Here is a 55,225-nt window from a genome sequence, read left to right as displayed (position 1 = left end):
TTTCATGGATCCGCCGACCTTTAGCAACTCTGCCCGTATGGCCGGCGTTCTGGATATCCAGAAGGATCATCCCACGCTGGTTAGGCAGGCCATGGCAAGGTTGAGTTCCGACGGGTTGCTGATCTTTTCCAACAATTTCCGACGCTTCAAGCTGGACGAGACACTGGAAAGCGAGTTCGAGGTTGCTGAAGTGACGCGGGATACCCTGGACAAGGATTTTCAACGCAACGCCCGGATTCACCGGTGCTGGCATATTCGCCACAAGGCTTAATGGCGATCTGGTAGCGGGTCGGATCAGCAACACGAGATCCGGCCGGCCGTTCAGAACTCGTAGCGCAGTCCGCCGGAAAACTGGAAGGTGTTCACATCCGTTCCTGTGTCTTCGAAAAGCTTTCCGCCTTCGAAGACCAGAAACGTATCGTCCATCACTTCGAAATCAAGCCCTGCAATCCAGCTGATGGAGAAGCCGCTGTCCGGGAACTCGCCTTCGAGATCCAGGTAGGGGTTGTTGCGATCATTTGCGGGATCGCTGATCTCGCCTTCGCCGTGGATATAGGAAAAGCCGAACTGGCCGTAGAGGTTTGCATAGTCGGTGATCGGGTAGTGCAGGCCCATGTACCAGCTGGCGTAGTAGTCAACGCTCAGCGTCAGGTCACTGTCCGGTACCTCGGCGTCTTTGAAGCCGCCACCGGCCCGCAGCTCGGCGTGAAACAGATCGGTTATGTGGCCACCCACCACCAGTGTTCCGCCTGTGCCCCAGGCGGTTTCCTTGGTGTTTTCACCGATGGTGCGGTGGTTGTAGGTGGTTGCCAGCAGCCCGATGTAGTGTTTGTCGGCCCTTGGCGTTTCCTGGGCCAGGGCGGCCTGGGATGCGAGGAGCAGGGCAGGGACAAGCGGACAGACGAGGGGCGTTCGCACAACCTTGTTCATTGTTATCGGGCTTCCTGACATGGGCGAATACGGGCTGATTCTGCCTCGTGTAACCGTTTGTTACGTCGACCCGTGTCACACTTCCCCCTGTCAATTCCTGCTGTTTCTCAATCCTCGTCGAACAGGCCCTCTTCCCGCGCCATCAGCAGCAGTGCGTAGACGCCATTTTCAGGCAACTGGGGTTCCAGGCTTTCCTCGAACAGGAGCTGGCGGCGGCGGTCTTCCAGGGTTTCGCTGTCCAGGCCTGTGATCAGCTCACTGATGGGTGCGATTTCGAACGGGGCCTCCTGTGCCACGGCCGTGAAAATGAGGTCTACCAGAATCTCGTCCGGATCGAGGCCGTCCACGAAGACGGTCTGGTCGGGCAGATCCTGGTGCAGTTCCCGGGCCAGCTCGATCAGGGGCACGCCCTGTTCTTCAAGGTAGAGGAGGTCGACATCGCCCAGGTCACCGTCTTCCGGGAGCCAGTCGTCGGAAGGGGCGATGACCACGGTTTTCATTCGGCCGTCTTCCAGCGACCAGGCCATGGCGGTGGGAAAAAGCGCGTCGTCGGTCTGGCAGTATTCAATGTCGAGAAATCTCGGTGCTGGCACGTTGGGCTCCCGGTGATGGTTGATTTGTGACCCGGTTATAGGGAATGTCCGTTGACGCAGTATGAGGCTTTACGGCTTCATGCCATACTGTTGGCGCAATTATCTTTTAATCAGGGACATCATGGAACACGCTGAATTTAACAAAGATTTATTGAAGTTTCTGAACACTTCCCCCACACCCTGGCATGCGGTCGACACCATGAAACAACGGCTGAGTGCGGCCGGGTTTCAGGAGCTGGATGAGCGGGAAGACTGGTCGCTGGTGAGCAACCAGGGCTATTACGTTGTCCGCAACGGCTCCTCAATTGTCGCCTTCCGAACCGGCAGCAAAGATGTCACCACCTCGGGAATCCGCATGGTGGGTGCTCATACCGACAGCCCCTGCCTGAAGGTCAAGCCGAACCCTGAGCTCCGCCGCAAGGGCTTCTTTCAGTTGGGTGTCGAAGTTTACGGTGGTGTGTTGCTGAATCCCTGGTTTGACCGGGATCTTTCCCTGGCCGGTCGGGTGACGGTGCTGGATGAAGACGGCAAGGTACGGGACACCCTGGTGGATTTCCGTAAGCCTGTGGCATTCATTCCGAGCCTGGCAATCCATCTTGATCGAGAAGCCAACAGCAATCGCACGGTTAACCCACAGACCGATCTGCCACCGGTTCTGATGCAGGTTCCTGAAAGCGATACCACCAGCTTCGTGGATCTACTGTCCCAGCAGGTCAAGTCCGAGACCGGGCTCACTGTCCGCAAGGTCCTGGGGTACGAGCTCAGTTTCTACGATGCCCGTGAAGCCTCGTTTGTCGGATTGCGTGATGATTTCATCGCCTCGGCTCGCCTGGACAACCTTCTGAGTTGTTATATTGGCCTCCAGTCGCTGCTGAAAACCTCCGGCGACGAAGCCGCGTTGCTGGTCTGCAACGATCACGAGGAAGTTGGCAGTATGTCTGCCGAAGGTGCACAAGGGCCGTTCCTGACAGCGGTTCTGGACCGCTGGGTCGGCGCTGGCAAGGCTCGTGCTATTGCCAACTCGATGATGGTGTCGGCGGACAATGCCCATGGCATTCATCCGAATTACATGGATAAACATGATGAGAATCATGGCCCGATTCTCAATCAGGGGCCGGTGATCAAGGTCAACCATAACCAGCGGTACGCCACCAACAGTCGATCGGCAGCAGTTTACCGGCACATCAGTGACGAGCTGGGGTTGCCTCACCAGACCTTTGTGGTTCGGAGCGATATGGGCTGTGGCAGCACCATTGGGCCCCTGACGGCGGGGAACCTGGGTGTAACCACGCTGGATATTGGCGTGCCCCAGTTCGGTATGCATTCCATTCGGGAGCTGATTGGCACCGAGGATGGGTTCACGTTGTTCCGGGTGCTGACCGAATTCATGCAGCGCGAGCAGATTTTCTGAGGCCGTAAACGAAAAATGCCGCTGGTTCAGAAGAATCAGCGGCATTTCGGAATAAGTGGCTCCCCGAGCTGGGCTCGAACCAGCGACAAACGGATTAACAGTCCGTTGCTCTACCAACTGAGCTATCGGGGAACAGCATCAAGTGGCGCGCATATTAAGCGCTTTGGTTTACGGGGTCAACCCCCTGATATGAAAGGCTAAAAATTGTACGAAAGCAGGACTCTTCACTACCGGCCCCCGCCGTGGTTGCGCAACGGTCACGTTCAGTCTGTCTGGCCCACACTGTTTCGCAAAGTCCCGATGGTGGAACCGGAGCCGGAAGTGATCGCCACACCGGATGACGACGAACTGCACCTGGACTGGTACCGGCAGGGTAGCGATCGACTGGCCATCGTGTCTCACGGTCTGGAAGGTCACAGCAGGCGGCCCTACGTGCTCGGTTTAACTCGCGCCCTGCTTCGGGAAGGCTGGGATGTTCTTGCCTGGAACTTCCGCTCTTGCGGCGGGGTTATGAATCGGCAACCGAGGTTCTATCACAGCGGCGCCACCGAGGATCTCGGCCTGGTGGTCAACCACGGGTTGTCAGGTGCTTACGACACCCTGTTTCTTTCCGGGTTCAGCATGGGGGGCAATTTGACGCTGCTTTATCTGGGCGAACAGGGCGAGCGTGTTGATAGCCGGATCTGCGGAGCCGTTGCCTATTCGGTTCCCTGCGACCTGGCCGGCAGCGCAGATATGCTGGCGTTGCCCAGCAGGAAGATCTACATGCAGCGCTTTCTCCGGGATCTGAAGGTAAAAATGGAGGAAAAGGCGGAGAGGTTTCCGGACCTGATTGATATTTCGGGGTTTGATGCCATTCGCAGCTTTCATGAGTTTGATGACCGCTACACCGCGCCTCTGCACGGTTTCCGCAATGCCCGGGATTACTGGGCCCAGTGTTCAGCATTGGGGCGAATGCGAGATATCCGCGTGCCGGCGCTGATGGTGAATGCCGCTGACGACCCATTTCTGTCGGCGCGCTGTTTTCCGGAATCCCGGCGGGAGCTGGGCGCTCATGTGCGCCTCGAAGCTCCTCGTTGGGGCGGCCACGTCGGGTTTGTCGAGCATTCGAAAGATGGCTTTTATTGGTCAGAGCGCCGTGCGCTGGCATTCCTCCAGGGATTGACCTGAACCATCTTTATTGCAGGATCGGTTTGAGCACCGGCCAGACATTCTCCAGCAGTTTGCCCTGGGCTTCCTCGGTCGGGTGAATCCCGTCGTCCTGCATCAACCCGGCCTGGTTGTAGATGCCGTCGAGGAAAAAGGGAACCAACGCGGTGTCGTATCGGTCAGACAGCTTCGGATAGATTTCGGCAAACATCTCTGTGTAGCGCTGTCCGTAGTTGGGCGGTATCTGCATGCCCACCAGTACGGCGCGAGCACCCGAGGTCTGCACCTTTTCGATCATGGAGGCGAGATTGGATTCGATTACGTTGGGGGGGAAGCCGCGAAGGCCATCATTGCCACCCAATTCAATGACCACGACGTCGGGCTCGTTCTCCTCAAGGAGATCAGGCAGCCGGCGGGCACCGCCATCCGTGGTTTCTCCGCTGATGCTGGCATTGACCACTTCCCAGTCGCTCAACCCTTTGCTCTCGAGCCGGTTTCTCAGCAACTGCACCCAGGCAGTTTCGGAGGGCACTCCATAGGCCGCACTGAGGCTGTCACCTACGATGAGCAGCGTGTTTTGACTGGCCACTGCCGGCAGCGCCAGCACGGCAAACACGAGAAAAAGAATTGATCTGACGTACACCAATGCCGTATGCATAGACAACCAATACACCTTTAAGCCGTTTTCGAGACCCAGGATCGGGAGATTCCGTGAATCAGATGACCAATGTTAACCCGGATAGCCAGAGCCCAATGTTACGGGTAGATAACCTGACCCACCGCGTCAGTGTTGAAACCGATACGCTCACGATCTTGCAAGGGGTCACTCTCGAAATCAATCGGGGAGAATCCGTAGCCATTGTCGGGCGCTCCGGTTCTGGTAAAACCACCCTGTTGGGTTTGCTGGCGGGTCTTGATACGCCCAGCGAGGGGACGGTGGAGCTGGACGGCTCGGTGATCAGCAAGCTCAGCGAGGATGAGCGGGCAAAACTCCGCGCACACCGGGTTGGTTTTGTATTCCAGTCTTTCCAGCTTTTGCCGGCGCTAACCGCGCTCGAGAACGTTATGTTGCCGCTGGAACTTGCCGGCATGGCGTCGCCGGAGAAGAGGGCCCGTGAGCTACTGGAACGGGTTGGGCTTGGCGAACGGCTGACCCACACACCCAGACAGCTCTCCGGTGGTGAGCAGCAGCGGGTTGCCATCGCGCGGGCATTTGCGTCTGAGCCGCTGATCCTGTTCGCTGACGAGCCGACGGGTAACCTGGATAACCGCACCGGTCAGGCAGTGTCTGATCTCTTGATGGCGTTGAACCGGGAGCAGGGCACAACGCTGGTGATGGTAACCCACGATGAACACCTGGCGGCTCGCTGCAATCGGCAGTTCCATATTGAAGCCGGCGTTCTGAGCGAACCGGAAGCAGCCCAGGAGATGGCGCACTGATGGCTGCTGCAAAAAAACTCATGTCGGTTCGCCGGGACTGGCGGGAACGGGATGTTCGCGTCGTTCTGGCCGCTCTCATCATCGCCGTTGCCACTGTCGCCACCATTGCCCTGTTTGCCAGTCAGCTTCAACGCACCCTGGTTTCTTCAGCCAGCTCGTTCCTGGCAGCGGATCGCCAGCTTGAGGCAGAGAATGGCCGACCGATTCCGGACGCCTGGCTTCAGGAAGCCGCCGATCAGGGCCTGAAAACCGGTCGAATGGTGGAATTCTCCACCATGGTGTTCGGTGACGAGAATTTCCAGCTGGTGTCAGTCAAGGCCGTGAGCAATGAATATCCGCTTCGTGGCGATATCGAAATCCAGCGGAACCCGACAGGTACCCGGGAGCTGGTAAATCAGGGGCCCGGGCCAGGAGAGGTCTGGATCAACCCGCGCTTGCTCAGGCTGCTGGATCTCGAAGTCGGCGAGTCGCTTGAAGTTGGTAATCTGAATCTTACCGTGTCCGGCCTGCTCATCCGGGAGCCGGACGGCGGTTTCCGGCTGTCGGCACTGGCCCCCCGCGTGATGATGCATGTGGATGATGTGGCCGCCACCGGGGTCATCCAGGAGGGCAGCCGGGTTGAATACGTCTACCTGTTTGCCGGTGATGAAGCTGCGCTGGAATCGTACTACCAATGGTTGGAACCCAGACTCGAACCCAGTCATGAATGGGCGGGTGTCCGGGATGGCGAGACCTTCTCGCGCTCACTCGAGCGAGCCGAGCGATTCCTGCTGTTGGGTGGCAGTCTTGCAGTCCTGCTTGCCGCCGTGGCCGTGGCTGTGGCGAGTCGTCAGTATGCCCTTTCCCAGCGCGATACCGTGGCACTTCTGAAAACGCTGGGGCTCAGCGGTGCGGGTATTGGCGGTCTGTACCTCAAGCGCCTCGCGCTCTGGGGTGTCACCGGGATCGTGGGCGGACTGCTGGTCGCGATGCCGCTGTACTGGTTGCTGATTCACATGCTGAGCCAGGTGCTTGAGCGCCCGGTGGAATTTCAGCTCGATCCGTCTGCATTGGTGCCCGCCTTGCTGACGGCACTGGTCTCTCTGTTTGCGTTTGCCTATCCTCCCGTTCGCAGGCTTCGCAATGTTCCGGCGATGCGTGTACTGCGCAGCCAGCCCGGTGAAACCGGGCGCGAGGCCCTGCCGGATATGATAATTGCCATTGTGGCGGTTTTCGGGCTTGTGTGGATGTATGCGGGCGAACTTGCCCTGGTGGTTTCCCTTCTGGGGGGGCTTGCGTTGCTGCTCGGGGCACTTGGCCTGGTGGGTTGGCTGTTGGTTGCAACACTGCGCAAGGTTCGCGGCGGTGGTAACGCCTGGCGTTTGGCCCTGGTGGGGCTGTACCGGCATCGCCGGGCCAGTCTTTCCCAGATTGCCGTATTTGCGATGACGTTGATGCTGGCGGCCACGCTGATATTGGTGCGTACCTCTTTGTTGACAGACTGGCAGGCCCAGTTGCCGGATGACGCGCCCAATCATTTCCTGATCAATATTGCACCGGAAGCGGTCGAGGACGTCGATTCGTTCTGGCAGGAGCGTGGCCAGCCACTGGACAAACTTTACCCGATGGTTCGAGGACGCTTGACCGAACTCAATGGTCAGCCAGTCAAGGAAACGGTCAGCAAGGATGAGAATGTTAATGCTCTCAACCGTGAACTGAACCTGACCTGGATGTCGGCCTTGCCGGACGACAACGAGATAGTCGAGGGCGCCTGGTTTGGTGAAAACCAGAAGGAAGGTGTCTCGGTGGAAGCGGAGCTGGCCGGAAAGCTGGGACTGTCACTGGGCGACGAACTGACGTTCACCATTGGCTCGGAAAAGGTGACAGAAGCCGTCACCAGTATTCGGACGGTCCAGTGGGACAGCATGAAGCCCAATTTCTACATGGCGTTCCCGCCGGAGGGCGGGCTCACCGAGATGCCCGCGACCTGGATTACCAGTTTTTACCTGCCCAAGGACAAGAAAGATGCCCTGAACGAATTTTCCCGGCAGTTCCCGACGGTTTCCGTTCTGGAAATTGATCATGTGATCGAGCGGATCCAGGAGATCGTCCGTCAGGTAACCCAGGCGATTGAAGCCATTCTGGCGTTGATCCTTGCCGCCGCGCTGGTGGTGATGGCTGCAGTCGTCAGTGCGACGCTTCAGGATCGACAGCGGGAAGGCGCGCTGCTGCGAACACTTGGCGGGCGCCAGAGGTTGCTGGTTCGCAGCACCATGCTCGAATTTGCGTTGCTGGGTGGTTTTGCGGGTGTGCTTGGAGTGGTTGCCGCCGAAGCGGCAGTCTGGGCGCTTCAATTCAGGATGTTCGAGGGCACGTTCCAGTGGCACTGGCACGTGGTGCTGCCGATTCCAATCGTAAGCGCCGTTGTTCTTGCCCTGTTCGGCCGCTGGCAGCTACGGCCGGTGTTGAGTGTATCGCCGATGCTGTTGTTGCGACGCCTTGAGTAGCACCGGGCGGCTTCAGCGGTAGTTGGCGAGAATGGCATCCAGCTCGCCATTCGCCTTCATCTTCGCCAGTTCTTCGTTGAACTGGCTGGCAAAGGGCTGCCAGTCTTTACGCAGCATCAGTCGGAACCCGTAATTGCTGATGCCTTCGCTGCTGATGTCGAAATGCTGCCGCAGACCCTCGTTTCTGAGAATCCACTTTCCGACGAGCCGGTCAGCGACCGCGGCGTCGAAACGGTCACCGTGCAGTACAAAGGTGAACATGTCCTTGTCTCTGGCAACATCAAAGCGGCGAATCCGACCTTCCTCGAAGTAGGGCTCAAGCAGCGGATAACGGTAGCCGAGGTGGGTGACAATGGTTTTGGAGATCAGATCGTCCGGGCTCTCGTAGTAAAAGCTGGATTGTGCTGGTACAAAAAACACTTCCTCGATGTCGACTATCGCATCGGTAAACAGGAATTTCTCCGGGTCGTCCGCCCACTCTTGAGCCCTTGGTGTGGCATCGATGTATCCATCAAGCAGCATCTGATCTACACGTTTACGGGGGATTTGCTCAGCGATTACCCGGTATCCAAGCCTCTGGGCTACCTCGGACACCACATCCCACATGATTCCTGATGGTTGGCTCTGGTCACCGATGAGATAGGGTGGGTAACCATTGGGGGAAATATTGAAGCGGAAAACCTTTTGTTCGCCAGAGGCATCCTGTGAGGCAAAAACTGGCGAGGAAAGTGCAGTCAGTACAAGAAGAAGGACGCCAAGAGTGGCATCAACAGGGCGGGGATATCGGTTTTGCATGTGGTGGGGCTCTCTACGGAACAGTACTGTAGGTGGATAATGAACCCGGCTATCATCCCTGCCAGAATTGGCTAATTCTCCTCTCTTGCTTGATCAATTTCAATGATGTGAATTCTATCTTCACACAAGGCAAACGCCGGGGGCCAGGCAGGGCCCCCGGCGAAACAGTCACGCCCAGGCGCGGCGCAGAACTGAGCGGGCATCCTCCAGCGTTACTTCCTTCGGATTAAACATTATGGAACCATCATCCAACGCCATTTCAGCGATGTGGTCCAGCTGTGCCTCGGTTACCTTACCGGTTTCCTTGAGTGTCCGGGGCAGCTGGCAGCGCTTGTACAAAGCATCCCGCAACTTCCGGATCGCGGAAATACTGGCCTCTGCCCGGCGGCTTGCCGGTGTTGCTGCAAAGACTTCGGGGCCCTCGAGATACAGCAAAAGTTCACCCAGGGGTTCCCGGATGGTTTCAAGGTTGTACTCCAGGGCGTAGGGCAGGTAAAGACTCATGCAGAGGCCGTGGGGCAGGTGGCAGACGGCGCCGGTGGCGTGCCCCAGGGCATGCACCAGACCCACCATGGAGTTGGAGAAGGCGATGCCCGCCATGGTCGAGGCTTGCGCCAGCTCCAGTCGTCCGTCGCTGTCTTTCGGGTTGTCCATGACCTGAAGGAGTGACTGGCTGATTTTCTTGATAGCCGCGGTCGCGTAGGCGTCACTCAATGGGTTTTTCGCCATGCAGGTGAACGCTTCGGTTGCGTGGGTCATGGCGTCCATGGCTGTCGCGGCAGTAATGTGCGGCGGCAGGGTGAGGGTCATGCGCGGGTCAATGATGGCCGCGTTTGGCAGCAGGAACGACGACGTGAAGGGCAGCTTGACGCCCTTGGCTTCATCGGTGATGACCGCAACCGATGTAACTTCCGAACCGGTCCCGGCTGTTGTCGGCACCACGAAGAAGGGCTTGAGCGGATGCTTGAGCACACCGGCACCGCTGTACTTGGCGATATCGTCACCACCCTCGGAAACCAGGATGTTGACGGCCTTGCCGGTATCGATCGCCGAACCGCCGCCCACGGCGATGATGGAGTCGCACTTTTCCTGACGATAGATGCCGGCGATATCGCGTACCACCGTGGTCGAGGAGTCAGGCGGAACGTCATCATAGATGGTGGTTATTTCCAGCCCGCTTTCCTCGCAAGCTGCGATCACGGGTTCCAGGAGGCCCGCAGCCCGCACGCCCTTGTCGGTTACGATCATTGGCCGTTTGGCAGCCATTCCGGTCAGCTCGTAAGGGATGTGTTCAAGGGCGGCCTTGCCGGCAATGACTTTTACCGGGCAGAAGAACTCATAGTATTTATTGGTCATCACGCTCTCACTGTCTCAACGAAATTGGTGGCAACTTTCAGGTAAATGCGCGCGGCGCTGATCAGCTTTTCCGGCAGGTGGAGGTCGGCCGGGTATTCCTTCACGGCGCGCTCGGCGACCATTTTCGGCAGGATGAAGGACTCAAGCCGGTTCAGTACCCGCGTCATCCGCACGGCATAGCTGATGTCGCCATCCACCAGCATGCGGTCATTGGCGAAAGCCACTGATGTTTTTTCCTGGAAAGACAGCACCAGGAAAGCGTGGGCGATGTGCTTGAACTGAATCGACAGGTCGATCGGCCGTGGGGCCTTGTCACCGTGGTAACGGAAACGCCCCTGGCCGGTATGCTCGACGATCAGCTTTGAGCCATCCGGCATCACCATCATCTCAAACAGGAAACCGTCAGGTAGTGCCCGGGCTTCGTTCTGAACCTTCTCGTCCACCTCGCTCACAGCCTGCAGGGCTCGCCCCATCACCTGGAACATCAGTTCCACGTACAGTCGGCGCGCCTGGAAGACCATGGGCTGGATACGTTTCGCTAGCATGTCCGTCATCCAATCGTTGTTGATGTCATCTGATTTTTAGAGTTATTGCTCTAAAAGTCAATGGAGGCGATGACAGAAGATGTGCGTCAGACCGGCAATCTTGATCCCGGGCAATAAAAAGGCCGGAATCCCTCGGGACACCGGCCTTCTAAAGTCAACGATTCCGGCGGCAATTATTGCGTGAGTGCCGCCAGTTTACGTTTGGCCTCTTCAGCTACGTCCCCACCGGCTTCGGCGGCCTTGCTGTAATAGGCAATGGCTTCATTCCGGTTATTCTGTTTTACCGCAACATCGCCCAGTCGCAGGAAGGCAATGGAAGTGGGGACGGTTTCATTGGCTTTGGTCAGATTCTCCCTGGCCTTGTCCAGATTGTTGAGCCTCAGAGCATTCAGGCCATTGTACAGGCGATACTTGAACATCTCGGGGTAGAGCTCCACCGCCTTTTCAAAGTCGGCCGCGGCCTTCTCTGTTTCCTTCTGGTCCTGATAAATGCGGCCGCGAAGGGCATAGAACATGGCTTCCCGTGGCAGCAGACGGATGGCTTCGTTGATCTTGTCCAGCGCGGGCTTCATCTCGCCTTTGGAGGCCAGCTCCATGGCCTTGTCATGGGCATCGTAAGCCGGTTGCAGCGAACGGAGTTTGGCCATCTTGCGTTCATAGACGTCCTCACCGCGGTAGCCGCCCGCGCCAACCTTCTGCACCAATTCGCGGTTCTCCTGCACGCGTCTCGCTGAGGGCGGATGGGTCGCGAACAGGCCATCAATGAAACTGGACTGACGCCCTTCGGATAGTTTCAGAAACAGCTCCTGAAGCTCTACCGCCGCCTGTGGGTCATAGCCGGCTTCTTTCATGTAGATAATGCCGTAGTGGTCGGATTCGAGTTCATCGCCCTGGCTGTATTGCGCCAGCGCAAGTTGCGCCCCAAGGGCAGCACCACCCATGATCAGACCGGCCCATTCGTTGTCAGACAGGGCAAAACCAAGTCCGGCAACGCCGGCGCTAATCAGCATTCCCTGCTGCATGCGCTGAACACTGTGCCGGGCTGCCGCATGAACAATCTCGTGCCCCAGAACCGAGGCAAGTTGAGCCTCGTCGTCAAGCTCTGTCAGCAGGCCACGGTTAATGGCGATCTTGCCTCCGGGAAGGGCCCAGGCATTGGGCACACTGCTGTTCAGAACCACGAATTCGTAGGGCAGGTCCGGTCTGTCACTGACCCTGGCCATTTTCTGGCCAACCTCGCTCACATAGAGCGTCAGCTCCGGGTCCACATAAAACCGACCGCCCTGGGTTTGCTGGGTGGGCACGTACTGCTCGGCGCCCATGGCGAGCTCCTGGCTTTCACCGATCAGCGAAAGCTGATTTTCCCCGGTAACCGGATTGACCGAGCAGCCGCTGAGTGTCAGTGCCAGCGCAATGGCTACCAGGCTGTTTTTGATGGCAGACAGGTTCACAGTAAGCTCCCTTTTGGATGATGCGATGTCGGGTTCGTTCAAAACAGTTGCCCGCTTCCTGAATGGGCAGTTTATAGCACATGATCGGCCATCAGTGGATTACCGCAACCTGCCCGGCGGTGGTGACGAGCAGGCCCTTGGCGTATCATAAGCGTCTGTTCCCGCTCTGTTTCACCAACTTCGCACCCAAGGCAACCCATGAGTAATTTACTCGAACTGATCGCTTTGCTCTGGTTCCTCGTCTGCTGGCTGGGTTATACCGAATACTCGAAACGCCGTGCCGCGGACCGTCCCTGCCTGTCCAACACCCTCGACCTTTACCGGGAGGACTGGATGCGCGTCATGTTGCGGCGGGAAAACCGGATTGCCGATGCGTCTGTGGTCGGAAACCTGGAGCGCAACGGTGCGTTTTTCGCCTCCAGCTGCCTGCTGATTCTCGCGGGTATTATCACCGCCCTCGGCTACACCCAGGAAGTCATGGAAGTATTCAGTACCATGCCCTTCGGCACATTGCCGACCCGGGAAATCTGGGAACTTCGCATGGTGGTGCTGTTGGTGGTCTTTATCTACGCCTTTTTCAAATTCACCTGGTCCATGCGGATGTACAACTTTGTGTCGGTGATGGTGGGCAGTGCCCCTCCGCCAGACGACACCAAAACCAGCCCCGCTGGCAGGGAGGCGTTTGCACGAAGTGCCGGCAACATCTGCAATCTTGCCGGCGATGCCTTTAACCTTGGGCTGCGGTCCTACTATTACGCACTTGCCGTGGTAGGCTGGTTTATTCACCCGATTGTCTTCATGGCGGCGTCCACGCTGGTTGTTGTCGTTCTCTATCGACGCGAGTTCTGTTCGACGGCACTGGAAGCATTGAGGGCAGGGAAGGTCTTCGAGGAGCCGCTGCCCGGCAAGGCGGAAAACAGCCCAAAACCTAAAAGCTGATCCACAGGTTGAATCTGAATGAACGATGATATCCGACGGAAACGGGTTAGCCGTTTTATAGCCACCCTCAACCAGGCCAACGAGCTTGGTCTGTCGGTTACCGAGGCCACAAAAGGCAGCCTGACACTGTGCCTGCCCTACAGTGACCGCATTATCGGTAACCCGGACACCGGGGTGATTCACGGTGGGGCCATCACCACACTGATGGATACCACGTCAGGGTGCGTGATCCTTTGTGCCCTGGAAGATTTTGAACTCTGCCCGACGCTGGACCTGCGCGTGGACTACATGCGCCCGGCCCAGCCCCGCAAGCCGGTTTATGCCCGGGCTGAAACCTACCGGGTAACCCGGAACATTATTTTTACCCGCTGTGAGGCGTTCCAGGAAGGCGGTGAAACCATCGCCAACTGCGTGGCCACCTTCATGCGTATCGGGAAGGATGCCAGCCCGAAACATTACCGGGACCTGATTACCGGGGGTGAAGAATGACCGATCCTGAAATCCTGCGTTACACCCAGGAGACCGGTGACTTCAGCCGCATGCTCAGCAGCATTCCCTATGCCACCTGGATTGGTCTTCAGTGTGAGCAGTTTGGAGACGACCTGATTTTCCGTCTGCCCTGCAAAGACTCCAACCTGGGTAATCCCATCCTGCCGGCCATCCACGGGGGCGTGATCGGTGGCTTCATGGAGATGTCCGCCAACATCTACCTGATCATGTCCCAGGAAAGTCTGCGCATGCCCCGTATCGTCGATTTTTCCCTGGATTATCTCCGCGCCGGCCTCAACCGGGAAACCTACGCCGAATGCCGTCTGACCCGCCAGGGCAACCGCGTTGCCAACGTGATGGTCAGCGCCTGGCAGAAATCCCGCTCGCAACCCATTGCGACTGCCAGGGCGCACTTCCTCCTCGAAGACTGATCTTGCCTATACTCCGGGGCTTGAAATGCCCCGGTGTGCCCCCACTTTTTGCTCAGACTGAGATTTTTGTGCAGGAGCGAGCACGGAGGCCGTTCCGAAACACGCTGTGAATACGTCCATGTACGCTCGGCTCCGCCATCCATGGCTCCGCACGGTTTCGGAACGGCCTCCGCGCTCACTCTCAAAACTATGAGGTAACTCGGGCACAACGCCGTGCCTGTTTATTCGTTTCAGGAGACTAAAACGCCATGACGGTTGAAGCCAATAAAGAAACGCTTGGATTCCAGACCGAAGTGAAGCAACTGCTTCACCTGATGATTCACTCGTTGTATTCCAACAAGGAAATCTTCCTTCGTGAGCTGATTTCCAACGCTTCAGATGCCGAAGACAAACTGCGTTTCGCAGCGCTGAAGGACGACAGCCTGTATGAAAGCGATCCTGAGCTGAAGATTCGCCTGGATTTTGACGAAGAGGCGAATACCGTCACGCTCACCGACAACGGTATCGGTATGACCCGTGACGATGTTATCCAGAATCTTGGCACCATTGCCCGTTCCGGTACGGCTGAATTCCTCCAGCAGTTGTCCGGCGATGAGAAGAAGGACAGCAAGCTGATCGGTCAGTTCGGTGTTGGGTTCTATTCGGCGTTTATTGTGGCCGACAAGGTGGATGTATTCACTCGTCGTGCGGGTGCGCCTGCAGAAGAGGGTGTGCATTGGGAATCCAAGGGCGACGGTGAGTTTTCCATCGAGCAGGTCAATCTGGATAACCGCGGCACCCAGATCGTCCTGCATCTGAAGCCAGACGCCAAGGAATTCGCCAACGGCTGGAAGCTGCGCAGTCTGGTGAAGAAGTACTCGGATCATATTTCCTTCCCGGTTGTCATGAAGGCTGAATCCGACGAAGGTGAGAAGAAGGACGAGTACGAAACCGTTAACGATGCGACAGCGCTATGGACACTCCCCCGTACCGAGATCAAGGACGAGGAGTACAAGGAGTTCTACAAGCACATCGCCCACGATTTTGAAGACCCGCTCACCTGGTCCCACAACAAGGTGGAAGGCAAGCTGGATTACACCAGCCTGCTGTATATCCCGGCCCGTGCACCGTTTGATCTGTACAACCGTGAAGCGCCCCGTGGCCTGAAACTTTACGTGCAGCGCGTGTTCATCATGGACGACGCCGAACAGTTCCTGCCGCTGTACCTGCGTTTTGCCAAGGGTGTGATTGATTCCAACGATCTGTCCCTCAACGTGTCACGGGAGATCCTGCAGAACGACAGCACCGTGGAAAGTATCCGCACCGCTCTCACCAAGCGGGTCCTCGATATGCTGTCCAAGCTGGCCAAGAAGGATTCCGAGCAGTATCAGAAGTTCTGGGGCGAGTTCGGCACGGTCTTGAAAGAAGGCCCGGCGGAAGATTTCAGCAACCGCGAGAAAATTGCCGGCCTGCTGCGCTTCGCCTCCACTCACACCGGTGAAAGCGCACAGAACGTGTCGCTGGATGATTACATCGGCCGGATGAAGGAAGGGCAGAAAAAGCTTTACTACATCACCGCCGACAACTTCACAGCCGCCAAGAGCAGCCCGCATCTGGAAGTCTTCCGCAAAAAGGGCATTGAGGTGCTGATCCTTACAGATCGCATCGACGAGTGGATGATGGGTTACCTCAGCGAATACGACGGCAAGCAGTTGCAGGATGTTGCCCGTGGCGACCTGGACCTGGGCGAGGTCGAGACCGAGGAAGACAAGAAGCACAAGGAAGAGGCGGCTGAAGAGCACAAGGACCTTCTGGAGCGCATCAAGAATGCCCTGAGCGACAGGGTGCAGGAGGTGCGTGTAACCAACCGCCTGACCGATTCACCGGCCTGTCTGGTGGTAGGCGATTTCGATATGGGCGCCCAGATGAAGAAGATCATGGAAGCTGCCGGCCAGAAAGTACCGGACAGCAAACCGATCTTCGAGATCAATGTTGATCATCCGCTGGTCCAGCGACTGGAAAGCGAGAAGGGCGAAGAGCGGTTCAACGAGCTCTCAGCGGTTATCCTGGACCAGGCCACCCTGGCCAGCGGTGAGCAACTCCCGGACCCCGGGGCCTATGTCACCCGTCTGAACCGCCTGCTGCTTGAACTGGCGAACTGATCGCCAATGCAGCAGATTATTGTGGATATCAGCATCAGCCCTGATGAGTGGATCAAGCTCTATCAGGGCGTTGCCACAGATGTTCACACCACGGCCCGGGACGGACGCTCTGTCCGATTCCCGGCCCGTATCCTCTCCCGTTTTTATCTTCGCGATGGCATTCGCGGCAGTTTCCGCATCGTCTTTGACGAAGCCGGCAAGTTTTCATCCATTGAGCGGCTCTGACCGACCAGAGCTTCATCCATAAATAAAAACTCTCACAAATTTATTTTTAATTAATTGTATTACGCCATCGGTCCCGCGCTACGGTGGAGCTGTTCTCGTTAGGCAGGAGCAGATCCATGTCCAATGTAATGTCACTCAGTCGTTCAATCGCATGGCCGGACTTTTTAGACATTCTGGCGAGATATTCAAGTGATTACGCTTGTGCCCAGTAAGGCAGAGAACCCGCAAACATTGCGGGAAATCCTATAGGCGCACGCTATCCGGGACATAAGAAATACTCAGAGCAGATTATTGGGTGTGTCCTATAGTTAGAAGTGCCTGAATCAAAGCAGTGTCGTTTTGCCAACCCCAATGAGGAGAGAAAAATGACAGACAACAACAGTGCGGGCGGAAAGTGTCCCGTAATGCACGGTTCAAACACTCAGGAAAAAGCCGACGTAGCTGGCTGGTGGCCTGAGAACCTCAATCTCGACATCCTTCATCAGCACGACCGCAAAACCAATCCTCTCGGTGAAGACTTCGACTACCGGGAAGAAGTGAAAAAGCTTGATCACGAAGCCCTCGAAAAAGACATGCACGAGCTGATGACCAACAGTCAGGAATGGTGGCCTGCCGATTGGGGGCATTACGGCGGCCTGATGATTCGACTGGCGTGGCACGCCGCTGGAACCTATCGCCTGGCCGACGGTCGTGGTGGTGCCGGCACCGGTAACCAGCGGTTCGCTCCGCTGAACTCCTGGCCCGACAACGGCAACCTCGACAAGGCACGCCGCCTTCTGTGGCCGCTTAAGAAAAAATACGGCAACAAGGTGAGCTGGGCCGACCTGTTTATCCTGGCCGGTAATGTTGCCTATGAGTCGTTTGGCCTGAAGACCTTCGGTTTCTCTTATGGCCGCGAGGACATCTGGCATCCGGAAAAAGACATCTACTGGGGCGCGGAAAAAGAGTGGCTGGCGCCGTCTGACAGCCGTTATGAAGACGTCGACAAGCCCGACACCATGGAGAACCCGCTCGCTGCAGTGCAAATGGGCCTGATTTATGTGAATCCTGAGGGCGTGAACGGTGTGCCGGATCCGCAGAAGACCGCGGAGCAGGTGAGAACGACCTTTGCCCGCATGGCGATGAACGATGAAGAAACCGCAGCGCTGACCGCTGGCGGCCATACGGTGGGCAAGGCTCACGGTAATGGCGACGCCGATGCCCTCGGCCCGGAGCCGGAAGGGGCTGACGTTGAAACCCAGGGCTTTGGCTGGATGAACCCGAACCTCGACGGCAAGGCGACCAACGCGGTTACCTCTGGCATCGAAGGTGCCTGGACCTCGAATCCGACCAAGTTCGACATGGGCTACTTTGATCTGCTGTTTGGCTACGAGTGGCAGCTGACCAAGAGCCCGGCTGGTGCAAACCAGTGGGAGCCGATCGACATCAAAGAAGAGCACATGCCGGTTGATCCGACTGATCCGTCCGTCCGTCGCAAGCCGATGATGACCGATGCCGACATGGCAATGAAAGTCGATCCGAAGTACCGCGCAATCTGCGAGAAGTTCATGGCAGATCCCGAGTACTTCAAAGACTGCTTCGCCCGTGCCTGGTTCAAGCTGACCCACCGCGACATGGGGCCCAAGTCCCGCTATATCGGACCGGGTGTGCCTGATGAAGATCTGATCTGGCAGGATCCTGTTCCCCAGGGCGAGACCAATTACATTGAGGAAGTGGTCAAGCAGAAGATTGCCGGGGCCGGATTGAGCCTGAACGAGCTGATCTGCACCGCGTGGGACAGTGCCCGTACTTTCCGCGGCTCAGACATGCGTGGTGGTGCAAACGGTGCGCGGATTCGCCTGGCGCCCCAGAAGGACTGGGAGGGTAACGAGCCCGATCGTCTGGATAAGGTGCTGAAGGTTTACGAGCAGATTTCGGCTGACACTGGCGCCAGCGTTGCTGACGTTATCGTGCTTGGCGGTAACCTTGGCATCGAGATGGCAGCCAAAGCAGCCGGCCACGAGGTTCACGTACCCTTCTTGAAGGGACGTGGTGACGCTACCGACGAGATGACGGATGCCGAATCCTTCGATCCGATGGAGCCGCTGGCGGATGGCTTCCGCAACTGGCAGAAGAAGGACTACGTGGTCAAGCCGGAAGAAATGCTTCTGGATCGTGCCCAACTGATGGGACTGACAGCGCCTGAAATGACCGTCCTGCTGGGTGGCATGCGGGTGCTCGGTACCAACTACGGCGGCACCAAGCACGGCGTATTCACCGATCGCGTTGGCCAGTTGACCAATGATTTCTTCGTCAATCTGACTGATATGTCGAATCGTTGGGAGCCGACTGGCAAGAACTCGTACAACATCGTGGATCGCAACAGTGGCAATACCAAGTTCACTGCGACCCGTGTTGATCTCGTGTTCGGTTCCAACTCGATCCTGCGTGCCTACGCAGAAGTGTATGCCCAGGACGACAACGAAGAGAAGTTCGTGAAAGACTTCGTTGCAGCCTGGAGCAAGGTCATGAACGCCGACCGGTTCGACGTCGAATAAGACCTGTAAGCAAGCGATTGGACACCCCGGTTTCGGGGTGTCCGTCTATCAACTTCCCGCCAAATTCCTTACAATCCGCTCCGTGTGATTTTTGATCAGTCTCACCCCGAACAGACCCTGTAATTGCTGGAGCACTCATGCGCATCATTCTCGCCCCAATGGAAGGGCTGGTTGACGCACCCATCCGTGAAACCCTTACCGGGGTAGGCGGCATCGACCGTTGCGTAACGGAATTCGTTCGTGTCACCCATGGCATGCTGCCACCGAGAGTGTTCTACAAATACGCCCCCGAATTGTACAACCGGTCGCTCACTCAAGTGGGCACCCCCGTTGCCGTTCAGCTGCTGGGTTCAGACCCTCACCAGATGGCGCGCCACGGCGTGCGTGCGGCTGAACTCGGCGCCACCCAGGTGGATATCAACTTTGGTTGCCCGGCCAAAACGGTCAACAAGCACAAGGGTGGCTGTGTGTTGATGCGCGAGCCGGAGCTTATGCATGAGATCGTGGCTGATGTGCGTCAGGCTGTGCCAGCGCATGTGCCGGTCACAGCCAAAATGCGGCTGGGGTATGACGACCGATCCATGGGTGTGGCTTGTGCCCAGGCATTGGAAGCGGCAGGCGCGGCAGAGATTGTCATTCATGCCCGCAGCAAAGTAGACGGGTATAAGCCGCCGGCCTATTGGGAGGAAATCGCCCGGGCCCGGGAAGCTGTCAAAACCCACATAATTGCCAATGGCGAAATCTGGAGTGTCGCGGACTACTGGCGTTGCCGTGAGGTGTCCGGCTGCGATGACGTGATGATTGGGCGTGGCTTGATCGCCCGACCAGACCTCGCCCGGCAGATCAAGGCCAGCCAGCAGGGCGAAACGGTGCCGGATATGACCTGGCCGGAAGCTGTCGCCCTGGTTCGTGAGTACGCTACGGTTCTGCAGGGATGGCTTGAGGACCGCTATGTGACCGGTCGAATCAAACAATGGCTTAACTTTCTCCGCCAGGGTTTCGCCGAGGCAGAGGCGCTCTGGCCCGAGGCCCGCAAAATCCGTCAGGTGGCGCCCATGCTGGCATGCCTGGAACAGCGGGTTATCCTGACGGACTCCCGCGCTGCCTGATCCTTATTCAAGCGCACCCATTCAATCCCCACGCGTTGAACTTCCCGCCGCCTAAACTGGTATCAACGGGATTGTCGTTCGTATCAATACCGGTACCAATAAAAAACGAGTGGGAGGACGAACAACATGTTCAGAGCAGGTTTGCGCAACACGATGGCCTTTGCCGGAGTGTCTGTCTGTATGCTATTCGGCGCCGCTATGCCGGCTGCCGCCGACGACCACGTGGTGAAAGTCACACCCCTGGGTAGCCACGATGGAGAGTTCTGTGGCCGGGACCGGGCGCTGGTCTTTGAAGATCCTAATGGCACCCGAATTCTCTATGACGCCGGCAGAACGGTCGCCGGTCCGGATGATCCCCGACTGGGCAAAATTGATGTTGTTCTGGTTTCCCACATGCATGGGGACCATGTGGGTGATCAGCGTATCAGCAAGACCAATCAGGGCACGTGCGGATCTCCGGACACCGGCGTTTCAACATTGCCACAATCCAATACTGTTGATATTGCGGTAAAACACGGTTCAAAAATTGTTACGGGTAGCGAAATGCCCGCCTTCTTTGCTGCCAAGCTGAAAGATGCCGGCGGTGATCCTGCAAACTCGCTGTTGGTTCGGTTCGGTGGCGAGCGTGAGGTTGGCGGCGTGGCAATTACGACCGTGCCGGCTGTGCACAGCAATGGCGTATCGCCTTCGTTCCTCACCGGGCCACTGGCAGAGTATCTGGCTGCCGCGGGTGTTGGCGCCAGTGTCGGACCACCCACGGGCTACGTGCTCAGGTTCTCCAACGGCCTGGTGGTCTACCTGTCCGGTGACACTGGCATTACTGCCGAGCAAAGGCTGGTCGTGAAGGATCACTACGGTGCGGGGCTTGTGGTGATGAACATCGGTGATACGTTCACCACCGGACCGAAACAGGCCGCCTACGTAATGAATGACCTCGTGCAACCGAAGGCGGTTATCGCCTCCCACGCCAACGAACCTGCGACCTCCGGTGGCATGGTGCAGGAAGGAACGCGCACGGCTCTGTTCCGGGATTCAGTGACAGTGCCGGTTCATGTGCCCCTCAGTGGCAGCACCATGGCGTTCAATGGCATGGCGAGCTGCGTCTCCGGCTGCAACTAAGGGAACTCGGGCACGCAGGGCTGTTGCCGGTCAGTCTTCCATCTCCGGTCGGTAATGGCCCGCGCGAGCGGCACCGTTCAGGCGGGCCCGCTTCAGCATTGCTGCCTGAGCCTCCGGACCATTGTCCAGATTGCCGGCCCAGGCCTTCTGTGCCGGTTCCTGCAAAGCCCGTCCGTAAGAGAAGCTCAACTCCCAGGGCTGCGCGCCCATGCTGTTCATGGCGTTCAGATTGAGAGTGGCTTCTTCCGGTGTCTGGCCGCCCGAGAGGAAGAAAATGCCGGGTACCGCAGCCGGTACCGCCCTGCGAAAAACATCGAGAGTCGCTGTCGCCACGGCTTCCGGGGATGCCTTCGGGCTTTCCTTGCCCGGCGTCACCATGCTGGGTTTGAGGATCATGTATTCCAGTGCCACCTTGTGTCGGTAAAGGGCGTGGAACACCTCCCGAATCACCGCCTCGCTGACTTCCGCGCAGCGCTCGATGGAATGGTTGCCATCAATCAGTACTTCCGGCTCAACGATCGGCACGATACCCAGCGACTGGCAGATCGCCGCATAGCGGGCGAGAACCTCGGCATTCGCCTCGATCGCCTGCCGTGAGGGCAGGGTGTCCGATATATGGAACACATCCCGCCACTTGGCGAACCGGGCCCCCTGGTTTTTGTAGATTTCCAGGCGGTCCTCCAGACCATCCAGGCCAAAGGTGATTTCATCACCGGGGGCATTCACAAGAGGGCCTTTGCCCTTGTCTACCTTGATGCCCGGCACAATTCCTTTGCTGGCCAGCAGCTTTGGCATGGGAACATTATCCAGGCTCTGCTGGCCGAGAGTCTCTTCAAACAGAATGACCCCGCTGATGAATTCTCCGAGCCCGGAAGCCGAGAAAATAAGGCTTCGGTACTCCCGGCGCATATCTTCGCTCGACTCCACGCCAACGGCCTTGAAACGCTTGGCAATGGTCGGGTGGCTTTCATCCGCGGCGAGAATTCCCTTGCCGGGCTGAACCAGTTCCCGGACGGTAGAGTTGAGTTCTTCCTGAATGGTCATGGTGAGCTCCTGGTTGATCCTTGAAAGTCTGATGGTCGTTCGGCCCGCCACTCTATTGTAGACGTTGAATAGCGGTCTGGAATTTGATCTGCGCTAAGGCAGAAACCGATCTCCTGAATTAGGCTGTAAATGATAACAACAGGAAAACGGGAAGACCTGAATATGAAAACCGTTGTCAGTGTCAGCCAGGGATCTGGTGAGTACGATTATGATATCGAGACGTCGTTTCTTGGGCAGCCTTTCCGGATTATCCGGATCGGTACGGACGGCGATCTTTCCCGGGCCGAGGCGGTTCTGGAGTCCGTGCATCCGCAGGCAGATGCCATCGGTCTGAGCATGGTACACGATCATTACGAGGTGGGCCGGGAGCAGCTTGAACACCCGGATACTGCCCGCCTTGAGGCCTGTGTGCCGGATAAGCCGGTAACCACCGGTGCCGGGTTGCGGGCTATCCTGCAGGAATGGGCTGTGCGTCATACCCAGTCTGAGCTCGGGCATTTCTTCGACAATGCCCGGGTGCTCTTCTTGAATGGGCAGGCCGGTTACCGGATTGCCAGGGCCCTTTCCGAACATACCGAGAATCTCTTCTTTGCCGATCCTTACACGGATTTCGGAGTGCCCAGGCTGCTGACTTCCCTGAAACAGCTGGAAACCTATACCTCGCTTACTGCACCCATCATGTTCAGGCCTGCGGCGGTGAAAGCGGTTGAAACCATTCTCCGAACACCGCTGTATCGCTTGGGTGAGAACCTGGTGAAAGGTTCGCTCCATCACGCGGTCTCCGAGGCTCATGTCATCGTGGCTTCGATAGGCGACCTGGAGAACTTCACGGCGAAAGAGCTGGATGGAAAAACCGTGATTACCTCGCGGGTAACGGACGCGGCCATGGACTGGATGCGTTCGCGCAAGGTTGCCATGGTAGTGGATTACAGTCCCTGGTTGGAGGGCCGCCCCGTTGGCGTGAATGTGATGGAGGCGATGATCAGTGCGGCGCTTTCCAGGACGCCGGACCAGTTGGGCCCCGATGACTATCTGGATGTTATTCAGAGCCTGGAGATTGAGCCGCGAATCCTTTACCCGAACGGTTATCGCCGGGTTAACCGGTTTGCGTTTGTCATTCATCCCCTGTCGCAGCAATACCTCACCAAAACACCGCCCCTGGACTGGGTTGCCAATGTCTCACCGCCTGTGGTGATGAACCTGGTGGAAAAGGCCATCGCGTATTCGCCACCGTTCATCTACTCCAAGGTATCCGGAATCCGGTCACCCAATGGCGATGAGGTGGAGGGCTGGCTCATTACCGTTGGTGGCACTCCTCGGGAAATCATGGCCCACGGGCCGGAATTTACCTACGCCCGGTTGCTGCAGGCGGCCAAACTGGCCAAGAAACTCGGCGCCCAGATCATGGGCCTGGGTGCGTTTACCAAGGTCGTGGGTGATGCCGGTATAACGGTGGCCAAGCGGGCGCCGCTGCCGATCACGACCGGCAACAGCTACAGCGCATCGGGTGCCCTGTGGGCGGCCCATGACGCCATGAAGAAAATAGGGCGGGTGAGTATTGGCCCCAGTGGCAAAGCGGCCGGCAAGGCTATGGTGGTGGGCGCTACGGGTGCTATCGGGTCGGTCTGCGCCAGATTGCTGGCCAAGGCTGTGGACGAGATTTATCTGGCGGCACCGGAGCCGGCCAAACTGCTGGCTCTCAAGGAAAGCATCGAACAGGAAACGCCGGGTGCCATCGTACATGTTGCCGGCTCTGCCGAACGCGATCTGGCCGACATGGACATGATCGTGACCGCCACCTCCGGGGCCGGCAAACGTATCCTGGATATCATGAAAGTGAAGCCGGGCTGCGTCATAACCGACGTTGCCCGCCCACTGGATATCCCGGCGGAGGATGTCGCCAAGCGGCCGGATGTGCTGGTGATCGAATCTGGCGAGATTCAGCTACCGGGTGAAGTGCATATGAAAGACATCGGGCTTCCGAAAGGCATCGCCTATGCCTGCCTGGCGGAAACCATCGTGCTTGCTCTGGAAGCGCGTTTCGAGAACTTCACTCTCGGGCGGAATATCGAGTGGGAAAAAGTGCGGGAGATTTACAAGCTGGGGCTGAAGCATGGCATGAAGCTGGCCGCCATTTCCGGGGTGAACGGTGTGTTCACCGAGGAGGACTTCGAACGGGTTCGAGTCCTGGCGGCCAGCCAAGAAGCACCTCAGGCAGAAGGATCAAGCACACCGGCGTAGCGAACGCCGCTGAGCAGGGCCATCTCCCGATGCCAGGTGGACAGGTCATCTATGTTCAGTTTGCTCAGGCTGTCGTGGCCACAGGCTCGTGCCATCACCTGCATCAGTGAGACAGAGGCCTCAAGGAAGTTCTGCAGCTGTTTGGCAGACTGGTCGACGTTCAACCGTTGGCGCAGGTCCTTGTTCTGGGTCGCAATGCCTGCCGGGCAATTGTTGGTGTTACAGATACGGGCTGCAACACAGCCGATGGACTGCATGGCACTGTTGGCAACGGCAATACCGTCAGCGCCCAGCGCCATGGCCTTCACAAAATCGATAGGGACCCGCAGGCCACCGGTAACGATCAATGTGACCCGTCCGCTTGCACCGCGGTCATCCAGATAGCGCCGCGCACGCGCCAGGGCAGGAATGGTGGGCACACTGATGTGATCACGGAAGATCTCGGGTGCAGCACCGGTGCCGCCGCCACGGCCGTCGAGAATGATGTAGTCGGCGCCGGCATCCAGGGCGAATTGCACATCCCGCTCGATGTGATTGGCGCTCAGCTTGAAGCCCACGGGAATACCTCCGGTGACTTCCCGAACATGGCTGGCGAAGCGCTGGAAATCCTCAACTGAGCGCAAATCGTCGAAAGTGGGTGGGGAGTTGGCCGGTTCGCCCTCAGGAATATTGCGCACCTCTGAGATCTTGCCGGTGTTCTTGTTGCCCGGCAAATGGCCACCGGTGCCGGTCTTGGCGCCCTGGCCACCCTTGAAGTGAAACGCCTGCACTTTCTTGAGCAATTCTTCCTTGTAACCGAACTTGGCGCTGGCCAGCTCGTAGAAGTATCGGGAATTTTCCTGTTGCTCCTCGGGCAGCATGCCGCCCTCGCCAGAGCAGATGCCGGTGCCGGCTAGCTCGGCGCCACGAGCGAGGGCAATCTTGGCCTCCTCCGACAACGCGCCGAAGCTCATGTCGGAAACGAATAGCGGCATGCTCAGTGTCAGTGGCTTGCGGGCTTCAGGCCCGATTACCAGTTCGGTCGAGACGTCGGCGTCGTCTGCCAGCGGCTTACTGGCCATCTGCGCCACCATCAGTTGGAGGTCGTCCCAGTGGGGCAGGGTGTGGCGGGGCACGCCCATGGCAGTTGTCGGACCATGGTGGCCCATACTGCTCAGCCCCTCACGGGCCAACTGATGAATAAATTCAACGGTGGGTTCTTCTTTGGTGGATTTGGCCTTCGGCGCATCACCGGATTCCTCGTCGCCATCATCGCCTGACTCCGGCGCCTCCTTGCCAACCTGGTCATCGCTGAACTGCTGGTGAGTGTCGTCACAATAAGGCGCGCTTCCGGTCTGTTTACACTGGCACAGAACCGCCTCTTCGTCTTTTTCGGCCTTGAAGACCTTGGGCTTGAACCCCGTATCTCCGTGGGAACCGTCGCAGAACGGCTGGTTGTTGGAACGGCCACAAACGCAGAAGGCGTATTCCTCGCCTTTTTTCAGGCTGACTTTCTTGGGCTTGTTATCAGCGATCACCGGATTGCTCATTGCAAGGCTCCTTGTTTGGCGTATGCCACAAATGTACAAGGGTGTACGGGCATTAAACGCAAATAGGCTACTTGTAATGATCAAGTGTGGATCAGGACTGACCGCGCCGCCAATGCGGCGCGGCTCGCTCGGCGTCCGATTACTGCTGCAGGCCCGCCCTGGCTGCACGCGCCGCGTGCAGCTTCCGGTAGCTCTCGATCAACCGCTGATGCTTCTCCAGCCCATCCAGTTGCATGTTCGTGGCTTCCAGGCCGTGGAAACGAACGCTGCCATCCACTGAGCCAACAACAGCTTCCATGGTTTCCTCGCCGAACATGCGGGTGAAGTTGGTGATGTAGTCGTCCAGCTCCATTTCGTCGTCAAGGGTGACTTCGAGAACCGCATACATGGCTCGGTAGAACAGACCGCGCTCAACGGTGTTGTCGTTGAACTGAAGGAACATGTCGACGAATTCCAGGGCTTCTTCATGCCACTGCAGGGCAAGGCAGATCAGGATCTTCAACTCAAGGATCGTGAGTTGGCCCCAGATGGTGTTTTCATCGAACTCCACGCCGATCAGGGTGATGATCGTCATGTAGTTGTCCAGCTGGCTGGCTTCCAGGCGTTCCACCAGATCGGCCAGTTGCTCATCGTCCAGGCGGTGCAGGTTGAGGATGTCTTCCCGATAGTCCAAAGCCATGTTGGTGTTGTCCATGATCAGGTCTTCCACCGGATACACCTCGGAATAGCCTGGAACCAGGATTCGGCAGACCGGCGCGCCCAGTTCCTCGTAAACGGCGACATACACTTGCTTGCCCAGTTCCTCGAGGATACCGAACAGACACTCGGCTTCCTCGGCGTTGGTGCCGGAAAAATCCCATTCAACGAAATCATAATCGGACCTGGCGCTGAAAAACCGCCAGGAAACAACGCCGGTAGAGTCGATGAAGTGCTCCACAAAGTTGTTTGGCTCGGTCACTGCCAGGCTGTTGAAGGTGGGCGCCGGCACATCATTGAGGCCCTCGAAGCTGCGGCCCTGCAGGAGTTCGGTCAGGCTTCGCTCAAGGGCCACTTCAAAGCTCGGGTGAGCGCCGAAAGAGGCGAACACGCCGCCCGTTCGCGGGTTCATCAGGGTAACGCACATTACCGGGAACTGGCCGCCGAGGGAGGCGTCCTTTACCAGAGTCGGGAAACCCTGGGCTTCCAGGGCTTCAATGCCTTCCAGGATGTCCGGGTATTTTTCCAGTACCTCCCGGGGCACGTCCGGAAGGGCAATTTCCTCTTCGATAATCTGCTTCTTTACCGCCCGTTCGAAAATCTCCGACAGACACTGAACCTGTGCTTCGTTCAGGGTATTGCCCGCACTCATGCCGTTGCTGAGAAACAGGTTCTCAATCAGGTTGGAGGGGAAATACACCACCTCGCCATCCGATTTTCGCACGTAGGGCAGGGAGACAATGCCCCGGTCGGCTCTGCCGGAGTTGGTATCAATCAGATTGGAGCCGCCAAGCTCGCCGTCCGGGTTGTAGATGGCGAGGCAGTGGTCATCCAGAATACCTTCCGGCAGCTCGTCGTTGGGGCCCGGCTTGAACCACTTTTCGTTCGGGTAGTGGACGAAGTCGCTGTTGGCGATGTCCTCACCAAAGAACTGATCGTTGTAGAAAAAGTTGCAGCTGAGCCGCTCGATAAATTCGCCCAGGGCAGAGCACAGGGCGCTTTCCTTGGTAGCTCCCTTGCCATTGGTGAAGCACATGGGTGAGGCAGCATCGCGAATGTGCAGGGACCACACGTGCGGCACAATGTTCCGCCAGGAGGCAATCTCGATCTTCATGCCCAAGTCTTCAAGGATGCCAGTCATGTTGGCGATGGTCTGCTCCAGGGGCAGGTCCTTGCCTTCGATAAAGGTCTGGGTGCCGCCTTCCGGCTGGGTCATCAGCAGTGCCTGGGCGTCCGCGTCCAGGTTCTCGACGGTTTCAATCTCGAAGGTCGGGCCGGTCTGGACCACTTTTTTCACGGTGCAGCGGTCGATCGAGCGCAGGATGCCCTGGCGGTCTTTCTCCGAAATGTCCTCGGGCAGCTCCACGGAAATCTTGAAGATCTGGTTGTAGCGATTCTCCGGGTCCACGATGTTGTTCTGGGACAGGCGGATGTTCTCGGTGGGAATGTCCCGCGCGAGACAGTAAACCCGAACAAAGTAGGCCGCACACAGGGCAGAGGACGCCAGGAAGTAATCGAACGGGCTGGGCGCCGAGCCGTCGCCCTTGTAGCGAATCGGCTGGTCCGTTACGACCGTGAAATCGTCAAACTTGGCTTCAAGTCTGAGGTTCTCGAGAAAGTTGACGTTGATTTCCATTGCAGAGAGTCCTGGATCGGAGAATTTGGCGCGCCATGGTTTTTAATGGCGGCCATTATCCAGTTTTTGCAGGCGTTCGTCTTGGTCGGTCTTCTACGGATGATGTAACGCCAGCTCGACGGCCTGAGCTGCGTGAATCTCCGTGGTGTCGTAGAGGGGAACCCCGGTATCCGCCTGCTTGATCAGCAAGCCGATCTCGGTGCAGCCCAGGATCACCGCCTGCGCGCCGCGCTCGGAAAGCGAGCTGACAATATCGAGGTAGATGTCGCGCGAGTCCGGCTTGATCTCTCCCAGGCAAAGCTCCTCGTAGATAACACGATGCACCTCGTCCCGCTGGATTTCATCCGGCGTGAGAACGTCGATACCGGCGGCCTCCAGTCGGTCCCTGTAGAACGCCTGTTCCATGGTAAATCGCGTGCCCAGCAGGCCTACCCGGTTGATTCCATCATTCTTCAGCACCTGAGCTGTGGCATCTGCTATGTGTAGCAACGGGATCTCGATCGCCTGTTCAATTTCAGGAGCAACCTTGTGCATAGTGTTGGTGCCGATCACCAGGAAATCCGCGCCGGCCCTCTGCAATGACAAGGCGGCGTCGGAAAGAATGTCGGCAGTAGCGGGCCAATCACCTTTGTGTTGAAGCGCTTCGATCTCGGCGAAATCCACGCTGAAGAGCACCAGCTTCGCCGAATGCAGCCCGCCCAGTCGGCCTTTGACCCCCTCGTTGAGGAGTCGGTAGTAGGTTTGGGTGGATTCCCAGCTCATGCCGCCGAGAAGGCCAATCGTTTTCATGGGTAATCTCCTTATTATCCGCTAATTGTCACGATAATCAGCGCCACTGCATAGACCGAGAGCATCAGGGCGCTTTCAAACCCGATCTTGCCAATTCCATAGCGTTGGCGCCGGACCATTCCCATTAACAACGTGGCTGTCATCAGTATGCTGACAAGCCCCCAGGTCATCTGTATCGGGGTAATGTCGTGATAGATGGAACCGCCAGGGTAGCCCACATCGGCTGAAGCGATCACCAGCATATTAAAACAGTTGGTGCCGAATATATTGCTTACCGCCAGGGTCAGCGCGTTCCTGCGGATGGCAGCAATGGTGGTGACCAGCTCGGGTGAGGAGGTAGCGAGCGCGGTAAACAGGCCGCCAATCAGGGTATCGGACAGGCCCGTTTCGTCACTGATCACTTTGGCCCCTTCCATCAGTACCCATCCAGCTATGCCTGTAATTGCAGCCAGAATAATGAAAGTGACCCAGGCCTGGGCAAGACCGCCGCGAAGATAATGACCAGGCTTGTCGGGAACGGTCTGGCGGGTCAGTCGGGGAAACCACATGGGTATACTGTCTGTTGTGCGAACCAGGTGAAGCCCGAACAAATACGCTGCGGTAATCACGGGTGTGATTGGGTGTATTCCCCAGAGGGAAACTGGTGGACTCGCAATTGCCAGTAGCGGCAAAGCCAGCAGAACGATCAACAACGCGGCCAGCATCAGGTTGGTGGAAGATGCAGCTGCGTGCTCCAGGTTGGCCTTCCGGTACATGATGTCTGCAATGCCCAGAAACACCAGGTTCGCAGCCATGCTGCCCATGACATTGCTCATGGCCAGATCCGGCCTTGAATCCATGGCCGCGCTCAGCGTGGCGGCGAAGTCGGGCAGTGAGGTTACCCCGGCCAGCAGAAAGATGCCGAACAACGCCTCGCCCAGACCTGTGCGATCAGCCAGTTCATCGGCGACCCGCGCAAGTCGGCTGCCGGCTGTCACAATAACGACGGATGCGATGGCAAAAGCTATGATGCCGGTAGTCAGTGATGGAAACACTCAAGGCCCCAGACTGTTGCGATTGCTTGAATTGCTTACGGTAACTATAGCGGTTGCGGAATGGCCAGGATGAATATCGGTGCCCGGAGAAAGATTCCGGCTTCTATAATAGATTCAGGAAACCGGGTGACAGAGTCGGGGCAAAACGGGAGCGATGCATGAGCAATCTGATGAATACTGTTGAACAGAACTGTGATTCGGCCGATGCGCCGTGCAGCGCCATCGAAACCATTTTGAGCCCCCGGGTTGCCAATCTGGGCGGCTTCTCCGTACGTCGGCTGTTGCCAACCGCGAAGCGGAAAATGGTAGGCCCCTGGGTATTCTTTGACGAAATGGGCCCGGCGGAATTTCCGGCTGGCCAGGGTCTCAACGTACTGCCGCATCCCCATATTGGTATTGCCACTGTTACCTACCTGTTTGAGGGCGAGATACTGCATCGGGATTCCGTTGGCAGCTACCAGCCAATCCGGCCCGGAGATATCAATCTTATGGTGGCCGGCAGCGGTATCGCCCATTCCGAGCGGGAGCGTCCTGAGATCACCGCAACGGATCACCGCTTGCATGGGCTCCAGCTCTGGCTGGCCCTGCCGCAAGAGCACGAAGAAACTGCGCCAGCGTTTCACCACTATCCAGAGGATGACATCCCCGCGGTTGAGATAGACGGCGTGCCGGTTCGAGTCATGATCGGCAGTGCTTACGGAGTCACTTCGCCGGTGCTCAAGTTCAGCGAAACCCTGTACCTTGAAGCCACCCTTAAAACCGGTCAGACCCTGGCATTACCCCAGGCGCCTGAGCGCGCCGTCTACGTTGCCAGTGGCGCCCTGCGAGCCCATGGCTCTGAGCTGCCTACCCACAGCATGACGATCTTTTCCCGACAGCCCGGTGTTGCCATTACCGCCACAGAGGATACCCGGATTGCCGTGATTGGCGGTGAGCCGCTGGGCAAGCGTTTTATCGAGTGGAACTTCGTCTCTTCTAGCAAGGCCCGTATAGGTACAGCCAGAGAAGACTGGCGGGCAGGGCGGTTCGAGAAAGTCGTGGGTGATGAGGAAGCGTATATACCGTATTAGCCTGTCGTCTCGGTTTTCCACGGGCCCAACGCCTTGTATCCGGGGGCTGCAGCCCTCAGCCTTGGACTAAGCCACTTATTTTGCAAAAGGGGAAGCCAGAGTCCATGGAGCCCGTCACCAAGAAGCCCTGCATTGACGTCTGCGAGTTTAACAAGAGGGCCATCTGTAAAGCCTGTGGCCGAACCAGGCAAGAAAAAAAGGAGTGGAAGCAGCTCTCTCCTGACCAGAAGCAGGCGATCTGGACGCGTATCCTGGAGTCTCACGGCTCGGGTAAAGGAAAGAATCCCAAAGCATTGCGCGAGTTGTACGAGAAGGCCCAAAAGAAGAAAAAAAAGAAGAGCTGATCGCCGCAGCGGTTTTCAGGCTGCGGCGACCAGAGACGTCAGGATGAAGCTTTAGAAACGATATTTGGCGTTTGCATTCACAGTGCGCCGCTCGCCGTAGCCGCAGTCTGCGCCTTCGGAGCGGCACCAGGTGATGTACTCGTCATCGGCCAGGTTTTTGGCATCTACGGTGAAGTCCCAGTTCTGCCAGGTGTAGCCAATCATGGCGTCGTAGAGGGTAACGGAAGGAACGACGGGCCCGCCTCCTGAGCCAACGTTGTCACCCACGTAGCGCACCCCGGCACCGACCCGCCAGTTGTTGGCGATGTAGAGCTGGTTCCACCAGGAAGCCTGACGCTCGGCCACATAGGGGAGCCGGTTGCCAGAGGCGTCATCCCTGGCATTCAGATCGGTGTAGGCCAGTTGGGTTTCGAAACGCTGCCACCGCTTGTTCACCTGCAGCTCCCAGCCGTCGATCACCGCGCCGGTCTGCTCAACACCTCCGGGGGTGCTGCCGTCGCTGATCCGGTTCTCCTGGGTAATATCGAAGTAGGCTGCAGTAATGCCAAGGGACTGGTCCTGGGACACGTACTTCACGCCCGCTTCCTGTTGGTCGCCGGTGGTGGGTTCCAGTGTGTTGGCCGCGGCGGTGCCATCGGTACCGAGGTTCATGCTGAAGGCTTCAGCGTAGCTGATGTATGGGGAGATCCCGTTTTCGAATCGGTACATCAAGCCCGCCCGACCAGTGGTGGCCTCCTCGTCGCTGACGGTATCTGATCCGGAGACGGCCAGGCGGCGGTTCTCGGCCCAGTCGTGGCGAAGGCCGGCCGACACGACGACGTTGCCGATCTCGATGTGATCGGCAATGTAGAGGCTGATTTGCTCAATCTCGTTGTCCGGCCGGTCGGTCGGATTGATGGCACCGTCGTTCAGGTTGCCGTACTGTGGATCATATACATCGAAGGTGCCACCCAGGCCATAACCGTAAAAGTAATTGTCCTGTTTCCAGAGCGCGTCCTGGCGGTCGGCGCCGATAATCAGACGATGGCGGGTCATGCCCAGCTCAACATCACCCTCAAGGCGAGCGTCCATGTTGAAAATGCGGGTTTCAGCATCTGCCGTGTAAATGGTACGCGGCACTTCGCCATTGGCGTCGGGAACGCTTGGAATGGTTATCCAGTGTTCGCGGTTTTCGGTACTGGAGCGGCTGTAGCGAGCAGTGGCGGAAAGCGCCCAGTTGGTATTCAGTTGATGATCAACAAACAGGGTAGCTTCGGTCTTCTCCCGATCATAACGATCCCATCCTGGCTCCCCAACGAATCGCTCAGAGCCGATAAACCCTTGCGATCCTGGCTCCAGGGTGCCGGCCTGTGGCAGGAACTGAGCGGATACCTGGCCTTTGTTCTCCTGGCGGTTGAGGAGCAGGGTAACGCTTGTGTCATCGGTTGCGCGCCAGGTCAGGGAAGGGGCGAGCACGTAGCCATCGTCTTCCACATAATCCACCTGGGTGTCACTATCGCGTCCCAGTGCGATAAAACGGTACAGCAAATCACCGCTCTCGTTGACGGGGCCGGTTACATCCACGGCCAGCTGCTTACGATTAAACGTGCCGTACTGGGCCCAGATCTCGCCGCCCTGTTCCTCTTCCGGGAGCTTGGATACCCCATTGATGATGCCGCCCAGATCGCTCTGGCCATAAAGCATGGAGGAGGGGCCCTTGAGCACTTCGATGCTCTCAAGGGCGTACACATTGGTGCGGACGGTGTTGTAGGAACCGTAGATCTGACGCAAGCCATCCAGGTAGCGGCCGGCGTCTACTCCACGCACTTTTGCGGAATCGATTCGGGTGTCAAAACCGAAGTTGCCCGCGTTAACCCCTGGGGTGTAGAGCAGGGCGTCCTGGATGTTCTTGGCGCCGGAATCTTCGATGAAGCTGCGATCGACGATTGAGACCGAATAGGGTTGCTCTTCAACCGGAACGTTCAGTTTTCCAACGGCCGGCGTTTTTTCCAGAGGCATATAGTCCGGAGCGGTAATCGCATCAGAAACCACATCGAGAGCTTCGAGTGTGGTCGCGTCGTTGGTTTGCGATTGCGCCATGGCCAGAGAGCTTGCGCCGAGGAGTGAAACCAGTGCTGCAGAGCTGCAGCGTCGGGAGCGAATGACTATCATACAAAAATACGCCTTCGTTGTTAATGCGGAGGCGAATGATAACAATTATCATTAAATAAACAAGAGGTAATGAAATCGCGTGACAAGATCAGTCGATAGTAAACGAGAGGATTCTCGAGAGGTGGCTGTAGGGCAGGCCACTCTCCTCATGCCAGAGATTAAACGCTTCCTGCGCCTGCATAAGCCCTTTCTTGCTGGTGGGTGAGGCATCCAAAACCTCTTCCCTATGCAGCGCGGCAATAACATCCCGTGAAAGGATAAAGCCGTCCCAACCCACTCGCCGCAAAAAGTACTGGGCGCTGTTGCCACCGAGCCTCGCTCCGTTGCGTTTAAGCCACATCAGCAGGCCGGCCTGGTCACTGCTGGGCCAATCGGCGAGGAACTTGCCAAAGCTGCCGTGTTCCCGGGAGGCATCGACAATCATCCGCGCATTTTCGGGAACGGTCTGAATTTTCTGAGCGTTCCTGACGATCCGCTCGTCGCCCGCCAAACGCTCAAGCACTTCGGGAGGAACCTGCTGCCAGTAAAGCGGTACAAAACCTTCGAACGCCTCTTCAAACTTGGGCCATTTGTTTTCGATCACCCGCCAGACGAAACCGGCCTTGAAGATGCACCGGGTGATTTCCGAAAGGTATCGATCGTCACCAAGAGCCTCAAGCTCGCCGGGTGCCGCCACTCTCGGCAGCCGTGCGAGAACCTCGCTCTCGCCGCCTTTCTGAAGAACGGCCTGTTCGTAGATGCGGGAAAAGGACATAGCGGTCTCTGAATCAGTCCAGTGTGTTAAGTGATTTTTTCCGGCCAACGTGTGCCAGGCCAATAATCAGGGTTCCGAGCAACCCGAGGGCAGGGCGCACAATCAACCGGAATACCCAACTGCCGATGTACAACACCGGCAGTAGTATCAGCATCCACCCGAGAAACTGCACCAGCTTTACCGGGTAGCCCATTACTTCCGCTACCTCTGCCAGGACGTCATTGATGATACCGGGGTGTGTGACCACCAGATACCCCACGCCAATCACGGCGGGCCATTTTGCGTAGCGGGCGGTCGTCATCAGCATGCGCCCGCTAGTCGTGAGGCGAGCGGCCAGTGCTGCGGACCGGGTACCCCTGGCAGCGCCTCTGGATGAAACAGCGACAGCCCGTCCTACCCGAAGTACCTTCAACGCGCTGGCAAAAACCAGAACATCCACCGACGCCCAGCCAATATCAGAGGCGGTCACGTCGTCACCGGTGCGGTGCTGAATCTCAAGGTTGCGTATACCACTTGCGAAGAACTGGTTGATGTTCTCCAGCACCCGTTCGGTTCGAACCCAGATGACGTCGCCCTGCTCGTTAAATACGAACTGGCCCAGGAAATCGTGCCCTTCTTCCTGAATAAAGCGCACGGCGTACCACCCGCGCTCTTGCGGAGTCAGCTTTTCCTTTCGGGAGGTATTTTGTTGGCCGCCGGTACTGTTATCGGTTTCTTCGCCTCCGGTAAAGAACTCAAGAGCCGCCTGATATTTGCTCGCCAGATCGTTCATCAGCTCGATAGAGCCAACAGGTTTGCTCAGGAAATAGTGAATCGGCGGAAGAATGTTTTCGCCATAGAGCCGAAGAATTTCCCGGAATTCCGGTTCGGGACCATATAGGGGAAATACTTCGCGTGTCATCGCCGGGTATCGCAAATACGCTGCCCGGGCCTTCAGTAGCAGCAGTTCGTCGTCTGCCATATCCAGCAAGGCTGCCTGAACTTCCAGTGGCTCTTTCTCGATCCGAGGGAATTCCCGGAGAGTATTTTCCGCCTGAATCTGGATCAGCCGCTCTTCAATCAGCATGGGCCGGGATGTGACCGTCGACAACAATGCAACGATCACCGAAATCCCCAGAATCAACAGGAGTTTTCTCATCGAAACTTACCCCGGGCAGGAATGGGTCAAAGAACCGTGTAGGGGTTGCCGCTTTTGTAGCTCGATCAACCAGCGACTACGCTTTGGAGAGTAGCGCAAATGTATACGCCCCGAAAATGCAGATCATTCCGGGATTGGGCTGGCATGCTTTTGGCGAAGGTCGAACGGGAGTTGCAAGTGGCGGTAAATCAAGCGAAGCGTGGATTTGTGATCAGAGAGGCCCGGGAAGAGGATCTGCCCGAGATGGTGGGCTTCCTCGCCAAACTGGCGCTGCATGTTTCGGGTGCGCCTCCCCATGATTTGAAGGAAAGCGAGTACAAACGGCTTCTGCGAACCCTGCACTCCGCGCTGGACGATCCCAACAGACGACTCGTTGTGGCTGAAAGCAAAAGCGCCGGGCTCGTGGGCATGGGTTATGTTTATATCTGGAGAAGCCAGGGCATCTGGGAGCAGTCGGAAGCGGCAGAATTCAAGTCTGGCGTTATTGATGATATCTGGGTAGAGCCGGACTTCCGGGGGCTTGGTATCCTGAAGGCACTGTTGCGGGATCTTGTGACTTTCGCGGAGGAGCATCACGCCTCGGAGCTGATCCTCGAATACTCTGCTTCAAACAAGGAAGCCAAGGCTGCCTGGACCAAGCTGGGTTTCAAACCGACCGGGGTTCGCGCGGCGGCATTCACCTCGGTGGTTAAGCAGGCGCTGGCGGAATCACAAGGATAAGAAAAGGAAACAGGCCATGATCGGCGATCGCAGTGTGAATGTGTTTTACGATGGGATCATGCTCGGGCATAACCCCGAGGTGGATCTTCCGTTCATGCCCAGCCGGGTGGAAAAGCGGGTGCGATCCATTCTTCAGGGCTTGGATTTCAAATGGAGCTATCCGGAGCACCCTGGGCGGATCAGCGCCATCAAGGAGTATCTGGATGAAAACCCGGTGGCAGGTACTCAATTCAAATCGGGTGCGGCTGCCGCAACATACGATCAGCTGGCACGGGTACACACCACCTCCTACCTTGACCACATCTTCTCACTGGACGGGAAACGGGCGTGGCTTGATAAAGATACTACGGCGGTGTCACCCGACAGCATCAAAGCCGCCACGGCTGCGGCCGGCAACGCCATTGCCGCCGTTGAAAGCGTTGTGAAAGGGGAGTGCAACAGCGCGTTTGCCCTGATCCGCCCGCCCGGCCATCATGCGGAACCGGTTCGGGCACGGGGATTCTGCCTGCTCAATAATGTGGCCATTGCTGCGGCCCATGCCCAGGCCAAACTCGGCTGTGAGAAGATTCTGATCATCGATTGGGATGCCCATCATGGCAACGGTACCCAGGACATTTTCTGGGCAGACCCCGATGTCCTGTTTTTCGATACCCACTGCGCGGCGCCATTCTATCCCGGATCCGGTCACCTGGAAGAGATCGGTGATGGGCTGGGGGAGGGCTACACCATCAACGTGCCACTGCCGGAAACGGCTGGCGACGTTGCCTTTGAGAAAGTGTTCCGGGAGATCCTGATGCCGGCGGCGGATTACTTCCAGCCGGATTTGGTGCTGGTCTCTGCCGGCTTTGATCCGCACAGAAACGACATGGCCCTGAACCTCACCTACGATGGCTTCAAAGTAATCACAGGCATTGTTCAGGCGATTGCCGACAAACACTGTGAGGGACGGTTAGCGCTGGTTCTGGAGGGTGGCTACAGCCTGAGTTCGCTGTCCAAGGGGGTGCACGCCGTGCTCGAAGTGCTGGCCGGAGGAGAGGTGCCGGAAGTTCATGAGATCGGCGTGCCGGAGGCCGAGGAGGCAGCTGAGTTCCATCGGTCTGCCTTCAGTGATGAGGACTAATTCTGCTTTGAGCAATAAAGACTAGGTCAGTCGGCTGAAAACACCCGGCTGGCGGCTTCCACAACAATCCCGTGCCGCTTGGCCAGTTTCACCCGGTCATCATCGTAGCCGCCGCCAATCACCGTCGCTACTGGAATGTCCCGACGTTTCAATTCACTGAGCACCTGAAAGTCCCGCTCAAAAATTCCCTGTTCGGAAATGTTCAGCCGGCCCAGGGGATCATTCCTGAATACATCCACGCCCGCGTCATAGAGCACGATATCCGGCCGGGATAACGCAAGTGCTTTGTTCAGCGTTTCGCTGACAACTTCAAGATAGGCCCCGTCTTCGAGGCCATCCGGTAAGGCGACATCGAGATCGCTCACCTTTTTCTCGAACGGGTAGTTGCGCTCGCAGTGAATCGAGCAGGTAAAGGCATTCGGCTCGTTCGCCAACAATGCAGCGGTACCGTCACCCTGATGAACATCCACATCGAAGATAAGCACACGTTCAATGTCCTCCTGTTGCAACAGCACATTGGCGGCGATCGCCAGATCGTTGAGGATGCAGAAGCCGGCGGCGTAATCGTAATGGGCATGATGGGTACCACCGGCCAGGTGACAGGCAATGCCATGCTGAAGGGCCAACTGCGCTGTCAGAACCGTGCCTGAAGGAGCCAGGAAAGTGCGTCGGACGAGGCCCTTGCTCCAGGGCAGATTCATCTGCCGTTTCTCCCGCGCCGAGAGTTGATCGCCGGCGAAACGGGCGAGGTAATCCGGGCAGTGGGTACGGGTCAGCCACGCCTGCCGGCATGGGGCAGGGCGAAAGCTATTGGCTTGAGTGAGAAGCCCTCTCGAGCGGGCGTAATCGGCAAGGAGCCCGAATTTTTCCATGGGAAATCGGTGCTTTGCCGGGAATGGGAAGCTGTAGTCTGGATGGTGAACTACGGGTACGGGCATTTGATCGTCCGGCTGCAGTGGATTTGCGACGTCAAAATGTTATTTGGCAGGCACGGCTGCGATGCCAGAATCACACATCGACTGGATTTCTTCGGCGGAATACCCGCACTCTGCCAGCAGTTCGCCGGTTTGCTCGCCGAGGCGCGGAGCTCCCTGCCAGTGCTGCTCCGGTGCGGCCGAGAATCGCGATGGGGCCCTGGCCTGGCGCAGTCGGCCAGCCTGGGGGTGGTCGTAGTGTGAGAGCAGATCGTTGGCCAGCACCTGGGGATGGTCGAGCACCTGAGTGCGGGTCAACACCGGGGCACAGGGCACTTGTTCGGCTTCAAGCCTTGCCAGCCAGTGTTCGGCCGTATCGGTTTTGATAACCGACTGGATCAGCTCCAGCCTCGCATCAATATTCTCCTGGCGCAGCCGGGCAGTCAGGAACCTTGGATCCTCCGCCCACTCCGGGCGGTCCACGGCTCGAATAAGGGCCTGCCACTCACGATCGCTCTGAACCGCAATGGTGATGTAGCCGGTTGTGGTCTCATAGATGAGATCCTGAAGGCTCGCAGCCTCCTGCTGTGGCACCTCACTGTGAACAAAGGTCTGGCTGCCCATGTCGGAGCTCCAGAGAAACGCGATGATCGCGTCCAGCATGGACAGCCGGACATGCTGGCTTTCCCCGGTGCGTTCCCGGGCAAACAGGGCCGCGGTAATCGCCTGAGCTGCGGTTACACCGGTGAGCTTGTCGGGCAAAATGGTCCTCACCAATTGCGGACGCAGTTCATCGGCGCCCGCCTGCACGGTGGCCAATCCGGAGAGACCCTGAATCAGCGGGTCGTATACCGGTCGCTGGGAATAGGGGCCGGTATCACCGAAGCCACTGATTGATACCATCACGAGATCCGGGGCCACTTTGCGCAGCTGCTCTTCGCCGAGCCCCATCCGCTCAATGACGCCCGGCCGGAAGTTCTGCACAAAGACATCGGCCGACGCTACCAGTCGAAGCAGCGCGTCGCGTCCCGCCTTTTCTTTCAGGTTCAGCGCCACTGATTTCTTGTTGCAGTTGTTGTTGAGGTACAGCGCCGACATATCGCCCTGCCGATTGGCCGCGGAGCGCGTAAAGTCGCCACCCGCCGGATTCTCGATCTTGATAACCTCGGCACCCTGATCCGCCAGTATCATGGTCGCGAGAGGCCCGGAAATCATGGCTGTCAGATCGATAATGCGGATGCCATCGAGCGGTCCGGTCATGGTCAGGACTCCTGTTTTTCCGTGGAGGCGCCAAAAAACGTGAGTGCGCCACTCTTAAAAAGGGTTCGTACTCTAAACTTTATGCGGATGCCGATCATTTACCAGTACGCAACAGAGCAGGAAATTCATCAAACCAGAGGAGCGCCAGTGTCCACCAGTGTTGAAATGACCGACATTTTTCTCGAGTACCCCACAGAGTCCGGCAAGGTCGCCGTACTCAATAATGCCTCCCTCATGGTGCCCCCGGGAGAAACACTGGCAATCACAGGCCCCTCTGGCAGCGGGAAAACGTCCCTGCTTTTGTTGCTCTCCGGCCTGCAGCGACCGACCAGTGGAGAAATTCTGGTCGGCGATCAACGTCTGGGCGACATGGACGCCAATGCTCTGGCCGACTGGCGAAGTGAGCACCTTGGCATTATTTTCCAGTCCTTTCACCTGCTGCCTGGCCTCACAGCCCTGGGAAACGTGAGTCTGCCGCTTGAGATTGCCGGCGAGGCCCGGCCGCGGGAACGAGCTCTCGCCATGTTGGAGGCCGTTGGTCTCAGCCATCGGCTGCAGCACTACCCGGGGCAGCTCTCTGGCGGCGAGCAGCAACGGGTTGCGATCGCTCGGGCACTGGTTCACCAGCCAAGCCTGTTGTTGGGAGATGAGCCCACAGGCAATCTGGACCATGAAACCGGTGAGAAAGTGCTCTCCCTGCTGTTCGACTTGCACAAGGACAGCAAATCCACGCTGGTACTGGTGACCCATGACGAGCGCGTTGCCGAGCGTTGTCAGCACAGGGTCCGGATGGACGGTGGGCGTCTCTATGCCTCCTGAACGCTCCACAAACCCGCTCTGGATGCTCCGATTCGCGATCACCGATCTGCGGTCACGTATCTCTGCGTTGAAGATTTTCCTGGCCTGCCTGATTCTCGGCGTTACCCTTGTGGCTGCGACAGCCAGCCTCTACCGGGTGATCGAGCAAAGCTTGCTGGCGGATACCCGCGCTCTGCTCGGTGGCGATGTGGAGCTGGATACCAGCGAGCCGCTGCCCGATGATGCGCTCGAATGGATTCGGGCTACCGGCAAAATTTCACTGGTTCGGGAATTCGATACCATCGTCAGCGGAAGCGGCGGCGACGGCTTCTTCCGGGCGGAGATGCTGGTTCCGGATGCTCTCTATCCCCTCTACGGCGAGCTGGAGCTAATGCCGGATGAGCCTCTGGGGGCGCTTACAGGCCAGAAGGAAGGGCAGTGGGGCGCTATTATCGATCCTTTGCTGGCAGAACGCCTGGGCCAGTCAATTGGTGACCAGATTGAGATTGGCGCCGCCACCTTTCGAATCAGCGGCCTTATCGAGAAGCAACCGGATCGGAGCCTGAACGCCAATTGGCGAGGTCTGCCGATCATGATTTCCGAGCAGGCCGTGGAGGCAACCGGATTGATTCGCCCGGGTAGCCGCGTGGATTACGAATACCGGGTACAAACCGAACAGAATCTCGACACCTGGCTTGAGGAATTCGAGCAGGCATTCCCGGATGCGCGATGGGAAATCACTACGTTTGCCGAGCGCAGCGAACGGATTTCCGAGCGTCTGGACCAGATTGCCACAGCACTCATCCTTATCGCTTTCACTACATTGTTCATCGGTGGCCTCGGAGTTGCCAACAGCATCCACGCCTACCTCGATGAAAAGCTGGGCATAATTGCCACCCTGCAAACACTTGGCCTGCGTCGCAAACCGCTTGTTGGCATATACCTCCTGCAGATTGGTGTATTGGGCAGCCTTGCGGGGCTAGTTGGCGGTGGTATCGGGCTGGGGCTTTCCGCCCTGGCGATCAACCTGGCGGGCGATGCCTTTGCTCTGGCGGGGCCCGATGGGGCTGGCGGCTGGTTGTCCTTGTGGTTGGTTCCCTTGCTGCTGAGCTGGCTGTTCGCTGTTCTGACTGCTTACGTGTTCGCACTGCCGGCACTCGCTCGAGCCCTCGCTGCTGCGCCGGCCGGGCTTTTCCGGGGGCAGGTCGAGGCGGCTCCCAGCGAGCCTCGAAGCTGGCGGATTGCCAGCTATCTACTGCTGGCTGTCTACATCGGCGCTACCCTGTTCTGGCTCCCATCGCCTCATCTGGGCTTTCTGTTCCTGCTGGCGGTTACGCTGCTCTGGGGCCTCCTGGAAGGTTTGATCAAGGGGTTACGCCGCGGTGCCAAGGCTATGGAAAACGGCGGTTTTGCCGACCGCAGGTTTGCCCGGCGGTTGGCCCTGGCCAATCTGCACCGGCCGGATTCGCCGCTCCGGGCAATCCTGCTGTCACTGGGTACCGCGCTGACGCTTGTGGTGGCCTGCACGTTGATGGTTACCACGCTCCTGAGGGCGCTTGAAACCACCATACCGGAACAGTCGCCGGCGCTAATCCTCTATGAAGTGTTCCCGGACCAGATGGAACCGCTGCAAAACGGCCTGGAAGCGTTGGATGCTTCCAGCCGCGTCGAGTTACTTCCGATGGTCCGTTCCCGTCTGGACACTATTAACCAGAAGCCGATTGCGGAAGTTCTCGCTGATAATGCCGAAGCTCGGCGAGAAGCCATGGGAGATGAATACAAACTGAGTTATCTCTCGGGAAACCCCGAAGCACTGGAACTGGTGGAAGGCAGCTGGTGGGAATCGCCGGCCCCCGAGGGGGAGCCTGCGTACATGGCCATGGAGGATCGGGAGGCCTACCAGCTTGGACTGGGGGTGGGCGACCAGCTCACCTTTACTGCACAGGATAAGAGCATCGACGTCGAAATCCGTGCAATTTACCGGCAAAAAGGGCTGCAGACCCGATTCTGGTTCGAGGGCATATTGCAGCAAGGCGCACTGGACGACTTGATCAGCCTTTACGTTGGTGCGGTCTACCAAAGCGATGAGGCGGCCAGGGAATCCCAGCAATGGCTGGCACAGACCATCCCCAATGTAATCACGATGCGCACCGCTGACTGGCTGGAAACCGCAGGCGATCTGCTGAACAAGGCAGCCGCGGGCCTGGCGGCTGTGGCATCGGTCAGTCTTCTCGCCAGCCTGCTTGTGCTTTCCAGCGTGGTCAGTGTCAGCCGCAGGCGGCAGCTTTACGAGGCCAACCTGTTGCACTGCCTTGGCGCCCGTCACGGAGCGATCCGCCAATCCATGCTGCTGGAAACCGGTTTGCTGACCTTCCTGGCAACGGTTTTCGCGACGGCGCTTGGTGCGCTAATTGCTTTACCTGTGGCTGACCTCGCCTTGAAGCTGCCGGCCGGCGATTTATGGTGGATTGGGACGCTGGTTGCCGGAGGTGTCAGTTCGCTGGCGCTGCTGGGTGGATTACTGCCCACGCTCAGGGCAATGCGGTTAAACCCCGCTGTGTTGCTCAGAGACCGTTAAAATGGCCTGCTATAGTAATAAATTCGTCTTTTTGATTAAGGAGGTGTAAACATCAGTTAAATCATAGACCTAAGAACATGAAAAATGACTGTTTGTTCGTTTTTTGGCCGCTATCACGAGTTGCAGGCTCAAAAAATCCGGTTATATTGAGGAAATTAAGGAAAATTGCCTACCAAATGGCAAATTTCAAAAATTTTCACTAAATAATCTACGGTAGTATTTTTACGTATGCTTTTTGCACATAACTCGTGTTGTGTAGGCATAACGGACACACACTTTTCGCCCACGAAAGAAAAAGAGAGAATAACTATGATTCGCAAACTAGCACCGCTTGTATTCGCTTGTGCTGCGGTAACCTCCGTAAGCGCGACAGCCGATCAGCTGGACACCGTGATTCAACGTGGCACTCTGAACTGTGGCGTGGTTCTGGATTTCCCACCAATGGGATATTTTGACGAGAACAACGAGCCTGCAGGCTTCGACGTCGATTACTGTAACGACCTGGGCGAGGCGCTCGGCGTAGACGTCAATGTTCTCAACCTGACCTGGGGCGAGCGGATTCCCTCCCTGGTGTCCGGCAAGACTGATGTGGTTATCGGCTCTACCTCCGATACACTGGAGCGCGCCAAGACCGTTGGCTTCACCTACCCGTACTTCGTGTTCAAATTCCAGGTTATCGCCAACGAGGACAAGAACATTGAATCCTTCGACGACCTGAAGAACCTGAAAGTCGGTGCGGCACTCGGCACCACCTACGAAACCGAATACCTCGCGTATGCCGAGCAGCAGGGCTGGGGCAAGGACAACTACACCTCCTTCAAATCCGAGAACGATGCGTACCTGGGTCTTTACCAGGGCAAGGTCGACGCAATCATCTCTACCAACACCAACATTGCGACCAAACTGCGTAGCGAAGAGTTCGCAGACTTTGAAGCGGGCCCCTACGTTCCCAACTACGACGACGTTGTGGGCATCATCGCCAAGCGTGATGAGGTTGCCTGGATCAACTACCTGAACCTGTTCCTGGTACGCCAGATTCGCGACGGCAACATGAACGAAGCTTACAACAAGCACTTCGGTACCGATGCGCCGGCCGATCTGATCAAGTCCCTCCGGGACAACAAGTAAGCGCCGAACCGACGGCCGCCAAACAGGCGGCCGTCATTGCATTGGTTCCCGGGTCGGGCACTCACCCTCGGGTGTCCTGACCTAAAATTCTGATCAAGGCCCTTCTTACCGGGCTCTGGTCGAGTTTCCTACCATTCATAAAATGGCCAAGGTATGGACTACGAATTTCACTGGAACGTAGTGTTCCAGAACATGCCCCAGCTGCTGAACGGTGCCTTCGTTACCCTGCACGTATCCGTTCTGGCGATGCTTCTGGGCGTTGTGATCGCAATACTGTTGGCGATCGCCAAAATGAACAACACGAAGTTCTTCAGCCAGGTTGCGACGGTCTGGGTTGAGATTGCCCGGAATACGCCGGCCCTGTTCCAGATCTACATGGCCTATTTTGGCCTTGGAGCATTTGGTATCCACCTCAGCCCCTACGTGGCGGTACTGAGCGCACTGGTCTTTATCAACGCGGGCTACCTGACGGAGACGTTCCGGGGTGGTTTCCAGTCGATTCCGAGCACCCAGTACAGCGCTTCCAAGTCGCTGGGCATGACCAGTATCCAGACGTATCGATACATCATCCTTCCGCAGATGCTGAGACGCATCTACCACCCGATGACCAACCAGTTTGTCTGGTCCATCCTGATGAGCTCTCTGGGCATTCTGGTGGGTATGAGCGAGCTTTCTGGCACGACTCAGCGTCTGCAGTCACTGTCGTTCAGAACGCTGGAATTCTTCATTGTGGCGGCAGTGATGTACTTCGTCATCACCAAACTCGTGTTGTTCGGATCATCACTGCTTGCGCGTAGACTCTTCAAGGGGGAAATCTGATGAATTCTTTATTCACACCCCTGTCCTGGAGCGATAGCGGTCTGATCCTGACCGGTGTCTGGAATACCATCATCATCTCCGTTGTCGCCATCGTGGTGGGCACTATTCTGGGATTGATCGTCGGCTTTCTCCGTGCCGAGAGCAACAAGGCCGTCAACGTCCTTTTCGGTAGCGTGCTCGACGTGCTGAGAAGTGTTCCCCTGATCATCCAGCTTATTCTGTTCTCCACCTTTGTCGGTGCGATGGGGAATCCACTGGCGCCGTTTGTTGCGGGCTCCATTGTGCTCTCGCTGTATACCATGGCCTTCATGAGCGAGGTTTTCCGCAGTGGCTTTGAGAGTGTCAGTCCCTCAATGCAGACGGCAGCGCGCTCACTGGGCATGACCAAATGGCAAACCATCTACCACATTCGGTTGCCGATTGGTTTGCGTGCTGTGTTCCCCTCGTGGCTGGGTGTTGCACTCAGTGTCATCAAGGACTCGGCCCTGGTCTCGGTCATCGGTTACATGGAATTGCTGCGCACGTCGGAGCAACTGATTTCAAGAACCCAGCAACCGCTCGAGATTCTGATCGGTGTTGGTATCTTTTACTTCATTATTTCGTACCCGCTGTCCCACTACGGCCGGTATGTTGAGAGGAAAATGGCAATATGATCAGCGTACAGAATGTCCATAAATCCTTCGGCGATCTTGAAGTACTGAAAGGCGTCAGCCTGGATGTAAAGAAAGGCGAGGTCGTGAGCGTTATCGGGGGCTCCGGCAGTGGCAAGTCGACTCTCCTGTATTGCATCAATGCCATTGAGCCCATCAACAAGGGCAAGATCCTCGTTGATGATGTGGATGTCCATGCCAAAGAGACCAACAAGGACAAGCTGCGCCAGAAACTGGGCATGGTCTTTCAGCAATGGAATTCCTTTCCTCATATGACTGTACTGGAGAACGCCGCACTGGCGCCCAGAATCGTCAAGAAAATGAGCAAGGAAGAGGCAATTGAAATCGCCAAGAAAGAGTTGGAGCACGTCGGCCTGGGTGACAAGTTTGACGTCTATCCCACCAAAATGTCCGGCGGCCAGCAGCAACGCCTGGCGATTGCCCGTGCGCTGGCCATGAAGCCTGACTACATGCTGCTTGACGAGGTGACCTCCGCGCTCGACCCGGAGCTGGTCGGCGAGGTTCTGGATACCCTGCGCCTGCTGGCAGAAGAGGGGATGACCATGATCTGTGTGACCCACGAAATGGGGTTCGCACGGGATGTCTCTGACCGGGTGGCTTACTTCCACGAGGGTGTGATCGCAGAGATCGGTGAAGCACGCCAGGTGATTACCGATCCGCAAAACCCGCTCACCCAGAAGTTCCTTTCAAAAGTGCGCTAGAAAGTCGCCACAACCGTGGCGCTGGCTGGGGGAGTTCTTGGACCCGCTTTCCCAGCCATTTTTCCAGCCCGCCCAGAATCCGGTGGCTTCAGTTCCGGTTCTTCAGCACCTCATAAATCTTCCTGACCGCTTCCTCCTGCTTTTGTTTCTCAACCATATCTTCCAGCAGCTCCAGTACCCGTTTCTCGTCGTTGCTCCGAAGACCCGGCCAGTACACATAGGGCACCAGATCCGGATTGCTGATAAAGAACAAGGCGGTTTGTTCCGGATCGTTGGCGATGTCTCCGCGCAGGCCTACGGAAAACTGGCGGCCCTCGCCACCCCGTAGCGTTAACAGGAGGGATTGGTCCTGCTCGATGAATCGGGTTTCCTCCACGGTAATGGGCTCTGCCAGATCCGGCACGGAGGTGATGTAGTATTGAAAGCCAAGGAACCCCAGCAGAACAGCAATCAACGCTGCCAGGGCAAAGGATTTGTTCATTCTGAAGATTCCAAGCTGCTTACATTGCTCTGGCAAATAATCCAAAGGGAAGGGATTTGATCACGTAGCTCAGCGGCGTCCATGGCCACCAGGGCACGTAGGCCCGGCGCTTCTCCGATTCGATGGCTTTCACCAGGGCCTTTACACCGGTTTCCAGATCCACCCGGAAGGGGGCATTTTTCGTATCGCGGTTAATATCGGTGAGAATGTAGCCCGGCATGATGTTGCTGACGTTAATGGGCTTGCCCCTGGTATCCAGTTGCAGGCCTTCCGCCAAAGAGGCTACGGCGGCCTTGGTGGCAGCGTATACGTTCAGTGGACCACGGAAGCCGCGAACACCACTGACAGACGACATTAACACCAGGTGACCGCTGTTCTGCTCGCGGAAGATCTCCATGGCTGCCTCACTCTGGGCAATAGCAGCGATGAAGTTGGTCTCGGCGGTGTGGCGGTTGGCAGCGAAATGCCCACGGCCGATGGGCTGTGAGCTGCCAATACCTGCATTAACCACCACCCGATCAAGACTACCGAGCTCATCCCGGAAGCCCCGGAACACTTCGAACACCTGATCGTAATCGCAGACATCAAGGCCTCGGACGAGTACCCGGATATCCGGATGAGCCTGCTGCAATTCCCGCTGGAGAGCTTCCAGCTTGTCTGCCCGGCGCGCACAGAGCGCCAGATTACAGCCTTTGGCCGCCCATTCGCGAGCCATGCCTTCCCCGAGACCGGTGCTGGCACCGGTAATCAGAATGTTCTTTCGCATCAGCTATCCCCTGGATTCGTTCGGATTATTTGCGCTCACAGTACCATGATCGAACGCCCAGGGGATTGACTGAAATGCAACTCTGCACTGGCCATTCCGTTCAGGGTAGAACGTTACTCCACCATTACTGTGATCTTCTCGGAAACCACTGGCGGGTTGTGCGGCACATGCATGTGATCACCGACCAAAAGCTGCAGCGTGTGTTTACCCGGTGATAGCGTGATCTCGGTTTCGGTTTGCCCGCCACCAAAGTGTCTGATTTGATCCGTTGCCGGGAGGGATTTGCTCAGATCGGACGGTACGTCGGTATCGATCAGCAGGTGGTGGTGTCCGGTGCCTGCTTTTTCCACGCCAGCAGGTGCTACGCCCATGTTCCGCAGACCAAAGACGACTTTGAAGGTTTCGTTTACGGTTGCGCCGTCAGTTGGTTGCACGAAATACACGCCAGCGTTGGCCGGCGCCTCAGACTTCATGCTCTCTGCAATCGCTGCTACTGGCGCGATCAACAGAGCTGAAAACAGTGTAATTGCGATCCTGTTCATTTCGTTTCCTCCTTGGTGTTCGCCACCAGTGAGTATAGTTGAGGAAACTTATGCGTGACGGCCGCTTCAGTTTTCCACGGCAGGAATTATGTGCTCCTCAATTAACTGGAACTGGCGGCGCAAAAAGGCTGAACCCGGCGAGGGAGGGGTAGGGTCAGAGGTCATCACCACGGTCAGTTTGCGAGCGGGCATCACATACAGTACCTGGCCTCCGTACCCACGCCCGTAATACCCCATTTCGCCGGCGAGCGGCTGCTGTAACCAGCCATAGCCATAGGGATCATCTGTGTAGGCGGACCTTCCGCGTTCAATCCAGGACTCCCGCACCCAGTTTTCCGGAAACAGGCGCCGATCACCAAGGCGGCCTTCATTGCGATAAAGCTCGCCGATTTTTGCCAGGTCCCTTGGCGAAAGAGCCATATTATTGCCACCAAAATAGATCCCCTGGGGGTCCCGGCCCCAGGCAGGAATGGTTATATTCAGTGGCTCGCCCAACCATTCCCGCGCCAGGTCGAGCGTGCTGCGCCCGGCGCTTTCGGTGAGCGCCGCCGAGAGCAGGTGGCTGCTGCCGGTGGAGTAGAGCATGCGACCGCCCGGCTCATCCACGAACGGCCGGGTGAGCACATGGTGCACCCAGTTATCGCTGTTCACCCAGGGGCCATAGTAACGGCCAGATGTCCGCTGCAACCCGGCCTGCAAAGACAGCAGGTGCCCCAGAGTTATCCGGTCTACGCCCTCGGTTGCGGAGGCGGGTATGCGGTCACCGAGCGTTTCAATAACCGGTTGATTGGTTCCCTCGAACACACCTTTTTCGATGCCGATACCCACCAGCGCGGCGAGTACTGTCTTTGAGAGAGATTTGATGTTGGTTGGCGTGTCGAGCCCGGCACTTTTCAAATCCAATGCCAGAACTTCCTGGCCCTCATGGACAACAATCAAGGAGTGAAGGCGCTCAAGGTTTGCAGCCTCTCTGGACACCTCTGTTTGCCAGTCGGCCGTCTCTGAGTGGCTTGGCGGGGTGACCAGGAGCAGCAGTGCGAAAAGCCAATATGAAAAGCGTTGCATAGTGTAAGGAGGCGCTAGCGTCTTCGTTTTGGTAAGTGGAACGTCGATCATATGATTACTGTACGTCAGCGCGTCGAGAGGAGGTCACGGCTTAAGCAGATCTGTGGTGATTATCGGGTACGCGATGCAGATTTATGCGCCTCTAGGCGCAAACATGATGATCGCCATGCCGAGCAGTGCTACGCCGGATCCCACCAGATCCCAAACGGTTGGCCGGATACCATCAATAGCCCAAAGCCAGAGAATGGCCATAAAGATATACACACCGCCGTAGGCCGCATAAACCCGGCCGGCGGCAGTAGGATGCAGGGAAAGTAACCAGGCAAATGCCGCCAGGCTCAGGGCCCCGGGTACCAGAAGCCAGATGCTCTTTCCCTCGCGAAGCCAGAGATAGGGTAGGTAGCAGCCAACGATTTCAGCCAGCGCGGTGACGAGAAAAAGACCGACTGTCTTCAGTTCAGGCACAGGTTTTTCCTTATGATCGATGAAATGCCGTATTCAATGAGGTTTCGAGATTCGCTTAGGGTTATTTCAAACCCTCGTCTGGAATCAGAGCCAGTAGATCCGTCACCCCGATATCCACCCCGGCCTGTGAGAGCAACGTAGAAACCTGCCCGCGGTGATGGGTCTGGTGATTGAAAAAGTGTTGAAGAAGACTGGAGAACCGACGGTTCGCTGGAACCCCTTTTGTGTTCTGATAACGGAGAACCACGTTCAGGTCGTCATCCGACAACGTGCCAACCCAACAGATAATATGGTTGTCGAGCCAGGCCCTCCGCTCCGACAGTGCGGCGAAGTCCTCAAACAGGATATCGTTCAGTTTGTTGGGTGAGGGCAGATCTACGACTTCCTTCAGGGCAATGCTAAACGTTGGGTGCATGGCGAACCGTTTTAGCCAAATGGTGTCGCCAACAACAATGTGGTTGAGCGTTCCGAGAATGGAGCCGAAGAACGCGCCACGATCCTTGGCCAACTCGGTTTGTTCAAGGCCCCTTGCCGCTCCATAGATCTTTTCATTCATCCACTGATTGTAGGCGGCCATCAATTCGAAATTTGTTCCCAGACTCATTGTCTTGACCCTGTTCGAACTCTTTGGGTTTCATACGGGGATTGGTAGGAAATTACAAAGGACTCCTAAACCATAGGCCTGAAATTCGGTAATGCCGCAACCCGATCCAGCCATGCGCGAATCGCAGGGTAGGCTTCCAGCTCAAAACCACCCTCATCCGCGACGTGGGTGTATGCATAGAGTGAGATATCTGCAGTAGTGACCTTCTCACCCGCCAGGAATGGCGTTTGTGCCAGCTGTTGCTCCATCACATGCAAGGCCTTGTGCCCGCCGGTTTGCTTGGCGGCATACTCGTCGGCTTTGTCTGCCGGCAGTCCCAGGTATTTGTTTATAAAGCGCGCAACGGCGATAAACGGCTCATGGCTGTATTGTTCGAAGAACTGCCATTGCAGAACGCGGGCCTGAGCGAGGCGGTCATTCGGGTACAGATCAGAGCCGAACGCGAGGTAGTTGATGATGGCGTTGGACTCTGACAGCGTCTCGCCACTATTTAGCTCCAGCAGAGGAATCTTGCCATTCGCGTTCTTTTTCAAAAAATCATCGGATTTTGTGTCGCCTGCCAGAATGTCGACATCAATCCACTGATGGTCGATGTTCAGCAGTTGGCAGATGAGCTGAACCTTGTAGCAGTTCCCGGATTGGGTATCGCCATAGATTTTCATGCAGTTTCCTTTGCTGGGAGAGCGCCGTTTTTCAGGCCGGGGCGTTCAGGGCTCCGATCCGGGCTGCTTGAGGTCTTTGGTGTAGACATGCGTTGTTTTGGATTGCGTATAACCAACCGCCGGATAAAAGCCATGAGACTCAAGGTGCGTTACATTAGAGCGTACCACCACCCGCGGGAGTCCCATAGAGCTGGACCAGTCTTCAGCAGACTGGACCAATAGCTGGCCGATACCAGCCCTCCGTGCGCGGGAGCCTACAACCAGGCCTGTAATTTCCGCGACAAACAGCTCGCTGAGGAACAGGCGCTTTTCCACTGCTATCCATCCAACTACCGAACCCCCGGAAAGGGCGACGAAAATCTGATGGCTAGGAGAGTCAGTGATTGCCTCGAACCATGCTTTCGTTCGGAGCCTGCTGGCTGTGTAACCCCATTCGAGGACCAGAGCGTGAATGCCATCAAGATGATCAGCCCGCCCCGGTTCGATTGAAATGTCCATATTCAAACGCTATTCCGGGAGGGGGTGCTATGGCGACTCATTCTCGGGATTTGCCTTTGACCCACCTGTCGCCCTCCTTGTGATATTCCTCTTTAACCGCCGCCCAGGCTACTTTGTGGGCCGTCTCTATCGCAGCTGGCTGTCCTTGCTGCCCCTGCGATTGATGCCGCCAGGCTGGCTGTGCTCCTTTTCATGGGCCGACTGGCAGTCAATGCACAAACGAACACCGGGAATGGCCTTGCGCCGGGCCTCTGGAATTGGTGCTCCGCACTCATCGCATTCCTGGGCACTCTCGCCTTTGGCCAACTGGCTGCGTGCGCGCTGGATTTCATCCCCAACGCTTGCGTCGATCTGTTCCTGAACCGCACCATCACGAGACCATCCGCCTGCCATGGGGCCCTCCGAAGTCTGGTTGACTGAAACCACTCAACGTTAGCATTGTAGCTCGGGTGCTCAAAGATGGCCGACGCTGATTTGGCTGATGTGAAGAGTTAAAGCCTACCGGTTTCAGTCTCGGGCCCACCTCGAAGAACCAGATACAGCAAGGGCCCTGCGGAGACAAACACTGCTGTCAGAACGAAAAACGGAACCAGGTAACCCAATCCTTTGCCTCGACGTTTGGCATCCTGGTACATCCAGATGCAAGCCAATACCGCGAGAATGTAGAGATCAATAACAACCTGTGCGGTATCGGGGCTCGACATCAACTGGGCGCCGAAGGCCAGGAGCGATTGCTCGGCGCCGGCCATCACCCAGAAGGTGAAGCCCATAAACAGGCAGAGAACGACGAGGGGGAGGGGAGCTACTTTCATAATCTTCCTTGATTTAAAGAATTGAAGGTTGTTGGTTCTCGATTCAGGGATTTTCTGTGTATTGGGGCAGGTCGTCCGTAATCTCAAACCAGGGCGCCTTGTTTCCAACGTAAACGTGCCGCTCCGGCTTCACGCCCGGATCAGTATCAAGAGTGCCCATCGGAAACCCAAGCACATCCGGCTGGGCATCAAATCTCGTGTAAAGGCTGGAGCCGCAGTTGGAACAAAAGGCCTTGTGTTCGCCGGGCGACGACTCGTAGAACTTGATCAGCTCCTCGCCTTGCACCGTGCGCCAGTCCGCTGACCTTACCTTGGCGCGGGTTCGAAATGCTGACGCGTGCAGCTTTCGGCACATGGTGCAGTGGCAGTTCAGAACATCTGTGAGGGGGCCATGGATTTCGTACTTGATGCCGCCACACAGGCAGCTTCCGGTTTGGTGCATAGGGTCATCTCCTGTTGATCCCTTCGTCTTCAATACTGGCATCGATCCGTTCCAGAACCATACCATCGCTTGACGTTTAGAGCACCGGACTCATTTTTTATGCAGTGCCATGTAGCGTTCCTCCAGTTCGGCACGAATGGCCCGGCGCTCCTTACCGTTGGCAAATCGCCGTATCTGATCATCGGTGCTCGGAACCAGCTGTGGCACGGCAACGGCTTTGCCGTTGTCATCAACCGCCACCATGGTAAAGAAGCAACTGTTGCTATGGCGAACCAACTTGTCGCGGATGTTCTCGGTAACCACCTTGATGCCGATCTCCATGGAGGTACGGCCGGTATAGTTCACGCTGGCCAGAAAGGTGACCAGCTCGCCAATCTGGATGGGCTGGAGGAACATCACCTGGTCGACGGAGAGGGTAACAACATAAGTCCCCGCGTAGCGGCTGGCGCAGGCATAGGCAACCTCATCCAGGTACTTCAGCAGGGTGCCGCCGTGCACATTGCCGGAGAAATTGGCTTTGTCCGGCGTCATCAGAACGGTCATGCTCAGGCTTGTTGAATTGTTTTCCATGGCGCTTCTCTGTTGGTTTTGCTGTCCAGTATAGGCGCCAGGCTGCCAGCGGTGGCAGTAGTTATTGGTCGGCCTCGAACGTCACCAGATCCACATCCGCTGCCTGGGTACGCAACGGCACCAATGCCTGATAGGCAGGAGAGTCGTGCCAATCGACGACGGAATCCGCATTGGGAAAGCGGATAACCACCGTATCGGTGTGCCGGTATTGCCCGCTGAGCACCTTTGCCTGTGTACCCCGAAGTACCAGTTCCGCACCCCAGGGAACCAGCGTGTCCGGAACAAGGCTGCGGTATTCTGCCCATTTGTCGGGGTCTTTTACGGTGATGTTGCCGATCACGTAGGCGGTCATTGGCGTTCTCCGGTTTTTATTGGGCTGATGTCCATGAAAAATAAAAGTGACTGCATGTATTACTGGTTCAGGATATCTTCGATCCAATTCAGGAATTTGGCCGCACTCCTCGTCTCGAAGCTATCCCTACCTGGAACGTAATAGCACAAATCTGATGTTACCGATTGCGTGTCGAAGTGCTGCAGAACGTTGGCCTTCAACAGCCTTTCGACGAGCGTTGTAGAGCAGAACACCAGCCCGTTGCCTGCCATAGCCTGTTGGATCCCGAAAAGCTCCTGATCAAACGTTTTGAGTTGGATATTTGCCCCCTGCAGTCCATTTTTTTCTAACCAATCGGTGAGGGGAGGGGCCGGTAACGCTTTGTTTTTCCACTCCGTGGTAAAAAGGGTTAAAGGGGCATTTTCCCAGGAGGGAGGCGTCATTCCATAGGCACCAAATACATTGAATGACTCAAATCGAAGGACATCAGAATGCTCAGCAACTGAGACATCCCCGAATCGAATGGGAATGATGTAGGATTGGCTGTCGACCGACTCGCCGGTCGATATTTCCACAGAAATCTCGGGGTTGGCTTGTTCGAACTCGTGCTGGGAAGGGATCAGCACCATCGCTGCCAATGATGATGTCGTCGTCACCCTGACCGTATTGCCTGCCTTCACCACTTCTTCCAAAGCGCTGTCGATTTTGCGAAACCCTTCCGAGGTCGCTTTGGCTAATCGGATACCCGTTCCCGTCAAGGATATCCGTCTTCCCTGCCGATGAAACAGGCTCACATTCAATCGGCTTTCCAGGTTGCCAATGTGGTGTGAGATGGCTGTCGGCGTCAGCGAAAGTTCCTCTGCCGCCAACTTGAAGCTACCCCGGCGGGCAGCCGATTCAAAGGCTTTCAGCGCCTGTAATGACACCTGCAATGTGAATCTCCAGGTCAATCACGAGTTCATGAACGTTTGGATGAGTTTAATTCATCTGCAAGTGTAATTTTTCCGTTTGTTCAAGTCCATCCAGCGCCACAAACTGGCTCCTGTCATTAATCAGCCAAGGAAATGAACATGAGCACACTATTACACATTGATTCAAGCGTCAGAGCCGCGACAAACCCGAACCCGGATCACGATTCCATCTCGAAAAATGTCGCCCGTCGATTCATTGATACCTGGAAACAGAAGCGGCCTGAGGATGAATATATCTATCGTGATGTCGGCGTGAACCCACCCGCTTTCATCACCCAGGATTGGATTGCGGCGGTGTTTACCCCTGAGGAAAATAGGACCCCGGCGCAGCAGGAGACACTGGCACTCTCCGATACACTTATCGCCGAGGTCTCATCAGCCGACGTTATTGTGATCTCATCACCTATGTACAACTACGGTATGCCGGCCCAGCTAAAAGCCTGGTTCGATCAGATCGTTCGCATTGGCAAAACGTTTGATTTCGATCTCGAACGAGGGGACTTCCCGCTGCAGCCTTTGCTCTCAGGTAAGACATTGATCATCGTGACCTCCAGCGGAGAGTTTGGCTTTGAAAAAGGCGGAATTAGAGAAGAGTCTGGCCACCTGGTGCCGCACCTGCATATTCCGGCCCATCGTGACCACCCATTCCGTTTGAACGTGACCGCCTGTTCCGGGCGATCGTGACCGCTCATTCCGTTTTATCGTGACCGATTTCGGGCGTTTTTCCGGAATCGC

58 protein-coding genes and 1 tRNA gene (1 of these 59 cut by a window edge) are annotated in these 55,225 nt (G+C 57.0%); 26 read left to right on the top strand and 33 right to left on the bottom strand.

Annotated features, from left to right (window positions below; genetic code table 11):
- Positions 1-271: the 3' end of a bifunctional 23S rRNA (guanine(2069)-N(7))-methyltransferase RlmK/23S rRNA (guanine(2445)-N(2))-methyltransferase RlmL gene (rlmKL, locus tag MDHKLMBL_RS15655; protein ID WP_104271393.1), read on the top strand. The gene continues 1,904 nt to the left of window position 1, outside the view; the window shows 271 of its 2,175 coding nt (coding positions 1,905-2,175); its start codon lies off the left edge, out of view; it ends in the stop codon at positions 269-271.
- 50 nt (positions 272-321) lie between these two features.
- Here the strand turns inward: rlmKL and MDHKLMBL_RS15650 are convergent, their stop codons facing one another.
- Together MDHKLMBL_RS15650 and MDHKLMBL_RS15645 are read right to left on the bottom strand one after the other, a co-directional pair.
- Positions 322-930: an outer membrane beta-barrel protein gene (locus MDHKLMBL_RS15650; RefSeq protein WP_014576805.1), complete on the bottom strand. Its 609-nt coding sequence runs from the start codon at positions 928-930 to the stop codon at positions 322-324.
- Positions 931-1,037: 107 nt separating this feature from the next.
- The gene (locus MDHKLMBL_RS15645; protein ID WP_014576806.1) at positions 1,038-1,523 is read right to left on the bottom strand and encodes a hypothetical protein; all 486 of its coding nucleotides are present in this window, start codon (positions 1,521-1,523) and stop codon (positions 1,038-1,040) included.
- Positions 1,524-1,644: 121 nt separating this feature from the next.
- Between MDHKLMBL_RS15645 and MDHKLMBL_RS15640 the strand changes: the two genes are divergently transcribed.
- Positions 1,645-2,934, top strand: coding sequence for a M18 family aminopeptidase (locus MDHKLMBL_RS15640; RefSeq protein WP_092031804.1), 1,290 nt, complete (start codon positions 1,645-1,647; stop codon positions 2,932-2,934).
- A gap of 56 nt (positions 2,935-2,990) precedes the next feature.
- On the opposite strand, the gene MDHKLMBL_RS15635 is transcribed toward MDHKLMBL_RS15640, so the two are convergent.
- A tRNA-Asn gene (locus tag MDHKLMBL_RS15635) sits at positions 2,991-3,066 on the bottom strand.
- A gap of 168 nt (positions 3,067-3,234) precedes the next feature.
- On the opposite strand from MDHKLMBL_RS15635, the gene MDHKLMBL_RS15630 reads away from it, so the two are divergent.
- On the top strand, positions 3,235-4,104 hold the full coding sequence (locus MDHKLMBL_RS15630; protein WP_227507749.1) for a YheT family hydrolase: 870 nt from the start codon (positions 3,235-3,237) through the stop codon (positions 4,102-4,104).
- 7 nt (positions 4,105-4,111) lie between these two features.
- Here the strand turns inward: MDHKLMBL_RS15630 and MDHKLMBL_RS15625 are convergent, their stop codons facing one another.
- Positions 4,112-4,741 carry an arylesterase gene (locus MDHKLMBL_RS15625; RefSeq protein WP_008172029.1) on the bottom strand — a complete coding sequence of 210 codons (630 nt, stop codon included), beginning with the start codon at positions 4,739-4,741 and terminating at the stop codon, positions 4,112-4,114.
- 62 nt (positions 4,742-4,803) lie between these two features.
- Here MDHKLMBL_RS15625 and MDHKLMBL_RS15620 point away from each other — a divergent pair, with 62 nt between their 5' ends.
- Both MDHKLMBL_RS15620 and MDHKLMBL_RS15615 read left to right on the top strand, forming a co-directional pair.
- Entirely contained in the window at positions 4,804-5,523 is a 720-nt protein-coding gene (locus MDHKLMBL_RS15620) for an ABC transporter ATP-binding protein (RefSeq protein WP_008172027.1), read from the top strand.
- Positions 5,523-8,009 carry an ABC transporter permease gene (locus tag MDHKLMBL_RS15615; RefSeq protein ID WP_053114962.1) on the top strand — a complete coding sequence of 829 codons (2,487 nt, stop codon included), beginning with the start codon at positions 5,523-5,525 and terminating at the stop codon, positions 8,007-8,009. The genes MDHKLMBL_RS15620 and MDHKLMBL_RS15615 overlap by 1 nt, the downstream gene beginning before the upstream one ends.
- A gap of 12 nt (positions 8,010-8,021) precedes the next feature.
- Here MDHKLMBL_RS15615 and MDHKLMBL_RS15610 read toward each other — a convergent pair whose 3' ends face one another.
- From MDHKLMBL_RS15610 to MDHKLMBL_RS15595, 4 genes are all read right to left on the bottom strand, one after another.
- Positions 8,022-8,804 carry a substrate-binding periplasmic protein gene (locus MDHKLMBL_RS15610; RefSeq protein ID WP_104271391.1) on the bottom strand — a complete coding sequence of 261 codons (783 nt, stop codon included), beginning with the start codon at positions 8,802-8,804 and terminating at the stop codon, positions 8,022-8,024.
- A 168-nt stretch (positions 8,805-8,972) separates the two neighbouring features.
- Positions 8,973-10,160 (bottom strand): iron-containing alcohol dehydrogenase, encoded by a 1,188-nt coding sequence (locus tag MDHKLMBL_RS15605; RefSeq protein WP_014576813.1) that lies wholly within the window; start codon positions 10,158-10,160, stop codon positions 8,973-8,975.
- Positions 10,160-10,705 (bottom strand): hypothetical protein, encoded by a 546-nt coding sequence (locus MDHKLMBL_RS15600; protein WP_008172020.1) that lies wholly within the window; start codon positions 10,703-10,705, stop codon positions 10,160-10,162. Before MDHKLMBL_RS15600 ends, MDHKLMBL_RS15605 begins: the two co-directional genes overlap by 1 nt.
- A gap of 173 nt (positions 10,706-10,878) precedes the next feature.
- The gene (locus MDHKLMBL_RS15595) at positions 10,879-12,156 is read right to left on the bottom strand and encodes a M48 family metalloprotease (RefSeq protein WP_104271489.1); all 1,278 of its coding nucleotides are present in this window, start codon (positions 12,154-12,156) and stop codon (positions 10,879-10,881) included.
- 25 nt (positions 12,157-12,181) lie between these two features.
- Between MDHKLMBL_RS15595 and MDHKLMBL_RS21290 the strand changes: the two genes are divergently transcribed.
- From MDHKLMBL_RS21290 to MDHKLMBL_RS15555, 9 genes are all read left to right on the top strand, one after another.
- Positions 12,182-12,307 (top strand): hypothetical protein, encoded by a 126-nt coding sequence (locus MDHKLMBL_RS21290; protein ID WP_008172013.1) that lies wholly within the window; start codon positions 12,182-12,184, stop codon positions 12,305-12,307.
- 47 nt (positions 12,308-12,354) lie between these two features.
- Positions 12,355-13,095 (top strand): DUF599 domain-containing protein, encoded by a 741-nt coding sequence (locus MDHKLMBL_RS15590; protein WP_008172012.1) that lies wholly within the window; start codon positions 12,355-12,357, stop codon positions 13,093-13,095.
- 18 nt (positions 13,096-13,113) lie between these two features.
- Positions 13,114-13,584: a PaaI family thioesterase gene (locus tag MDHKLMBL_RS15585; protein WP_008172010.1), complete on the top strand. Its 471-nt coding sequence runs from the start codon at positions 13,114-13,116 to the stop codon at positions 13,582-13,584.
- Positions 13,581-14,015 (top strand): PaaI family thioesterase, encoded by a 435-nt coding sequence (locus tag MDHKLMBL_RS15580; RefSeq protein ID WP_008172009.1) that lies wholly within the window; start codon positions 13,581-13,583, stop codon positions 14,013-14,015. Before MDHKLMBL_RS15585 ends, MDHKLMBL_RS15580 begins: the two co-directional genes overlap by 4 nt.
- Positions 14,016-14,263: 248 nt before the next feature.
- Positions 14,264-16,156: a molecular chaperone HtpG gene (gene htpG, locus MDHKLMBL_RS15575; protein WP_104271389.1), complete on the top strand. Its 1,893-nt coding sequence runs from the start codon at positions 14,264-14,266 to the stop codon at positions 16,154-16,156.
- 6 nt (positions 16,157-16,162) lie between these two features.
- Positions 16,163-16,381, top strand: coding sequence for a DUF2835 domain-containing protein (locus MDHKLMBL_RS15570; RefSeq protein ID WP_092031786.1), 219 nt, complete (start codon positions 16,163-16,165; stop codon positions 16,379-16,381).
- 365 nt (positions 16,382-16,746) lie between these two features.
- Positions 16,747-18,918, top strand: coding sequence for a catalase/peroxidase HPI (gene katG, locus MDHKLMBL_RS15565; RefSeq protein WP_008172001.1), 2,172 nt, complete (start codon positions 16,747-16,749; stop codon positions 18,916-18,918).
- A gap of 137 nt (positions 18,919-19,055) precedes the next feature.
- Positions 19,056-20,027, top strand: coding sequence for a tRNA dihydrouridine synthase (locus tag MDHKLMBL_RS15560; protein WP_104271387.1), 972 nt, complete (start codon positions 19,056-19,058; stop codon positions 20,025-20,027).
- Between the two features lie 126 nt (positions 20,028-20,153).
- Entirely contained in the window at positions 20,154-21,146 is a 993-nt protein-coding gene (locus MDHKLMBL_RS15555; protein WP_241956258.1) for an MBL fold metallo-hydrolase, read from the top strand.
- 30 nt (positions 21,147-21,176) lie between these two features.
- On the opposite strand, the gene MDHKLMBL_RS15550 is transcribed toward MDHKLMBL_RS15555, so the two are convergent.
- Complete coding sequence (locus MDHKLMBL_RS15550) at positions 21,177-22,190, bottom strand: class I fructose-bisphosphate aldolase (protein WP_008171996.1); 1,014 nt, start codon at positions 22,188-22,190, stop codon at positions 21,177-21,179.
- A 162-nt stretch (positions 22,191-22,352) separates the two neighbouring features.
- Here MDHKLMBL_RS15550 and MDHKLMBL_RS15545 point away from each other — a divergent pair, with 162 nt between their 5' ends.
- Complete coding sequence (locus MDHKLMBL_RS15545; RefSeq protein ID WP_104271385.1) at positions 22,353-24,431, top strand: DUF8754 domain-containing protein; 2,079 nt, start codon at positions 22,353-22,355, stop codon at positions 24,429-24,431.
- Here the strand turns inward: MDHKLMBL_RS15545 and MDHKLMBL_RS15540 are convergent.
- The 4 genes from MDHKLMBL_RS15540 to MDHKLMBL_RS15525 form a co-directional block, all read right to left on the bottom strand.
- Positions 24,401-25,960 (bottom strand): glutamate synthase-related protein, encoded by a 1,560-nt coding sequence (locus tag MDHKLMBL_RS15540; protein WP_104271383.1) that lies wholly within the window; start codon positions 25,958-25,960, stop codon positions 24,401-24,403. The genes MDHKLMBL_RS15545 and MDHKLMBL_RS15540 overlap by 31 nt on opposite strands.
- Positions 25,961-26,099: 139 nt before the next feature.
- Positions 26,100-28,292, bottom strand: coding sequence for an OsmC domain/YcaO domain-containing protein (locus MDHKLMBL_RS15535; RefSeq protein WP_104271381.1), 2,193 nt, complete (start codon positions 28,290-28,292; stop codon positions 26,100-26,102).
- Between the two features lie 93 nt (positions 28,293-28,385).
- Complete coding sequence (locus MDHKLMBL_RS15530; RefSeq protein WP_008171988.1) at positions 28,386-29,081, bottom strand: aspartate/glutamate racemase family protein; 696 nt, start codon at positions 29,079-29,081, stop codon at positions 28,386-28,388.
- Between the two features lie 14 nt (positions 29,082-29,095).
- Positions 29,096-30,115: a sodium:calcium antiporter gene (locus tag MDHKLMBL_RS15525; RefSeq protein WP_104271378.1), complete on the bottom strand. Its 1,020-nt coding sequence runs from the start codon at positions 30,113-30,115 to the stop codon at positions 29,096-29,098.
- Between the two features lie 158 nt (positions 30,116-30,273).
- Here MDHKLMBL_RS15525 and MDHKLMBL_RS15520 point away from each other — a divergent pair, with 158 nt between their 5' ends.
- On the top strand, positions 30,274-31,185 hold the full coding sequence (locus tag MDHKLMBL_RS15520) for a pirin family protein (protein ID WP_053114971.1): 912 nt from the start codon (positions 30,274-30,276) through the stop codon (positions 31,183-31,185).
- Between the two features lie 104 nt (positions 31,186-31,289).
- On the top strand, positions 31,290-31,529 hold the full coding sequence (locus tag MDHKLMBL_RS15515) for a DUF1289 domain-containing protein (protein WP_053114972.1): 240 nt from the start codon (positions 31,290-31,292) through the stop codon (positions 31,527-31,529).
- Between the two features lie 51 nt (positions 31,530-31,580).
- Here MDHKLMBL_RS15515 and MDHKLMBL_RS15510 read toward each other — a convergent pair whose 3' ends face one another.
- The 3 genes from MDHKLMBL_RS15510 to MDHKLMBL_RS15500 all read right to left on the bottom strand — a co-directional run bounded on the left by MDHKLMBL_RS15510 (position 31,581) and on the right by MDHKLMBL_RS15500 (position 35,572).
- Positions 31,581-33,680, bottom strand: coding sequence for a TonB-dependent siderophore receptor (locus MDHKLMBL_RS15510; RefSeq protein WP_104271376.1), 2,100 nt, complete (start codon positions 33,678-33,680; stop codon positions 31,581-31,583).
- Positions 33,681-33,768: 88 nt separating this feature from the next.
- Entirely contained in the window at positions 33,769-34,434 is a 666-nt protein-coding gene (locus MDHKLMBL_RS15505; RefSeq protein WP_053114974.1) for a DNA-3-methyladenine glycosylase I, read from the bottom strand.
- Positions 34,435-34,447: 13 nt separating this feature from the next.
- Positions 34,448-35,572, bottom strand: coding sequence for a hypothetical protein (locus MDHKLMBL_RS15500; protein ID WP_104271374.1), 1,125 nt, complete (start codon positions 35,570-35,572; stop codon positions 34,448-34,450).
- A 177-nt stretch (positions 35,573-35,749) separates the two neighbouring features.
- Between MDHKLMBL_RS15500 and MDHKLMBL_RS15495 the strand changes: the two genes are divergently transcribed.
- Positions 35,750-36,292, top strand: a complete 543-nt coding sequence (locus tag MDHKLMBL_RS15495) for a GNAT family N-acetyltransferase (protein WP_041646175.1) — start codon at positions 35,750-35,752, stop codon at positions 36,290-36,292.
- Between the two features lie 16 nt (positions 36,293-36,308).
- Positions 36,309-37,412, top strand: coding sequence for a histone deacetylase family protein (locus MDHKLMBL_RS15490; RefSeq protein WP_104271372.1), 1,104 nt, complete (start codon positions 36,309-36,311; stop codon positions 37,410-37,412).
- A gap of 26 nt (positions 37,413-37,438) precedes the next feature.
- Here MDHKLMBL_RS15490 and MDHKLMBL_RS15485 read toward each other — a convergent pair whose 3' ends face one another.
- Together MDHKLMBL_RS15485 and MDHKLMBL_RS15480 are read right to left on the bottom strand one after the other, a co-directional pair.
- Positions 37,439-38,350, bottom strand: a complete 912-nt coding sequence (locus MDHKLMBL_RS15485; RefSeq protein WP_104271370.1) for a histone deacetylase family protein — start codon at positions 38,348-38,350, stop codon at positions 37,439-37,441.
- Positions 38,351-38,389: 39 nt separating this feature from the next.
- Positions 38,390-39,586, bottom strand: coding sequence for a CaiB/BaiF CoA transferase family protein (locus MDHKLMBL_RS15480; RefSeq protein WP_104271368.1), 1,197 nt, complete (start codon positions 39,584-39,586; stop codon positions 38,390-38,392).
- A 165-nt stretch (positions 39,587-39,751) separates the two neighbouring features.
- On the opposite strand from MDHKLMBL_RS15480, the gene MDHKLMBL_RS15475 reads away from it, so the two are divergent.
- The 6 genes from MDHKLMBL_RS15475 to MDHKLMBL_RS15450 all read left to right on the top strand — a co-directional run bounded on the left by MDHKLMBL_RS15475 (position 39,752) and on the right by MDHKLMBL_RS15450 (position 46,281).
- Positions 39,752-40,405 (top strand): ABC transporter ATP-binding protein, encoded by a 654-nt coding sequence (locus tag MDHKLMBL_RS15475; RefSeq protein WP_199185526.1) that lies wholly within the window; start codon positions 39,752-39,754, stop codon positions 40,403-40,405.
- Positions 40,395-42,962 (top strand): ABC transporter permease, encoded by a 2,568-nt coding sequence (locus tag MDHKLMBL_RS15470; RefSeq protein ID WP_104271364.1) that lies wholly within the window; start codon positions 40,395-40,397, stop codon positions 42,960-42,962. Before MDHKLMBL_RS15475 ends, MDHKLMBL_RS15470 begins: the two co-directional genes overlap by 11 nt.
- A gap of 309 nt (positions 42,963-43,271) precedes the next feature.
- Complete coding sequence (locus MDHKLMBL_RS15465; RefSeq protein WP_008169535.1) at positions 43,272-44,090, top strand: transporter substrate-binding domain-containing protein; 819 nt, start codon at positions 43,272-43,274, stop codon at positions 44,088-44,090.
- Positions 44,091-44,243: 153 nt separating this feature from the next.
- On the top strand, positions 44,244-44,909 hold the full coding sequence (locus MDHKLMBL_RS15460; protein ID WP_008169533.1) for an amino acid ABC transporter permease: 666 nt from the start codon (positions 44,244-44,246) through the stop codon (positions 44,907-44,909).
- Positions 44,909-45,562, top strand: coding sequence for an amino acid ABC transporter permease (locus tag MDHKLMBL_RS15455; RefSeq protein WP_008169529.1), 654 nt, complete (start codon positions 44,909-44,911; stop codon positions 45,560-45,562). The genes MDHKLMBL_RS15460 and MDHKLMBL_RS15455 overlap by 1 nt, the downstream gene beginning before the upstream one ends.
- Positions 45,559-46,281: an amino acid ABC transporter ATP-binding protein gene (locus tag MDHKLMBL_RS15450; protein ID WP_014576841.1), complete on the top strand. Its 723-nt coding sequence runs from the start codon at positions 45,559-45,561 to the stop codon at positions 46,279-46,281. The genes MDHKLMBL_RS15455 and MDHKLMBL_RS15450 overlap by 4 nt, the downstream gene beginning before the upstream one ends.
- A gap of 88 nt (positions 46,282-46,369) precedes the next feature.
- On the opposite strand, the gene MDHKLMBL_RS15445 is transcribed toward MDHKLMBL_RS15450, so the two are convergent.
- From MDHKLMBL_RS15445 to MDHKLMBL_RS15380, 15 genes are all read right to left on the bottom strand, one after another.
- Entirely contained in the window at positions 46,370-46,762 is a 393-nt protein-coding gene (locus tag MDHKLMBL_RS15445) for a hypothetical protein (RefSeq protein WP_014576842.1), read from the bottom strand.
- A gap of 19 nt (positions 46,763-46,781) precedes the next feature.
- Positions 46,782-47,528, bottom strand: a complete 747-nt coding sequence (locus MDHKLMBL_RS15440; RefSeq protein WP_104271362.1) for an SDR family oxidoreductase — start codon at positions 47,526-47,528, stop codon at positions 46,782-46,784.
- A gap of 113 nt (positions 47,529-47,641) precedes the next feature.
- Positions 47,642-48,061: a DUF4399 domain-containing protein gene (locus tag MDHKLMBL_RS15435; protein ID WP_405420962.1), complete on the bottom strand. Its 420-nt coding sequence runs from the start codon at positions 48,059-48,061 to the stop codon at positions 47,642-47,644.
- A gap of 75 nt (positions 48,062-48,136) precedes the next feature.
- Positions 48,137-49,048 carry a serine hydrolase domain-containing protein gene (locus MDHKLMBL_RS15430; RefSeq protein WP_241956257.1) on the bottom strand — a complete coding sequence of 304 codons (912 nt, stop codon included), beginning with the start codon at positions 49,046-49,048 and terminating at the stop codon, positions 48,137-48,139.
- Between the two features lie 219 nt (positions 49,049-49,267).
- Complete coding sequence (locus MDHKLMBL_RS15425) at positions 49,268-49,600, bottom strand: YnfA family protein (protein WP_092031749.1); 333 nt, start codon at positions 49,598-49,600, stop codon at positions 49,268-49,270.
- Between the two features lie 61 nt (positions 49,601-49,661).
- Positions 49,662-50,204 (bottom strand): DinB family protein, encoded by a 543-nt coding sequence (locus MDHKLMBL_RS15420; protein ID WP_092031745.1) that lies wholly within the window; start codon positions 50,202-50,204, stop codon positions 49,662-49,664.
- Between the two features lie 65 nt (positions 50,205-50,269).
- Positions 50,270-50,866 (bottom strand): glutathione S-transferase family protein, encoded by a 597-nt coding sequence (locus MDHKLMBL_RS15415; RefSeq protein WP_104271358.1) that lies wholly within the window; start codon positions 50,864-50,866, stop codon positions 50,270-50,272.
- Between the two features lie 45 nt (positions 50,867-50,911).
- Positions 50,912-51,364, bottom strand: a complete 453-nt coding sequence (locus tag MDHKLMBL_RS15410; protein ID WP_104271356.1) for a GNAT family N-acetyltransferase — start codon at positions 51,362-51,364, stop codon at positions 50,912-50,914.
- A gap of 37 nt (positions 51,365-51,401) precedes the next feature.
- Positions 51,402-51,494 (bottom strand): ChaB family protein, encoded by a 93-nt coding sequence (locus MDHKLMBL_RS20835; RefSeq protein WP_088559194.1) that lies wholly within the window; start codon positions 51,492-51,494, stop codon positions 51,402-51,404.
- Positions 51,491-51,757 carry a DksA/TraR family C4-type zinc finger protein gene (locus tag MDHKLMBL_RS15405; RefSeq protein WP_104271354.1) on the bottom strand — a complete coding sequence of 89 codons (267 nt, stop codon included), beginning with the start codon at positions 51,755-51,757 and terminating at the stop codon, positions 51,491-51,493. The genes MDHKLMBL_RS20835 and MDHKLMBL_RS15405 overlap by 4 nt, the downstream gene beginning before the upstream one ends.
- A gap of 98 nt (positions 51,758-51,855) precedes the next feature.
- Complete coding sequence (locus MDHKLMBL_RS15400) at positions 51,856-52,176, bottom strand: DUF2834 domain-containing protein (RefSeq protein ID WP_104271352.1); 321 nt, start codon at positions 52,174-52,176, stop codon at positions 51,856-51,858.
- A gap of 43 nt (positions 52,177-52,219) precedes the next feature.
- Entirely contained in the window at positions 52,220-52,618 is a 399-nt protein-coding gene (locus MDHKLMBL_RS15395; protein ID WP_104271350.1) for a GFA family protein, read from the bottom strand.
- 90 nt (positions 52,619-52,708) lie between these two features.
- Positions 52,709-53,188, bottom strand: coding sequence for an acyl-CoA thioesterase (locus MDHKLMBL_RS15390; protein ID WP_104271348.1), 480 nt, complete (start codon positions 53,186-53,188; stop codon positions 52,709-52,711).
- Positions 53,189-53,249: 61 nt separating this feature from the next.
- The gene (locus MDHKLMBL_RS15385; protein WP_104271346.1) at positions 53,250-53,540 is read right to left on the bottom strand and encodes a DUF1330 domain-containing protein; all 291 of its coding nucleotides are present in this window, start codon (positions 53,538-53,540) and stop codon (positions 53,250-53,252) included.
- Between the two features lie 59 nt (positions 53,541-53,599).
- The gene (locus tag MDHKLMBL_RS15380; RefSeq protein ID WP_241956262.1) at positions 53,600-54,445 is read right to left on the bottom strand and encodes a LysR family transcriptional regulator; all 846 of its coding nucleotides are present in this window, start codon (positions 54,443-54,445) and stop codon (positions 53,600-53,602) included.
- Positions 54,446-54,589: 144 nt separating this feature from the next.
- Between MDHKLMBL_RS15380 and MDHKLMBL_RS15375 the strand changes: the two genes are divergently transcribed.
- Entirely contained in the window at positions 54,590-55,174 is a 585-nt protein-coding gene (locus MDHKLMBL_RS15375; protein ID WP_241956256.1) for an FMN-dependent NADH-azoreductase, read from the top strand.
- Positions 55,175-55,225: the final 51 nt, after the last annotated feature.

This window comes from Marinobacter flavimaris (assembly GCF_002933295.1).
Lineage (GTDB): Bacteria > Pseudomonadota > Gammaproteobacteria > Pseudomonadales > Oleiphilaceae > Marinobacter > Marinobacter flavimaris.
This window is presented reverse-complemented; position numbering and strand designations above follow the sequence as displayed.

Excerpts from the sequence above, each read along its gene's own strand:
- MDHKLMBL_RS15510 (WP_104271376.1), bottom strand. The coding sequence starts at position 33,680 with ATGATAGTCATTCGCTCCCGACGCTGCAGCTCTGCAGCACTGGTTTCA.
- MDHKLMBL_RS15410 (WP_104271356.1), bottom strand. The coding sequence starts at position 51,364 with ATGGACATTTCAATCGAACCGGGGCGGGCTGATCATCTTGATGGCATT.
- MDHKLMBL_RS15590 (WP_008172012.1), top strand. The coding sequence starts at position 12,355 with ATGAGTAATTTACTCGAACTGATCGCTTTGCTCTGGTTCCTCGTCTGC.
- MDHKLMBL_RS15640 (WP_092031804.1), top strand. The coding sequence starts at position 1,645 with ATGGAACACGCTGAATTTAACAAAGATTTATTGAAGTTTCTGAACACT.
- MDHKLMBL_RS15570 (WP_092031786.1), top strand. The coding sequence starts at position 16,163 with ATGCAGCAGATTATTGTGGATATCAGCATCAGCCCTGATGAGTGGATC.
- MDHKLMBL_RS15445 (WP_014576842.1), bottom strand. The coding sequence starts at position 46,762 with ATGAACAAATCCTTTGCCCTGGCAGCGTTGATTGCTGTTCTGCTGGGG.
- MDHKLMBL_RS15465 (WP_008169535.1), top strand. The coding sequence starts at position 43,272 with ATGATTCGCAAACTAGCACCGCTTGTATTCGCTTGTGCTGCGGTAACC.
- htpG (WP_104271389.1), top strand. The coding sequence starts at position 14,264 with ATGACGGTTGAAGCCAATAAAGAAACGCTTGGATTCCAGACCGAAGTG.
- MDHKLMBL_RS15505 (WP_053114974.1), bottom strand. The coding sequence starts at position 34,434 with ATGTCCTTTTCCCGCATCTACGAACAGGCCGTTCTTCAGAAAGGCGGC.
- MDHKLMBL_RS15415 (WP_104271358.1), bottom strand. The coding sequence starts at position 50,866 with ATGAAAATCTATGGCGATACCCAATCCGGGAACTGCTACAAGGTTCAG.
- MDHKLMBL_RS15460 (WP_008169533.1), top strand. The coding sequence starts at position 44,244 with ATGGACTACGAATTTCACTGGAACGTAGTGTTCCAGAACATGCCCCAG.
- MDHKLMBL_RS15610 (WP_104271391.1), bottom strand. The coding sequence starts at position 8,804 with ATGCAAAACCGATATCCCCGCCCTGTTGATGCCACTCTTGGCGTCCTT.
- MDHKLMBL_RS15485 (WP_104271370.1), bottom strand. The coding sequence starts at position 38,350 with ATGCCCGTACCCGTAGTTCACCATCCAGACTACAGCTTCCCATTCCCG.
- MDHKLMBL_RS15550 (WP_008171996.1), bottom strand. The coding sequence starts at position 22,190 with ATGACCATTCAGGAAGAACTCAACTCTACCGTCCGGGAACTGGTTCAG.
- MDHKLMBL_RS15560 (WP_104271387.1), top strand. The coding sequence starts at position 19,056 with ATGCGCATCATTCTCGCCCCAATGGAAGGGCTGGTTGACGCACCCATC.
- MDHKLMBL_RS15420 (WP_092031745.1), bottom strand. The coding sequence starts at position 50,204 with ATGAGTCTGGGAACAAATTTCGAATTGATGGCCGCCTACAATCAGTGG.
- MDHKLMBL_RS15620 (WP_008172027.1), top strand. The coding sequence starts at position 4,804 with ATGACCAATGTTAACCCGGATAGCCAGAGCCCAATGTTACGGGTAGAT.
- MDHKLMBL_RS15625 (WP_008172029.1), bottom strand. The coding sequence starts at position 4,741 with ATGCATACGGCATTGGTGTACGTCAGATCAATTCTTTTTCTCGTGTTT.
- MDHKLMBL_RS15480 (WP_104271368.1), bottom strand. The coding sequence starts at position 39,586 with ATGACCGGACCGCTCGATGGCATCCGCATTATCGATCTGACAGCCATG.
- MDHKLMBL_RS15470 (WP_104271364.1), top strand. The coding sequence starts at position 40,395 with ATGCCTCCTGAACGCTCCACAAACCCGCTCTGGATGCTCCGATTCGCG.
- MDHKLMBL_RS15520 (WP_053114971.1), top strand. The coding sequence starts at position 30,274 with ATGAGCAATCTGATGAATACTGTTGAACAGAACTGTGATTCGGCCGAT.
- MDHKLMBL_RS15375 (WP_241956256.1), top strand. The coding sequence starts at position 54,590 with ATGAGCACACTATTACACATTGATTCAAGCGTCAGAGCCGCGACAAAC.
- MDHKLMBL_RS15545 (WP_104271385.1), top strand. The coding sequence starts at position 22,353 with ATGAAAACCGTTGTCAGTGTCAGCCAGGGATCTGGTGAGTACGATTAT.
- MDHKLMBL_RS15455 (WP_008169529.1), top strand. The coding sequence starts at position 44,909 with ATGAATTCTTTATTCACACCCCTGTCCTGGAGCGATAGCGGTCTGATC.
- MDHKLMBL_RS15400 (WP_104271352.1), bottom strand. The coding sequence starts at position 52,176 with ATGAAAGTAGCTCCCCTCCCCCTCGTCGTTCTCTGCCTGTTTATGGGC.
- MDHKLMBL_RS15585 (WP_008172010.1), top strand. The coding sequence starts at position 13,114 with ATGAACGATGATATCCGACGGAAACGGGTTAGCCGTTTTATAGCCACC.
- MDHKLMBL_RS15615 (WP_053114962.1), top strand. The coding sequence starts at position 5,523 with ATGGCTGCTGCAAAAAAACTCATGTCGGTTCGCCGGGACTGGCGGGAA.
- MDHKLMBL_RS15600 (WP_008172020.1), bottom strand. The coding sequence starts at position 10,705 with ATGCTAGCGAAACGTATCCAGCCCATGGTCTTCCAGGCGCGCCGACTG.
- MDHKLMBL_RS15555 (WP_241956258.1), top strand. The coding sequence starts at position 20,154 with ATGTTCAGAGCAGGTTTGCGCAACACGATGGCCTTTGCCGGAGTGTCT.
- MDHKLMBL_RS15475 (WP_199185526.1), top strand. The coding sequence starts at position 39,752 with ATGACCGACATTTTTCTCGAGTACCCCACAGAGTCCGGCAAGGTCGCC.
- MDHKLMBL_RS21290 (WP_008172013.1), top strand. The coding sequence starts at position 12,182 with ATGTCGGGTTCGTTCAAAACAGTTGCCCGCTTCCTGAATGGGCAGTTT.
- MDHKLMBL_RS15385 (WP_104271346.1), bottom strand. The coding sequence starts at position 53,540 with ATGACCGCCTACGTGATCGGCAACATCACCGTAAAAGACCCCGACAAA.
- MDHKLMBL_RS15515 (WP_053114972.1), top strand. The coding sequence starts at position 31,290 with ATGGAGCCCGTCACCAAGAAGCCCTGCATTGACGTCTGCGAGTTTAAC.
- MDHKLMBL_RS15535 (WP_104271381.1), bottom strand. The coding sequence starts at position 28,292 with ATGGAAATCAACGTCAACTTTCTCGAGAACCTCAGACTTGAAGCCAAG.
- MDHKLMBL_RS15530 (WP_008171988.1), bottom strand. The coding sequence starts at position 29,081 with ATGAAAACGATTGGCCTTCTCGGCGGCATGAGCTGGGAATCCACCCAA.
- MDHKLMBL_RS15605 (WP_014576813.1), bottom strand. The coding sequence starts at position 10,160 with ATGACCAATAAATACTATGAGTTCTTCTGCCCGGTAAAAGTCATTGCC.
- MDHKLMBL_RS15395 (WP_104271350.1), bottom strand. The coding sequence starts at position 52,618 with ATGCACCAAACCGGAAGCTGCCTGTGTGGCGGCATCAAGTACGAAATC.
- MDHKLMBL_RS15405 (WP_104271354.1), bottom strand. The coding sequence starts at position 51,757 with ATGGCAGGCGGATGGTCTCGTGATGGTGCGGTTCAGGAACAGATCGAC.
- MDHKLMBL_RS15650 (WP_014576805.1), bottom strand. The coding sequence starts at position 930 with ATGAACAAGGTTGTGCGAACGCCCCTCGTCTGTCCGCTTGTCCCTGCC.
- MDHKLMBL_RS15500 (WP_104271374.1), bottom strand. The coding sequence starts at position 35,572 with ATGAGAAAACTCCTGTTGATTCTGGGGATTTCGGTGATCGTTGCATTG.
- MDHKLMBL_RS15490 (WP_104271372.1), top strand. The coding sequence starts at position 36,309 with ATGATCGGCGATCGCAGTGTGAATGTGTTTTACGATGGGATCATGCTC.
- MDHKLMBL_RS15580 (WP_008172009.1), top strand. The coding sequence starts at position 13,581 with ATGACCGATCCTGAAATCCTGCGTTACACCCAGGAGACCGGTGACTTC.
- MDHKLMBL_RS15450 (WP_014576841.1), top strand. The coding sequence starts at position 45,559 with ATGATCAGCGTACAGAATGTCCATAAATCCTTCGGCGATCTTGAAGTA.
- MDHKLMBL_RS15390 (WP_104271348.1), bottom strand. The coding sequence starts at position 53,188 with ATGGAAAACAATTCAACAAGCCTGAGCATGACCGTTCTGATGACGCCG.
- MDHKLMBL_RS15540 (WP_104271383.1), bottom strand. The coding sequence starts at position 25,960 with ATGAGCAATCCGGTGATCGCTGATAACAAGCCCAAGAAAGTCAGCCTG.
- MDHKLMBL_RS15440 (WP_104271362.1), bottom strand. The coding sequence starts at position 47,528 with ATGCGAAAGAACATTCTGATTACCGGTGCCAGCACCGGTCTCGGGGAA.
- katG (WP_008172001.1), top strand. The coding sequence starts at position 16,747 with ATGACAGACAACAACAGTGCGGGCGGAAAGTGTCCCGTAATGCACGGT.
- MDHKLMBL_RS15630 (WP_227507749.1), top strand. The coding sequence starts at position 3,235 with ATGGTGGAACCGGAGCCGGAAGTGATCGCCACACCGGATGACGACGAA.